This window comes from Kitasatospora sp. NPDC057015 (genome assembly GCF_042673745.1).
Taxonomy (GTDB): Bacteria; Actinomycetota; Actinomycetes; order Streptomycetales; family Streptomycetaceae; genus Kitasatospora.
This window is the reverse complement of sequence record NZ_JBHUSG010000015.1, coordinates 1-57,671: the sequence shown is the minus strand read 5'-3', so window position 1 is coordinate 57,671 and position 57,671 is coordinate 1. Positions and strand designations below refer to the sequence as shown.

Genomic DNA, 57,671 nt, shown 5'->3' with positions numbered 1-57,671 from the left:
CCCCGAGCAGACCGTGGTCTCCGGATCCGTCGAGGCGATCGCCCGCTTCGACGACCAGCTCGCCGACACCGACCTCCTGCACACCGTGCTCGGCACCTCCCTGGCCGCGCACTCCTCGCTGATGGAGCCCATCGTCGAGGAGTTCCGCACGGTCGCGCACTCGGTCGCCTACCGGCCCGCCACCCGGCCACTGGCCTCCACCCTGCTCGGCACCATGGCCGGGCCCGAGACCATGGCCGACCCGGAGTACTGGGTCCGCCACCTGCGCCAGGCCGTCCGCTTCCTGGACGGAGCGCGCGCCGTCCTGGCGCTCGGCCCGGCCCTGATCGTCGAGTCCGGCCCCGGCCGCGCCCTCGGCGGGATGTTCCGCCAGGCCGACACCGCCGCCGAGGTGCCCGCCGTCACCCCCTGGGTACAGAAGGAGCGGGCCGCCGAACCGAAGTCGACCGCCGAACTGGTCGGCGCGATCTGGACCCGTGGCGGCCGGGTCGACTGGGAGCGGCAGCTGATCGGCCGCTCGACCCGCCGGGTCGCCCTGCCGGGCTACCCCTTCGACCGGGCGACGTACTGGACGGAGCTGCCCGCGGGGTCCGGGGCGCCGGTGCTGCCGTCCTCCCCGCTGCCGCTGCGCCGGCGCGGACTGGTCCAGCGCCCGCGCTGGGTCGCCACCCCGCTCGACCCGGGCACCGGCGAGGCCCCCGTGGCGCGCCGGGTGCTGGCCCTGCTGCCCGACGCCGACCACCCGGTGCTCGCCGCGTTGCGGGCCGACGGGCACACCGCCGTCGCACTGGACCCAGCCGCACTGGACCCCGCCGCGCTGCCCCCCGCCGGCCCGGCCGGCGACGGCGACACCGCGGCCCTGCTGGACGCCCTGGAGCGGGAGCACGGCGAGTTCGACACCGTGCTCCAGGTGGCGAAGGACCGCCCGGCCGGCGCGGAGCCCGCCCTGCGGGAGCTGGTCGACGACGCCCTCGCGGAGGGCTTCTGGCCGGTGCTGCGCACCGTCCGCGCGCTGGCGGCGCGCCGCCGCTCCGGCCTCGACGTCCTGATCGCCACCACCGGGGCCCGGCAGCTCACCGCAGAGGAACGGCCGCGGCCCGAACTCGCCCTGCTCGCCGGCCCCGCCAGGGTCCTGCCGCAGGAGTACCCGGGGATCCGGGTCACCGAGGTCGACCTCGACCCGGCCGCGACCCCCGAGAACGCCGCCAGCCTGCTCGCCGCCGAACTGCGGCACCCCGCGACCACCGGCCCGGTGGCCCACCGGGGCACGGAGCGCCGCACCCTGCGCTACGAGCCGGCCGACACCGCCACCCACGGCACGCCCTGGGAGCCCGGCGGGCGCTACCTCGTCACCGGCGGACTCGGCGGCATCGGGCTGGCCCTCGCCGAGGAGGCCGCCCGGCACGCCCCCGGCGTCACCCTCGTCCTCACCCACCGCGCCGAGCTGCCCTCCCCGCAGGAGGCCCGGCTGCTGCTGGCCGACGACGCCACCCCGGCCGCAGTGCGGAGCCGCCTCGAAGGCCTGGCCCGGCTGGAGGCGGCCGGCGCGCGGGTGCACACCGTACGGGCCGACGCCGCCGACCGGGACGCGATGAGCGCGCTGCGCAGCGAGCACGGGCCGTTCACCGGCATCGTCCACGCGGCCGGCGTCGCCGGCGGCCGGCTGATCGACACCGTCGACGCCGAGCACGTGGCGCGGGTCCTCGCCCCCAAGGCCACGGGCACGCTGGTCCTCGACGAGGTGGTGGCCGACGAGCACACCCGCTGGCTGGTGCTCTGCTCCTCGGTCTCCTCGGTGGTGGGCGGCATCGGCCACGTCGACTACTGCAGTGCCAACGCGTTCCTCGACAGCTTCGCCCAGTGGCGCGACGCCTCCGGCCGCCGGACCCTCAGCCTGGGGTACGACGCGTGGACGGACGTCGGCATGGCGGTCGACGAGGCCCGCCGCTCGCTCTCCGAGCGCTCCACCGCCGTCGACCACCCCGTCTTCAGCACGCAGTGGGAGAGCGAGGACGTCGCCGAGTACCGCGGCGAACTGCGCGCCGGGACGGACTGGATGGTCGACGAACACCACGTCGCCGGGCACCCGATGCTGCCAGGCACGGGCATCGTCGAGTTCGTCCGGGCCGCCGCCGAACGCCGGCTGGGCGTCCCCGCGGTCGAGATCCGCGAGCTCGACCTGCTCCGCCCGCTGCCGGTCCCCCCGGGCGGGGTGACCGAGTTCACCGTCCGGCTCGAAGGCCGCCGGGACGAGCTGAAGGCCACCCTGCTCAGCCGGCGCGACGGCTCCGCCTGGCGCGAGCACGCCACCGGCCTGGTGGGCCCGGCCGGCGCACCCGAACCGGCGCCCGCCCCGATCGTGCTGCCCGCCGCCGACACCCCCGACGACATCCCGCCGGGCAACCCGCTGACCTCCTTCGGGCCGCGCTGGGCGAACGTGCGCCGCAGCGTCCGCACCGGCCCGGACGAGCTCGTCCTGGAGGCCGAACTGCCGGCCGCGTACCACGGCGACCTCGGACGCCACGGCGTGCACCCGGCCCTGCTCGACACCGCCGCCGGCAGCCTGCTCGGCCACGTCAGCGACCGCCCGCACCTGCCGATGTCCTACGAGCGGATCACCGTCCACCGCCCGATGCCGGCCCGCATCCGCAGCCACATCGTGCGCCGGTCCACCGGAGCGGACTCCGCGATCCTGTTCGACGTCCGCATCCAGGACGAGCACGGGGACCCGGTCCTGGAACTGGCCGGATACTCGCTGCGCGCCGTCGACCCGGACGAGCTGGCCGGGTCCCTCGCGGCGCCCGGGTCGGCCGCGAACCACAGCCTGGTCTCCACCGACATCGGCGACCTGGAGGCGCTGCGCCTGGTCGAGTCCGAGCGCACCGAACCCGGCCCCGGCGAAGTCCGGGTGGAGGTGCTGGCGACCGGCCTCAACTTCAAGGAGGTGCTGATCGCCACCGGCATGCTCGACCCGGGCAACCCCGACTTCCGCTTCGGCCTGGAGTGCGCCGGCGTCGTCCGGGCGGTCGGAGCGGGCGTCACCGGACTGCGGGTGGGCGACCCCGTGCTGGCCATGGGCTCCGGCTGCTTCTCCGACCAGGTCGTCGTCCGCGCCGCGCTGACGGCGCCGATCCCGGCCGGTCTGACCTACGCCCAGGCCGCGTCCGTCCCGGTCGCGTTCACCACCGCGTACGACTGCCTGCACAACCTCGCCGGTCTCAGGGCCGGCGAGCGGGTGCTCGTCCACGCCGTCACCGGCGGCGTCGGCCTCGCGGCGGTGCAGCTCGCCCGGCACCTGGGCGCCGAGGTGTTCGGCACCGCGGGCAGCCAGGCCAAGCGCGAGTTCGCCCTCGCCCAGGGCGTCGGCACCGTGATGGACTCCCGCTCGCTCGCCTTCGAACGCGAGACGCTGGCCGCGGGAGGCGTCGACGTGGTCCTCAACTCGCTGGCCGGCGACTTCATCCCGGCCGGCCTGCGGACCCTGCGCGAGCGGGGCCGGTTCGTCGAGCTCGGGCGGCGCGACATCGTCGCGGGCAGCCTGCTCGACCTCGGCCTGTTCAGCACCGGCCGCACGTTCAGCGCCTACTACCCCGAGGACGAGACCGCGCTCGACCAGGCGTTCGCCGAGGTGGCCGCCCTGCTGCGCGGCGGCGTCCTCCAGCCGCTGCCGGTCCGGGCCTTCGACCTGGCCGACGTCCGGGAGGCCTTCACCCACATGTCCCGGGCCCAGCACATCGGCAAGGTGGTGGTCTGCCGGCCGGGCGCCCACGACCAGGCCGTACCGGCGGCGGAGAGCGCCGCCGAGGGCATCACCGCCGCCACCGGCACGGCGGCCTTCCACAGCGCCCTCGCCACCGGCGGGGCCCACCTGCTGGCCAGCGCCCGCAGCTTCGCCCCCGACGGCGACGACCTGGTCGTCGCCGGGCACGTCCTGCAGGGCGCCGACTCCTCGACCGCCCACACCCGCCCGGAGCTCGGCTACGACTTCGCGCCCCTGGAGGGCGAGACGGAGCAGCGGCTCGGCCCGATCTGGGCCGGGGTGCTGAGCATCGAGGCGGTCGGTCGGGAGGACCAGTTCCTCGACCTCGGCGGCGACTCGCTGTACGCCACCCAGGTCGTGGCCCGGATCCGCGCCGAGTTCGGCGTGCGCATCGCGCCGGCCAACGTCCTCGGCGACGTGCCGTTGAGGGCACTGGCCCGCCTCATCGACGACGAGCTCGGCCGGGAGGTGTCCGGTGCCTGAACCCGTCGTGGCCCGGGTGTTCTGCCTGCCCTACGCGGGCGGCAGCAGCCTCGCCTACCGCGGCTGGGGCCTCGGACCCGGGGTCGAGCTGGTCGCCGTCGACTACCCCGGGCGCCTGATGCGCCCGGCCGAGCCCGCGCCCGACTCGGTGCCCGAGCTGGTCGCCGCGCTCACCGAGGAGCTGTCGCCGTCCTGGGACCTGCCCTTCGTCCTGTGCGGCACCAGCCTGGGCTCCCTGGTGGCCTTCGAGCTGGCCAGGGCCGCCGAACAGGCCGGCCGGCCCCCCGAGGCCGTCGTGTTGTGCGCCTGCGCGGCGCCCGGGAGGCCGCCGCGCGGCGAACCGGTCACCGACCTGGCGGACACCGCCTTCCTGGAGGCCGTCGCCGAGCGGTACGGCGGCGCCGTCGCGGCCCTGAGCGGCGACCCCGAGGCGCAGGCCGTGGTGCTGCCGATGCTCCGGGCCGACCTGCGGGCGTTCGAGCGGTACGCGGGGTCCGCACCGCCGGCGCCGATCGCCGCCGACATCGTGGCCTTCTCCGGCCGGCAGGACCGCTCCACCGGATTCGGCGAGATCGCGGCCTGGCGCTCCTTCACCACCGGCGACTTCCAGGTCAGCTCCGTCCCCGGCGGCCACTTCTTCGTCGAGCAGCAGCCGCCCGAGGTCATCGGCGAGATCCGCTCCCGCCTGCGCGGGCGCCGCGTGGCAAGGACCTCATGAGCCGCCCACCCAGCCGCGCCGAGCGCGGCGCAGCCAGCAAGGGAGAGCACGTGGAGCTCGGGGAGTGCCCCGTCGTCAGCTATCCGATGCAGCGCCAGGACCCCTTCCACCCCCCGGCCGAGTACGAGGCCCTGCGGGCCCAGGCCCCGGTGGTGCCGGCCCGGCTCTCCTTCGCGGGAGACCGGCCGGCCTGGCTGGTCACCCGGTTCAAGGAGGCCCGCGAGGTCCTCGCCGACACCCGCTTCAGCTCGGACTCCCGGCTGCCCGGGTTCCCCGTCCGGCGGGCCCACAGCACCCTGATCCGGATGGACCCGCCCGAGCACACCCGGTACCGGGAGATGATCAACCACGAGTTCGTCGGCCGGCGGGTGGCCGAACTGCGGCCGGTCATCGAGGAGCTGACCGACCGGCTGCTCGACGCCGTCGCCGCGGGCCCGGCCCGCTCCGACCTGCTGCCGGCCCTGGCGATGCCACTGCCCTCGCTGGTGATCTGCCACCTGCTGGGCGTCTCGTACGCCGACCACGTCTTCCTCCAGGAACGCACCGCCGACGCGCTCCGGGCCACCTCCACCCCCGAGGAGATCGACGAGGCGGTGGCCGACCTCGGCCGGTACATGGACGGCGTCGTCCGGTCGAAGATCGACACCCCCGGCGACGACATCATCAGCCGCCTAGTCACCGACCACGTGCGCACCGGCGCCTGCACCCCCGAGGTCGCCGCCGACCTGGCCCGACTCCTGCTGGTGGCCGGCCACGTGACCACGGTCAACATGATCGGCCTCGGCATCCTCACCCTGCTCCAGCACCCCGACCAGCTCGACGAGCTGCGCCGCAACGAGCGGCTGATCGGCCCCGCCGTCAACGAACTGCTGCGCCACCTCACCATCACACCCTCGCTGGCCCGGGTGGCCACCCAGGACGTGGAGGTCGGCGGCACCCTGATCCGCGCCGGCGAGGGCGTCATGATCCTGCTCTCCTCGGCCAACCGGGACGAGCGCGAGTTCCAGCACCCGGACGCCTTCGACATCCACCGCACGGAACGCGGCAACCTCGCCCTCGGCTGGGGGCCCCACCTCTGCCTGGGCGCCGCCCTGGCCCGACTGGAACTGCAGATCGTCATCACCAGGACCCTGCGCCGGTTCCCCTCCCTGCGGCTCGCCGTCGACCTCGACAGCATCCCCTTCCGGCACAAGGTCAACATCTACGGGGTGCACGAGCTGCCGGTGGTCTGGGATGAGTAGCCCCGCCGCCACCGCCCGCGAGTTCCCGCTCTCCGTCCAGCAGGAGTTCCTCTGGGAGGGCGTGCGCTTCCGCTCCTTCGGCCGGAGCATCGCCTCCCGCGGCAACCCCTCCATCGCGGTGGAACTCGCCGGAACCCTCGACCTCGACCGGTTCCGGCGCGCCCTGGACCGGATGGTCCGCCGGCACGAGTCGCTGCGCACCACGCTGACCGACCTCGGCCCGGCGCCGCTGCAGCGGGTCGCCGCCGACGTCGAACCGCCCTTCGCCTACGTCGACCTGGCCACGACCGTGCCGGACGGCCGGCGGCTCGCCACCGCGGGGGCCCTGGTCGCCGGCGACCAGGGCGGCGAGTTCGACCTGCTCACGGGCCCCCTGTGGAGCTGCCTGGTGGTGCGCGTCACGCCGGAACTGCACGTCCTGTCACTGTCCTTCAGCCACCTGATCATCGACGGCGTCTCCCTGGTCGCCTTCCTGCGCCAACTCGGCCGGCTCTACGAGGGCGAGGACCTGCCCCCGCTGAAACAGCAGTACCGGCACTTCGCCGAGGAGTCGCGCAGGCCCGCCACGGACACCGCCGCCCGCGTCGGCTACTGGCGCGAACGGCTGCTGCCCCGCCCCGGGCGACTGCCCTTCCCGACCGACTACTCGGCCACCCCGCCGTCCCTGATCTCCTTCGAGGAGGAGGCCTTCCGCAGCCCGCTCACCCCCGGGCAGCTCCGCGAGCTCTCCGTCCGCACCGCGGCGACGCCCTTCATGCTCAACCTCGCCGCCTACGCCGCGGTGCTCGCCCGCACCGGGGGAGCGGAGCGGGTGGTGATCGGCTCCAGCGTGGCCCGGCTCGACCTCAAGGCCGACGACGACCAGCTCGGCTACTACCTGGACAACATCTTCGTCCCCGTCCTGGTCCGGCCCAAGGACACCGTCGGCGAACTCGTCCGGCAGGTGCGCGGGGCGGTGCTGGACGCGCAGCGCAACATCCTGCCCTACACCGAGCTCGCCGCCGCCCTGAAGCCCGACTTCGAACAGAGCAGGCCCTGGCCGGGCATCCACCTCTACGACGCCTGGGTACGCGGCCGGGTCTTCGAGGCGGCCACCGACACCGCCGCCGCGGCCTCCTTCGGCGAGACCACCGTGAAGCTCTTCCCCGCCCCCGGCGCCTCCTCGCCCCGGGCCGTGACCGACCCGCGCCACCAGGAGGCCTACTCGCGCTACTACCTGCCGTCGCTCTACCTGAACGACGCCGCGGGCTCCAACGGATACATCGAGTACAACCGCGCCGTGTTCGCCCGCGACACGGTCCGCCGCCTCGCGGCCCACCAACAGGCCTTCGTCAGCCGCCTCGCCGACCCGCAGGCGCGCGTGGACGAGGTGTGGCACGCCGTGAAGAGCCCGACCGAGGGGAAGCAGAGACTGTCATGACCGCCGTCAGCACCGACAGGGTCGTGGCCCGCGCCATGACCCGCTACCTGCCGATGCTCCGCGCCACCGCGGACCTGCTCGGACTGTCGAACACCGGACCGGTCGGCTTCCGCCTCCCGGACGACGACGACCGCCTGGCCCGCTTCCACGAGGCGTCCGACATCGCCCTCCAGCCGGCCGGGAGCTGGCACGGACACCGCATCGCGCTCCTCGACCTGATGCGAAACCCCGGCACCCGCACCACCAAGACCTTCGCCTCCCTGCACATCGTGGCCCGCGCCGTCCAACACATCCGGGACACCGGCGAACCACTGCTGCTCACCACCCCGACCTCCGGCAACAAGGGCACGGCGCTGCGCGACGCGGTGGCCCGGGCCTACCACGCCGGGCTGGCGACCCCCGACGAACTGCGGGTGCTCACCGTCGCCCCCGCCCACTCACGCCCCAAACTGCGGGACAGCCCGCTGTCGGCGGACCCGGCCCTGCGGGAGGCGAACCCGCTGCTCGTCGCCGACGTCAGCCGCCCGGACGACGTCAAGGCGCTCGCCAGGTCGGCCTACGAGCGGCTGCGCCGCGAACCCACCCGGTTCACCCCGTGGTTCACCCTCGACCTGGACAACTACCGGCCCGCCGACACCCTGCGCGCCTACGTGGAGGCCGAACTCGACCCCGTCGGCCCGCACAGCCCTCCCCGGCTGCACGCCCACGCGGTCTCCAGCGCCTACGGCCTGCTCGGCTACCACCTCGGCGTCGGCCTCCTGACGGACGACCGCGGCTGGGGACTGCCCGCCCCGCACCGCCACCCGGGCTTCCTGCTGGTCCAGCAACTGGCCACCCCCGACATGGTGCTGAGCCTGCTCAAGGGCGGCACCGACCGCGACCTGCTGCCCCGCTACCGGCGCCCGGAGCAGTCCGGCCCCTGGCGACAGGACGACGACCCGCACTTCCCCGCCGTCACCGACGCACCGGACGAACGCCTGGACGCCACCTTCTACACCAGCGCCCCGCCCACCTCCGCCCAGATCAACACGCTGATCGCCCGGCACGGCGGCACCGGCCTGGTCGTCTCGCGCCGCGAATGCCTGGACCACTACGAGGACATCGCCGACCTGCTCGCCCCGCTCGGCCACCGACTCCCCGAGAACCCGGCCGACATCCGCGAGTGGTCCCTGGTGAAGGCCGTCACCGGCGCGATGCTGGCGGTCGAGCGGGGCCTGGTCGCCCCCGACACCGATCTCCTGGTGCACGGTTCGGGCTTCTACACCGACGAGAGCCTCCCGCCGCTGCGCGCGGGCACCCAACGGGAGGTCTCCTCCTCGGCCGCGATCGAGGACGCGATGCTGCGAGCCGCCCGGTGACCCCGGCGACGGCCGCGTGGGAGCGCGCCAGATTCGCCTGGGCCGGCAGCGGCAACCGCGTCCTGGCGACGGCCCGCCACCTGTCCGACACCGCCACCGCCGGCCGGGACGGCTGGCAGCTGTTCCAGGCCGGCCCGCTGCGCATCGGCTACGGCGGCTACCGCGCCGGGCAGCGCCACGTCCTGCCCTTCCTGCGGGAACGGGCGCGGGCCGCGGGGCTCGCCACCGGCGGCCTCACGACCGAGCCGGCCGGCCGGTCGCTCCCCGACGCGGACCTGGTCGCGCTCGGCTGCCCGCCCGGCCGGGCCGCCGCACTGCCGTCCGCCGCCGCGATCGTCGCACCGTTCCGGGTCCACCTGGTGCTGCCGCTCGCCGAGGCGGGACGCCCCCGGCCGGTGGTGGTCTCCCGCAAGGAGCGCCAGCGCTTCGCCCGCGAGCGGGTCCGGCGCGGCTGGGAGCTCGAAGTGACCCGCTCCGGCGCCGACCTCGACTACTTCCACCAGCGCATGCACCTGCCGACGATGGCCAGCCGGCACGGCGACGACGCCCGGTCGGTCGGACTCCGGGCCGCCCACGACGCGATCCTGGCCCGCGGGGTGCTCTTCTTCGTGACCGAGAACGGTGAACGCCGGGCCGGGATGCTCTGCCGCCTGGACGGCACCGGCCGCGTCCTGACCCTGCGCCTGGCCGGTGTCCTGGACGGCGCCCCCGAGCACTACCGCTCGGGCATCTTCATGGCGACGTACCTGCTGATCGCACGATGGGCCGCCGACCGGGGCGTCGAGCGGCTGGACCTCTCCGGCACGGAACCCTTCCTCAGCAAGGGGATCCTGCAGTTCAAGCGCAAGCTCCACCCCCGGGTCGAGCTGCCCCCCGACCACTTCGCGCACAAGCGCCTGTGGCTGGGCGTCCGCCGGGACACCCCCGCGGTACGGGACCTGCTCACCGCCAACCCGGTGCTCACCCTGGCGTCGTCCGGCCGCATCGAGGCGGTGTACTTCCACGACGCGCGGCGCGCGCCGCGCACCGACCTGCGCTGGGAGGGCCTCGGCCTCGGCGCCGCCCGGCACGTGGACCTCGACGGGTTCCTGGCCGGCCTGCCGACCGCCGGCGGCCCCCGGTGAGCCTGCGCGTCGGCGTGCTGATCCTGCCCGCCACCCGCTGGCCGGCGGGCGGTGAGGCCTGGCGGCTGGCCGACGAGATGGGCTTCGCGCACGCCTGGACGTACGACCACCTCGCCTGGCGGGACCTCCTCGACCAGCGGTGGTTCGCCGCCGTGCCCACCCTCGCCGCAGCCGCCGTCACCACCCGCCGGATCGGCCTCGGCACCCTGGTCACCTCGCCGAACTTCCGCCACCCGGTGCCGCTGGTGAAGGAGGCCCTGACCCTGAGCGACCTCTCCGGCGGCCGGTTCGTCCTCGGGGTCGGCGCAGGGGCGGGCGGGCCCGACGCCACCGTGCTGGGCCGCCCGGAGCCGGGGCCGGTCGAGCGGGCCGAGCGCTTCGCCGAGTTCACCGCACTCACCGACCGCCTGCTGAGGGAACCCGTCCTGGACCACACCGGCCGCCACTTCCGGGCGAGATCCGCCCGCACCGACCCCGACCAGGGCCCGGGACGTGCGCTGCCGCTCGCCGTGGCGGCCGGCGGCCCCGCCGGGATGCGGATCGCGGTCCGGCACGCCGACATCTGGGTCTCCAACGGCTCCTCGCCCCGCCCCGGCCTGGTCGCCCCGTCGGTCACCCCGGACCTGGCGGCCCGCCAGCTGCGCCGGGTCGAGGAGATCTGCACGGACCTCGGCCGGCCGCCCGCCTCGCTGCGCCGACTCGTCCTCGACAGCAACCGGACCGACCCGCCGCTCGCCTCCGTGGCCGCCTTCGAGGAGGCGGCCGGCCGCTACCTGGAGGCCGGCTTCACCGACCTGGTGGTGCCGTTCCCCCGTACCGAACCGCCCTACGCGGGCGACCTGCGCGTCCTGGAACGCATCGCGTCCGACGTGCTGCCCGGCCTCCAGGGCGAGCGCCCCGAGCGCCCGGCCCCCTCGGCCGGCTGACCCCGCCCGTCCGGGCCGATCCCGCTCGTCCGGGCCCCCTCCCGCACCTCCCGCACCTCCCGCACCTCCCGCCCGTCCCGCCCGTCCCGCCGGGCACCCCCGCCGTCCGTCCCCGCCGTCCGCCCAGAAGGAGAGCACCGTGTCAGGAACGCACCCGTGGTTCGGAGTCGACGGACCACCGGCCGGCCGGGAGTACGGCACGGCGCAGGTCAAGTCGACCCTGCGGCACGAGCTCCGCGACTGCGGCACCCGCCTCGGCTCGGAGGTGCTCGCCCTCCAACCGCTGGTCGCCGCCCGCGCGGCCTACGACGAACTGTTCAGCTCGGCACGCGGCCTGCTGCGCCTGATCGAACGGGCCGTACGGGAGGCCGCACCCGACCGCGCGGGGCGCCTGAAGGCCCTCGGCGCCGACGAGGAGCCGTACCCGTTCTTCGTCTCCGACGAGGACTTCGAGATCCGCTACGCCGCCACGATGGCCCGCCCCGACGTGGTGATCGGCCCCGACGGTCCGAAGTTCCTGGAGTTCAACGTCAGCGGCACCTTCGGCGGCCCCGCCGAGATCCACCTCTTCACCGAGGCCTGGACCCGGATCTACGGCGGCTCCGACGCCGCGCCGTTCCAGGGGTACGAGCCGTTCGCGGCCCGGGCCGCCCTCTACCGCCGGGTGTGCGCGGAACTGAACCTGCCGCCCGCCGTCGCGCTGCTCGGCAGCCGCCTCGACCGGCCCGGGGCGCAGAGCGCGCGCTACTACGAGCTGGAGTCCGCGTACTTCCGCCGGCAGGGCCTCGCCTCCGAGTTCCTGGAGCCGGCCGACCTCACCGGAGGTGACGGGGGCGGCCCCCGGTACGACCTGCTGCACCGCTACTTCGCGGTGGACGACTGGCGGGACCTGGGGATCGACCTGGAGCCCGTGCACCGCGCCGTCGACCGGGGAGCCCTGCTGTTCCCCCCGCAGAGCAGCTACCTCCTCGCGAACAAGAAGACGCTCGCCTGGATCTCCGAGGGGCAGCCCTGGATGACCGAGGAGGACCGCGAACTGGTGGCCCGCTACCTGCCCTGGACACGGCTCGTCCATCCCCGGAAGGTCGTGTGGAACGGTCGGCGCCACGACCTCGCGACCCTGCTGCTCGAACACCGGCGGGACTTCGTGCTGAAGAAGGCGATCGGCATGATGGGCCTCCAGGTCACCCTGGGCCCGCACACCACCGAGCAGGAGTGGGGCGAGGTGGTGGCCGCGGCCCTCGCCGACGGCGAATCCATCGTCCAGGAGTACGTGGAGCCCGGGCGGTACCGGATGCAGATGTCCCGCGAGGCCGGCCCCGAGCCGCAGGAGGTGGACATCGCCCCGGTGCTGAGCCCGGTGCTCTTCGGCGGCGCGGCCGCGGGCTGCTGGGCCCGGTACCACGGCACGGGCAAGGCCGGGATCATCGGCGCCAGCGGCTTCGGGGCGACCGAGAACGTCCTGCTCGCCGCCCGCACCCGGCCGCCCCGCACCGCCGGACAGGGCTGAGGCGGACCCGGGTGGGGGCGGGCCGGCGCCGGCCCGCCCCCACCCGGGAGGGGTCAGACCGCGGCCCCCTCGTGGTCACGGCCCCGTCCGGCGACGGTCAGCGTGCAGCGGCCGTTCTCGCAGCCGCGCTGCAGCCGCCCCCGGGAGACGGTCTGCATCAGGCCGACCGCCCAGCACATCGGGCAGCCGCGCAGGGCGAACAGACCGGCCGGCAGGAGGACCAGAGCGACCGGCCCGACCACCCCGACGAGGACGATCGAGCCGACGATCGAGCCGAAACCCAGCACGCCGCGGCCGATGTGCCCGGCCAGCGTCGCGCTCGCGAAGTCGAACCCGTCAGACCTGCCACCGGACTTCATCCCGCTCGTCCCTCCCTTCGGACACGCGCTCGGGGAGCGGACGCAGGGTCTGCTGCACCGCGGCCCGGGCCCGGTGCAGCCGCGACTTCATCGCGGCCGTGCTGAGACCCAGTGCGTCGGCGACCGTCCGGCCGCTGTGGCCCTGGATGTCCCGCATGATCAGCACGCGGCGCTGATCGGCGGGCAGGGCGGCGATCGCGGCGGCCACCCTGCCCGCTTCCAGACGCTGCAGCACCTCGTCCTCGGCCGAGGCCACGGCGGTCGCGTCCGGCAGCGGCGCCGGCTCGATCCGCAGGCCGATCCGCGCGCGCCGGAGGCACTCGTTGCGGACGATGCGGAACATCCACGACGCCAGCGCGCCACCGGCCCGCAGCATCCCGATCCTCCGGTACAGGATGATCAGGGCCTCCTGGGCCGCGTCCTCCGCGTCCTGCGGTGAGCCGCACAGCGAGTGGGCGAACCGTTGCACGTTCGGGTACGACCCCGAGACCAGGGCGGAGAGCGAGTCGACGTCTCCCCCCTGCGCGGCGAGGATCAGCTGTTCGCCGGGCCAGCTCGCATCAGCCACGCCGGGCGCCCTTGCGCTTGATGACGAGCACGCAGGTGCAGAGCAGCACCAGGGCGACCGCGATACCGATACCGATGAGCACAACTACCTCCAGGTCCCCATGACCGACGTTCGCCGGTACGTCCATAAGAGGCGCGGGCCGGTGGAAAGGATTCTGCTCCCGCCGGAAACCCGCCCGCCCGGCGGTGAGTGGGTGTTTCCAACGGGTTCTATTGGCCCCACCCTTCCGGGTTCCGGTGGCCCCACTACTGCTCTGGTCGGGTGATGGTGCTGAGTGGGCGTGAGAAGTTCCGGGTTCGTGTGGCCCCACCCCTCGATCGGGTGAGGTTTCGCGGCCTGTCCCGCATAGGTGTGGCGGCGCGGAGGAACTCGCGGGAACGACCGGTAGCGTGTGCCGTGCGGAGCCCGCCCGGATGCATCCCCGACAGGATGCGATCGGGCGGGCACCGTTGTTTCCGGGGCCCGCCCGAGGACGGTCAGCAGATCTGTCGGGCTGTCGACCGGCTTGGTGTCCCCATGGAGATCACGCAGCTGACGCGCCCGTGGGTAGCCTGATCGCCTGGTAGGCACGGCAAGCGGTGGGGATCGGGTGGTCACGGTGAAGTGGATCGACGGGACGGACTTCGGCTACTACGTCTTGTGTCCGGAATCCCATGTCGCAGCCTGGGACTGTACTGAGTTCATGGACGCGTTTGAGGACTACGTCGGCTGGGTCGTACTGCCCGAGCACGGCGATGTGCTGGTTCTGGGCGGGGAGGCGCTTCCGGCGACCTACCTCGATCGCCGGATGACCTTCGTCCGCAACTACGCGGCCGATGATGACAGCGGGCTGGAGCAGGCGGTGGAGCAGGCGATGGGCTCGGACGACTGGACGGATGCCTTCGAGGTCTCGCTCGGTGGGAGTTACCGGCTCATGGACTGCATGGCCGCCGGTGATGACGTCGCCGAGAGCGACGCGATCCGGGTGCACATTCCCGAGGGCCGCTATCTTGTCCAGTCGTTGGTCATCGAGGCCTTCCCTGATGACCAGTTCATGCTGGAACGGCTGGTCAGAATCTGAGCGTGGCGGGTCGCACGAACCCCTCCCGAACGGGGCGGCCAAGCGCGTTGAGGACCACGGTCGGTCAGGCAGCGGGCCCGGCCCCGCCGGGAGGCGCTCATGGAGATCGTGACTGTCAGGCGCCGGCGGCTGCCTTGCGCTTGGCGGTGGTGGCGGCCAGCCGGTAGGACTCGGTGCCGGTCTCGATGATGTGGGCCTCGAAGGTGAGCCGGTCCACGATCGCCTGGCAGAGCCGCTTGTCCGTGAAGGTCCGGTCCCACTCGGTGAACGGCCTGTTCGAGGCAATTGCGATCGCGTGCCGCTCCTCGCGCTCGGTGAAGATCTGGAACAGCAGTTCGGCGCCGTGCCGGTCGAGCTTGATGTAGCCCGGTTCATCCAGGCAGAGCAGGGCCACCCGTCCGTACTTCTTGATCGTGCGGCCGAGCTGCTTGTCGTCGGCGGCCTCGGCGAGCTCGTTGACCAGGTTCGCGGCGGTCGTGTAGCGGACCCGCCCGCCGGCCTCTGCGATCGCGGTGCCGATCCCGATCAGCAGGTGCGACTTGCCGGTGCCGGAGTCGCCGATCAGGCAGAGCGGCTGTCCGGACTGGACCCAGCCCGGGGTGGTCAGGGTTCCCACGACCTCCGGTGAGCCGTGGCCTCGGCCGTGCCGGGTCCCGGGGAGTGCCGCGGCGTCACCCGGCCCTGGAGATCCGGTCGAGCAGTTCGGTGAGCAGCGCGCCCTCACCCGCCGTCAGCACGTCGGTCCGGGGCAGGAGGGCTCGCAGGGTGGTCGCGGCCGTCGCGGGATCGGGGGCCGTGGTGACGGGCGCCGTGGCGGTGGGGGCGTCGGTGGTGACTGCGGCGATGACCGCCTCCCGAGCCAGCTGGGACACGGTCAGGTCCCGTTGCTCCGGGGGAGCGGCGATGAGGGCGAGGGTGGTCCCGCCGCCGGTGGCGTGGATCAGCTGGGTGGCACGTGTCACGTCGACGCGTAGGCGGCCGGCCTCGGCGATCCGCCGGACGTAGGCGGTGAGGATGCCCAGTGCGGTGACGGCCGCGGGTGAGGGGTCACCGGGGCGGGGCTCGGCGTACATGAGGGTGTAGAGCGCCGGGTTGGCGAGGCCGAACTCCAGGTTGAGGTTCCAGCCGGTGCGCAGGTCCTCGACCGGATCGTCGGTGGGCGCGAGGGCGGTCTTCTCCCCGAGGTGGCGGGCGAAGCCGTGTGCGGCGACGGCGTCGAGCAGGCCCTGCTTGTCGCCGAAGAGGCGGTAGATCGTCGGCGCCTGGACGCCCGCCGCGGCGCTCACCGCACGGGTCGACACCGCTTCGCGTCCCTGTTCCGCGAGCAGCCGGGTGGCGGCCTCGATGATCCGGTCACGGTTGGTCTCTGCGGCGGCGGAACGATCGGTCTCCATGGTTACCGATGATAACGGCTCGGTGTTAGCAGTTTGCGAGATGATCGTTAACGTGTGACCGTTATCAGTGGAAACGGCGCTGCGGGCGTCAGCACCCAGCGACTGCCGAACCGACATCCCGCCACCGCGGGACCCCTGCGAACCACCTCCCGAGGAGGCCTCCGTGATCGTCATCACCGCTCCCACCGGCCAGATCGGCCACCAGGTCCTGGACACGCTGCTCGACGCCGGACAGCCCGTCCGGGTCATCGCCCGTGACCCCGCCCGGCTCGCCCCGAAGGCGCGCGAGCGCGCCGAGATCGTCCAGGGCTCCCACCGCGATCCCGAGGTTCTCACCGAGGCGTTCGAGGGCGCCGACAGCGTCCTGTGGCTCGTGCCCCCGAACCCGGGCGCCGACGACCTCGACGACCACTACCTCGGCTTCACCCGCCCGGCCTGCGCCGCCGTCGAGGCCCAGGGCGTCAAGCGCGTCGTCGGCGTCACCAGCCTGGGCCGCGGCTACCGCGGGCACGCCGGACAGCTGTCGTCCGCCTTCGCGATGGACGCCGCGATCGAGGGCACCGGGGTCGGCTACCGGGCCCTGGCGATGCCGTACTTCATGGAGAACCTCCTCCACCAGGTCCGGACGATCAGGGGCGAGGGCGTGTTCCTCATGCCGAACACCGCGGACCGGACGCTGGCCGTCGTCGCCACCCGCGACATCGCCGCCGCAGCCGCCCGCCTGCTGGCCGACGGCTCCTGGGACGGGCAGGACACCGTCCCGGTCGTCAGCCCCGACACGCTGTCCCCCCACGGCATGGCACAGGTCATGTCCGAGGTGCTGGAGCGCCCCGTCCGCTACCAGCAGGTCGGCAACGACGCCCACCGGGCGACCATGACGGGGTACGGGATGAGCGACGCCTGGGCACAGGGCCTGGTCGACATGGGCATCGCCCAGAGCAACGGCATCTACGACGTCGAGCAGCAGGCCCTGACCACACCCGCACCCACCACCTTCCGCCAGTGGTGCCAGGAGGTGCTCAGGCCCGCCGTCCTCGGCTGAGCCGTCGCCGCCGCGGGTTCGGCCGCACGATCGACCCGTCGCCCCGGGAGCCGGTCACGGCATCGGGACGGGCACCCGCGTTCGACCGGCGAGCGTCACGGTGACGCCTTCGCCGCCACCGCGGGCGACGTCACGGCGCGGGTGTGCGTCCCGCGTGGGCCGCCCGCCAGGCGGCCATGGACCGGTCCCAGTCCTCGGCGGTGAGAGCGATCAGCGAGGCCGGGAAGAGGCCGTCCTCCTCCTTGGCGATGTGCTGGTGCAGGGCGCCGAGCGCGGCGGCCAGCTCGGTGCGATCGGCACTGCGGGTGAGGTCGACGGCGGCGAGCAGGGCGGCGAGTTCGCGGTGCTCGGCTTCCAACCGGTCGACGTAGTCGGTGAACTCGGGGTTGCCGCGCATCACCGCGAAGAGCCCCGTCTCCTCACCGCGCCAGTGCGATGCGAGCTCGCGGGCGAGGGTGTCCAGCTGACCCCGCACGGTGTGCGCCCGGCCGTGGTCCAGAGCGTGGACGATCCCGCCTGCCAGGTTCGTCACGCTTTCGTGCTCGGCGACGAAGTCCTTGATGAGAGGGATCTCGCGGCATCCGCAGTAGTGGCACACGCCGCCAGTCTGCCCGGGGAGGTGGGCCGGGTGCCCGTCTGCTGCTCCGGATGGCCGTCGGCGGTGAGATGCCGCCGTGGTACGGGGAAGTCGGCGGGTCCACCTGCCGGGCCGCGCGGGCCGGCCCGGGCCGGCCCGGGCCGTCGGAGCGTGCCGGACGAAGGCGGCCGGCCCCCGCGGCCCCGACCGACTGCTGAACCGGGCTGGGAACCGTGCCGGCTCCACGTCGGACGCGGGATTCACGTTCAAGGCCCGGTCCGCCGCCCGGGATCGGCGATCAGGTACCGATCCCGTTGCTGAACAGACCTCCCGGTGGGCCGACGTGTGGCAGAGTGCTGCCCGTGGACGATCAGGAATTGATCAACGTCGGCCGGTCGATCGCTCAGGACCTCGACGGGATACTCGGCGACGGGGCAGCCGAAGTCCGGCCGCGGCTGGTGGAGTTGCTGGATCGCGCCGAGGCCGGGGAGCCCGTCCGCGCCGATCTCGTGGCGTTGCTGGCAGCACACGAGGAGCTGCGCCGGGCGGTGCGCGGCCGCCTCACGGGCGATCAGCAGTACCGCCTGTTCGACGCCCTCCCCGGTGACCCGGAGCCCCAGTTGCCCCCGCGCTACGTCTGCCCGCAGGGCGACCAGGAGTGGTACCGCTTCGACGCCGGCGAGGCCGTACCGCGCTGCTCCCACCACGACGTTCCGTTCGTGCCGTGCTGACCGGCTTCTGGGAGGGGCTGGGCGGCAAGCTGGGGGAGCGGGGCTCCGCCGGTTTCGGCGGCCCGCTCCTGGTGCTGCTCGCCGGATGGTCCGCCTGGACCTATCACCGGCACGGTCTCTCCGGCCTGCAGCCCGACCACTGGCGGGAGCGTTCGGCGGAACTGGGGCGGCTCGAGGCCTCCGAGCAACTCGCGCTCGTGCTGGTCCTGATCGTCCTCGTGTACGCGCTCGGCGTCGTCGGGCGCCAGGTGTCCGTCCCGCTGCTCCGGTTGCTTGAGGGGTACTGGTCCGGATGGGCCGCGAAGCCCCTCGTCCGACGTCGGATCGCGCAGCGGCAGGCCGATCGCGCCGCCGCGACGGATCTGTACAGTGCGCACGCGGTGGCCCCGCTCGACGCAGCCGCGCGGCAGCGGCTGGCGCGCCTGGAAAGGCGCATCTCCGCGGTGCCGCCCGACCACGACTCGGTCATGCCGACGCGGCTGGGCAACCTGCTGCGCGCCGCCGAGGACCGGCCCCGGCACCGGTACGGGATCGATCCCGTCGTCTGCTGGCCGCACCTGTGGCTGCTGCTGGACGACGGCGAGCGAGCCGAACTCACCGGCGCCCGCGCCGCTCTGCAGACCGCCACCGGCTCGTTCCTCTGGGGGCTCGTGCTGCTCCTCTACGCGCCCCTGGCCTGGTGGATGCTCCTGCTGTCGCCGATCGTGTGCGCGGTCTCGTACTACGGCGCCGCGCTCGCGGCCGCCCGCACCTACGGGGACCTCGTGGTGGCGGCCACCGATCTGCACCGGTTCGACCTCTACGCCGCCGTGCACTGGCCGCCGCCCGCGGACCCGTCACAGGACGTCGCGTCCGGCCACGCCCTGACGGTGTTCCTGCGCCGCGGCGTCACGCCGACCGGCCTCGGCTACGCCGACGGAAGTCCTGCGCGCGTCGCCCAAAGGTGAGCGGAGGCCGTCCGGTCGGGCGGAACTGCGGTATCCGGCGGCCGTGCACGGCATAGTGGTTCGAGTGGGCGATGGGGAGTCGGTTCGCGCCGGGCGGGGGATCGCGGGGAGGCTCGGGCGCCTGCTGAGGCGGCGCACGAAGAAGGGGCGCCCGCGACCGGGGGCCGTGGTCGCGATGCCGGCGGCCTCGAACGAGCACGGGGCCGAGCTGCACGCGTTCGTCCACGGCCTCTACGAGGCCACCAGCTGGGTCGAGACGCGGCGGCTGATCCTCGACCACCCGCACCTGGTCGACGCCGAGGCGATCGAACTGTTCGAGCGGTACGAGGGCATCGCCGCCGCGCGGGGCGACGAGGACTCGCGGGCCCGGTTCGTCGACCACCGGCGGCTGCTGCAGGGCACGATCGACGCGGACGTGGACATCGCGCTCGGCGACGCCACGCCCGTCAAGGACGAGGCCGGGTTCGACGCCGACACCGACTGGTACCGCGACCTCCTGAACGAGATGCTCGCGCTGCCCCGGTGGATCGAGCGACGCTGGATGATGGAGGCGCGGCCGTACCTGCTGCACGGCGTGGTCGCCGGGATCGCCGAGGTGCTGATCGAGGGCGAGTCCGATCCGGCGGCCGTCCACCGGCTGCGCGTCGTCGCGCGGTTGCTGCGGCGGGCCGAGGAGACCGACCCCGCCCGCGCCGTGCTGGAGCAGGTGGCCCGCGACCTCTTCTCCCACGGTCCCGCGCACGACGACGCGACGATCGCGTCGGCCGTCGCCGGCTACATCCCGCTGGTCGAGGAGGGCGCCGACGCGGTGCTCGCCGAACTGGTCGACGAGATCGTGGACGTCGACGAGCGGCGCCGGGCCGAGGGCTGGCTGCAGGCCCTGCGCAGGTTCCGCGCCGAGGGGAACCAGGTGCTCGGGCGCGACCAGGTGCTCGCGCTGCAGGCGGTCGACCTGCTCGACGAACTGCAGGACATGTCGGCGGTCGACGACATCGTCGCGCTGATCACCGAGCACCCGGTCCTGCTGGAGAAGGCGGTGCGCGAGCACGTGCACACGTCCCTGCGGGGGGAGACGCCCGACGCCCGGCTCCGCTGGCAGTTCGTCGGGCGGCTGCTCGACCGGGCCGCGGAGATCGGCCCGGTACGGGCCCTGCAGGAGATCGCCGCCCGCGACCGGTACGAGGCGATGACGGCACTGGACGCGTTCGTGCACGCGCGGTCGGAGGCGGAGGAGGAGGTGCTGTTCGTCGGCTTCCCCGGCCTGCGCTCCGACGTCGTCCACACGGCGCTGGCGGAGATGCTGGACGACGACCCCAACGGGCAGAAGCGGTGGCGGGCGGAACGGCTCGACGCCTTCCGGGCGGGCCATCGAATGGCGGACTACCGGATGTGGGAGGGCAGTTCGCTCAGCGACCGCGCATTCCAGCACCTGGTCCGGCACCTTCAGGCGGAGGTGGAGCAGAGGTCGCCGGACGACGGCATGCGCCTGGTCGGCCTCCTGGAAGTCATCGTGCGACTCGCCCCGGCCGGGGCCCCGCCCCGGGCGCTCGAAGCGATGCGGGCCCTGCTGATCTCCGGCTACATGCACGCGTTCGACTCGCCCTACCGGGAGTTCGCGCTGGACCGGGCCGTGGAACTGCACCGGACCGTGGTCGACGGCAGCCCGGACACGGATCTCGCGATGGTGCACCGCAGCCTCGCGACAGTCCTCGACCGGCGGGCCGCCCACCGGGAGGGGGACGGCCGCGACCGGGCGGAGGCGGTGGCGGCCATGCGCCGGGCGATCGAGCTGACCTCCGATCCCGACCGGCGCGGCCACTGGCTGCTCGACCTGGTCGACATCGCCACCTCCGGCCAGGCGGCCGGCTACCGTCCCGCGGCGGTGCGCGAGGCACACGCGGCGCTGGACGAGGTCTCGGCCGTCGACCCGGACGCGTACGTCCTCTTCACCTGGCGCCTCCTGGTGTACTCCGTACGGTTCGGCGATCCCGCCGAGGTGGCGGACGCGGTGGCGAGGGCCGAGGCGATGCCCGGTCGGAGCGGCGACCGGCTGTCGCTGTTCCACGCCGTCGTCGACGCGTACCAGCGGCACCCGACCGAGGACCTCTGGCTGCTGGTGGAGCGGGTGGCCGCCTCGGCCGAGGCCATCGCCGAACAGGCCGACGACCAGGACGCGCGGCACCTGCGGTCGGCCCGGGTGCGGATGCTGCTGAGCCGGGCCGCGAGGGTGCCGGACCGGGCGGCGGTCGACCGGGCGCTCGCCCTGACGGCGCACGTCGAGGCCGATGCGCAGCACGACCTCCTGGCCGACCGGGCGCACGCCCTCATGTTCCACGTGAGCAGCGGCGACGGCACCGCGGCCGACCTCGACGAGGCGGTCGGCCTGCTGCGCGCCGCCCACCGGACCGAACCCGGGCACGGCAGCCTGCTGGCCGAGGCGCTCATGATGCAGCACGAGCTGACCGGAGAGCTGGAGCTGCTCGACGAGGCGATCCGGGTCACCGACCGGTCCTCCACGCGGGCGGGCCGGCCGCTGGTGACCCGCAACAGCCTCGCCGTCCTCTACCGCCGGCGGTTCCACCACACCGGCCAGCTCGCCGACCTGGAGAGCGCGATCGCTCTCCTGGAGGAGGTGATCGGCTCGGAGGAGGGAAGCCACGCGCACACCCAGGCGGTCGGCACACTGGGGACCGTCCATCAGGACCGCTTCGACACCACCGGTGACCCCGCCGACCTGGACACCGCGATCCGGCTCCTCCGCACCGGCCGTCAGCAGGCCCTGGCGGGGGCGAGCACGCTGCCGAGCCTCCTCACCAACCTGGGCACGGCCCTGGCCACCCGCGCCATCGACCGCGACCACGGCGACGAGGACCTCCCGGAGGCCCTGGAGGCGGCCGGACTCGCGGTCGCGCTCACCCCCGCGGGGTCGTCACGACTGGCGCGCCGGCTGGTGAACCTGGCGAACGTGGAGCAGGCGGTGGCGGCGCACCGCCGCGACGCCGGGTACGCGCGGTCCGCGGGTGCCCATGTCCGCCGCGCCCTCGACCTGATCGGCCCGGACTCGCCGTTCCGGCTCCGCTACCAGGCCGACCTGGCCCGGAACCTCCTCCTGCTGTCCGATCTCACCGGTGACGAGGCGGCCGGTGAGGCGGCGCTCGCCCAGGCACGGCAGGCCCTCCGGTACGGGCCCGGGTGGTCACCCCAGATCGTCGTCCGGCTCGCCGGGACGGTCGGCCGGCAACTGGCCGCCCGCTCGCGCTGGGCGGAGGCGGCGGAGGCCTTCGCTCTCGGGGCCACCGCGCGCCGACTCCTCGTGCAGGGACAGCCGCTGCGGCGGCAACGGGAGGCGTGGCTGCGGAGGGACGGCGATCTGCCCCTGCTCGCCGCGTACGCGACCGCCCGCGCCGGCGACCCGGCACGGGCGGTGGAACTGGTGGAGAGCGCCCGCGCCACGGAGCTGACCAGGGTGCTCGACCTGCGGCCCCGGCAACTGGCACTGGCCGAGAGCCGCGGTCACGACGAGTTGGTCAGACGCTGGAACCGGCTGACGCTGAGGCTGAACCGGCTGGGTACCGAGCGGTCCGGCACCCCGGGGGCGGTGCTCAGCTCCGACGGCTGGCAGGTGCCGGCCCTGGTACGCGAACTGGAGGAGGTGGGCGCCGAGCTCGAACGTGCCGGCGCCGCCCGATCGGTGGAACGCGACCTCGCCGGAGGCTTCGTCCAGGTGCATCTGCTCGTCACCGAGTGGAGCGGTCTCGCCCTGGTCGTCCGCGGCGCCGGCGACGTGACGGACGTCGACGCGGTGCCGTTGCCGGACCTGACCGAGGCCTGGGTCGCGGGCGCCGCCACGGCCCTGAGCCGAGCTCCCGCGACGAGGGTCGGCGACCTGCTGCCCTCGCTCCTCGCCGAGTTGGGTCGCCGCGTCACGGGTCCGGTGACGGACGCGGTGGCCGGTGACGGCCGGCCGGTGGTGTTCCTGGCCGGCGGGCGGCTGGGACTGCTGCCGCTGCACGCGGCAGGTCTGCCCGGCCGGCCCGGGGTGGCCGGGCTCGACGTCGCCGACATCCGCTACGCGCCCAACGCGCGGGTGCTGGCGGCGGCCGCCACCGCGGCCCACGGGCGGACCGACGACGAAGCACTGGCGGTCGGCGGCCAGGGCGGCGCGCCGCGACTGCGGCACGCGGCCGTCGAGGCGCGACTCGCGTCCGCCGCGCTCGGCCGCGGCCGGGTGCTGGACGGCGCCGACGCCCGCACCGGAGGGGCGCGCGATGCGCTGCTCGCCGCACTCGGCCGCGGGGCGATCGTCCACTTCGCCGGCCACGCCCGGGCGGTTCCGGAGGATCCCCTCGCCGGCTCCCTGATCCTGGCCGCCGGCGATTCCCTCACCATGGCAGAGCTTCTGGGACGGCACCTGCGGGCCCGCCTCGTCGTCATGTCCGCCTGCCGGACGGGTGTCGTGGGGAGGGACATGCCGGACGAGGTCGTCGGCTTCCCGGCCGCACTGCTCCAGGCGGGGGTGGCCGGGGTGATCGCCACGTTGTGGCCGGTGCCCGACGACGCCTGCCTGATCCTGATGCTCAGGTTCTACGAAGGGCTGCGCTCCGGCATCGCTCCGCCCGAGGCGTTGAGGGGCGCCCAACGGTGGTTGCGCGACGTCACGGCGGCACGGATCCGGGCCCACATCGCCGGGGCGCGTCAGGCGGGGGCCGCGTGGCCTCCGGCGGACGTGCTGGACGGATGCTTCGAGGTCGTCGCCTTCCACGAGCCCGACGAACGTCCGTTCGGCGCGCCGGAGCATTGGGCCGGCTTCGTGTACATCGGAGTCTGAGCCCGGTGCCGGACAGGTCTGCAGGCAGCCGCCCCCGGCCACCGGTACCCGCGCGACGGAGGCGGGACGGTGTCAACCGCGCAGGTGGGCGAGCAGGGTGTCGCTCGCGGGATAGGGGCGCTCCGCGGGGAGGAGCTGCTGTGCTGCGTCCAGAGCCCCGTCCCTGACGTGGGCGTGGACCTCGTGCGCGAGCGTGGTGACGTCGCTGATCGAGACGACCCACTCATCCGCGTAGCGCTCGGCGGCCTCGCCGGCGAGGCCCAGCTGCAGGGAGCGGTGGGCCAGCGGCCGCAGGTGCACATCGCGTTCGGGGTCCCACTGCACCCGGGCCGGAGCTCGCTTCAGTCGGCGCTTCCAGGCGGCGCGGTCGGGGTACAGCCCGTGTGCGTAGTGCGCCGGGCAGGCGTTTTCCAGGGCCCACTCGAAGCCCTCGCGGGTGATCTCGATCGCGAGGACGGTCTCCTGCCCTTCCTTGGTCGCCCATCCGCAGCGATACATCATCCAGAGGAAGGACGGCTTGATCCACGTCATTCGGTCCCGCTTCCAGGCCGCGGGAAAGCGGCCGTCGAGTGCTGCGGGCCGGCCGATCTCCGGCGAGTACGCCTGGTAGACCGTCACTGTGGCGTCCGTATGGAGGGCGCGGATCTGATGCTTGGCTTCTGACACGGTGACCAGGGTCGACGCCGGGCGCGCTCCGCGCCATCGAATTACCGGAAGGGCGGCAGCCCGGACGAGGTCGTGGCGGGCTCTCCCGCCCGCCGTGGCCGGCCCGGCTCGTTCGGTCGGTGCTACGGGAGGGCGGGAGGAGGTGTCGCCCGTGCGGCGGGCACCAGGCGGTCGAACCTGTCGATCATCGTCTGGGCGTCGTCGGAGCTGCTCCAGAACGGGCGGCCGGCGACCTCGGAGAGGGCGCGGCCCAGCGCCGGGCTGTAGACACCGCGGATCCGGAGGTTCTCCAGTCGGTCCGTGCGCATCACCACCGCTATCCAGCGGTTGAAGCGGCCGCGGTGACGCCCCACCACGTACAGCCGTTCACTCCAGTCCCAGTGCTGGGGCACCACCCAGACCTTGGCGCCCGGGGAGAAGTGCTTCGTCCCGCGTCGCACTTCCAGTCCGCCGTGGCCCTGAACGGTGTGCTGGACGATGTTGGCGGCGATGCCGACGCCCAGCAACGCGGGGTCGGGTTCTCCTGCTTGTTCCTCCGTCATCCCGACATCATGGACCGCCTGTCCCAGCGGGGCATCCGAGTTCTGCGGCCCGCCCGCCCTGCCCGGCCCGCCCGCCCTGACCGGCCCGCTCTCCCCGTCCGGGCCGGCCGGCGTTCGGTTGGTGGCGCCACCTCGCTCGGGCCGTCAACTCCTGCCGACGGTCACCGCCGACCGTCCCTTCAGCCGGTCGCCAGGTCGAGGCCGATGCGGTCGAGCAGGCCGAGGAGGGCGGCGCGTTCGTCCTCGGTGAGCGGGGCGAAGGAGGTGTCCAGGACCTCGGCGGCCACGACCTGCCCGGCGGCGAGGACGCGCTCGCCGGCGGGGGTGAGGTGGTGCTCGATCCGCCGGCCGTGACCCGGGAGCCGTTCGATCAGGTGCTGGGCGGCGAGTCGGTTGGCGAGGGTGCCGAAGGCCTGGTCGCCCTGGAAGGTCGCCACGGCGAGTTCGTGCCCGGAGGCGCCGGGCGCGCGGGCGATCGCCCGCAGGGCGTCCCACTGGGCCAGTGTGGTGCCGACGCCGGCCAGCCGGGTGTCCAGGGCGCGGTGGTGGCGGTACTGCGCCTGCTTGACGGCGCGGCCCAGGGTTTCGAGGTCTACAGCCATGGGCCGATCCTAACCCATGTATCTATGGTTGCGTATATACGTATATGTAGTTACCGTGGGAAGGGAAGCCCGGCGCACCGGCCGAGCCCTCCCGACCGAAAGCGGCCACCCCATGACCCCGACCACCCCCACGCCGACCACCCCGGCCCCGGCAGCCCCGGCCCGCCGGCCGGGCCCCGGCCTCGACGCCGAGCCCGCCGGGGCCGGCACCGGGCGGACGGCGCTCGTCCTGCACGGAGGCGGCGGCCCCCGGACGGTCGACGGGCTCGCCCGCCACCTCGCGGGCACGATGCGCGCCCTCACCCCGACCCACCCCGGCTGGGACGGCACCGCCCGCTCCGCCGCCGTCCGCACCGTCGCGGATCTCGCCGACGCCTACCTCGGCCTCCTCGCCGACGACGACGTGCACGGGGCCGTCGTCGTCGGATCGTCCATCGGCGGCTGGATCGCCCTGGAAGCGGCCCTGCGGGATGCCGACGGGCGGATCGGTGCCCTGGTGCTCGTCAACTCGGTCGGTGTCCTGGTCGAGGGCGAGCCGATCCGTGACGTCTCCGCCCTCGACCCGCGCGGCATCGCCGAACACGCCTTCCACGACCCCGGCCGCTTCGCCGTCGACCCGGCGAGCCTGACCCGCGCCCAGGTCGCCGTCCAGCAGGCGAACGCCGCCACGCTTCGCGACCTCGCCGGCGACCCGTACATGCACGACCCCGGCCTGCTGGCCAGGCTCGGCGCGCTCCGCGTTCCGACCCTCGTCCTGTGGGGAGCCGCCGACCGCATCGTCACGCCCCACTACGGGCGGCGGCTCGCCGCGGCGATCCCGGACGCCCGGTTCGTGCTGCTGGCGGAGGCCGGCCACCTGCCACAGATCGAGCGGCCCGACGCCACCTTCGACGCGATCGACGCCTTCCTCCGGACGGCCGGGCGCAGCTGACCACCGAGGGTCCCCTCCCGCGGCGGTGCACGGGGAGGCACCGTGTTCCGCCCGCCAGGTCCGGTGCCCGGCGCGCCGCTCGGAACCCCGGTCGTCGTCGGGCAGCCGCCGCTCTCCTGCTGCGACCGGGCCCAGGCGCACGGGATACCACCGAACGGGGCAGTCTCCCGTGTGTCGGCGGCGCTGCCTGCGCCATCGGCATCAGGGTGGAAAACCCGTGCCCCAGGTGCCCAGGTGCGAGGCGGCAGGACCGGCTGCCACCGGAGGGACCGCGGCGAGTGAGGAGGTCACCCGAGTGACCCAGGTCCCGCTGTTGTCCCTGCGCGGGATCACCAAGCGCTACGGCACCGTCCAGGCCCTCGAATCGGTCGACCTCCAGGTGGACGGCGGCGAGGTGCTCGGCCTGGTCGGCGACAGCGGGGCCGGCAAGAGCACGTTGATCAAGGTCGTCTCCGGCGTCGGCCCGCCGGATGCGGGCACCATCGAGTGGCAGGGCCGCCCGATCGAGCTGCGCCGACCCGTCGACGCCCAACGGCTCGGCATCGCCGCCGTCTACCAGGACCTGCCGCTCGTCGACCGGCTGGACGTGGTCGCCAACCTCTACCTCGGTCGCGAGCTGCGCCGGTTCGGGGTGCTGCGGGAGGTCGAGATGGAGCAGCGGTCCATCGCGCTGCTCGAACGGCTCTCCGTCCGCCTGCCGAGCGTCCGGGTCCCCGTGACGTCGCTCTCCGCCGAGCACCGCCATTCCGTCGCCTTCGCCCGGGCCCTGATCGGCCGGCCCCACCTGGTGGTCCTCGACGAACCGACGGCCGCCCTCCCCCTGGAGCAGACCTCCCTCGTACTCGACCTGATCCGCCGGCTGCGGGACCAGGGCCACGCCGTGATCATGATCAGCCACAACCTGGACGACATCCAGGCCGTCGCCGACCGCATCGCGGTGCTCCGGCTGGGCCGGAACAACGGCGTGTTCGAAACCAGGTACACCAGCCAGGAGCAGCTCACGGCCGCCATCAGCGGCGGCCACCGGCTCGCGGTGACCCTCCAGCAGAGCCTGCTGCCGCACGGCCTTCCGCCCCAGGACGCCGTCGAGGCCGCCCACCGCTACCTCCCCGCGCACGCCGGGGTGGGCGGCGACTGGTTCGACGTGATCCCGCTGTCCGGCGCCCGGGTGGCGCTGGTGGTCGGCGACGTGGTCGGCCACGGCCTGCACGCCGCCGCCACCATGGGCCGGCTGCGCACCGCCGTGCACAACCTCGCCATGCTCGACCTGCCGCCCGACGAACTCCTCACCCACCTCGACGAGGTCGTCAGCAGGATCGACGAGGAGGAGACGGCCGGCGGCCGCGAGGGAGCCGTCATCGGCGCCACCTGCCTGTACGCGATCTACGACCCGGTCTCGTGCCGCTGCCAACTCGCCCGCGCCGGGCACCTGCCGGCCGTCCTGGTCCACCCCGACGGCACGGTCGACATCCCCGACACCCCCGCCGGCCCGCCGCTGGGCCTGCGCGGACTGCCGTTCACCACCATCGAGCTGGACATCCCCGAGGGCAGCCAACTGGTCTTCTACACCGACGGGCTGGTGGAGTCACGGACCCACGACATCGACGTCGGCCTCGACCGGCTGCGCGCCGTCCTCGCCCACCCCTCGCGCACCCCGGAGCAGACCTGCCAGGCCGTGCTGGACGCGATGCTCCCGGCCGACGCGGCCGACGACATCGCCCTGCTGGTCGCGCGCACCCTGGCACTGCCCGCCGACCGGATCGCCGAGTGGAACGTCCCGCCCGAGCCCGCGGCGGTCGCCGCCAGCCGGGCCGCCGCCACCGCCCAGCTGCGCCGCTGGGGCCTGGAGGACCTGGTGCTCGGCACCGAACTGATCCTCAGCGAGCTGATCACCAACGCGATCCGGTACGGCGCCGCCCCGATCAGCGTGCACCTGCTGTACGGACGCGTGCTGATCTGCCAGGTCGCCGACGCCAGCGGCACCTCACCGCGGGTGCGGCTGGCCGCTGCCACCGACGAGGGCGGGCGCGGGCTCTTCATGGTCGGGCAGATCGCCCAGCGCTGGGGGACGCGGTACACCGAGACCGGAAAGATCATCTGGGCCGAGCAGAAGCTGCCCTGACCACCGCACCCGCCACCTCGCGAGCCCGCGACGGGCCTCGTGGGGGTGGCGGATCCGGACGACCGCCGGTGCTGCCGGCCGGGCCGGTGGCCGACGGCGGGGTGGGTCAGCGCGCGCCCAGGGCGCGCAGGGCGGTGCGTTGGGTGAAGGCGAGCAGCGCGACGGTGAGGGCGGCCATGGCCAGGCCGAGGAGCACATGGCCGAGCGTGGAGGTGACCGCGAGGCCGACCGCCTCCAGGACGAAGTGGCTCGCGACCCGCAGCGCGACCAGGGCGACGGCCACCTTGCGGGTGCCCTTGCCGCGCCAGAGCGCCTTGGCGAGCCGCAGGCGCCTGCGCATCAGGGTCAGCGAGACGGTGATGTTGACCGCGGCGAGCACCACCAGGGCCGGCCACGCCTGCGGGAAGGCCTTGATGATGTCGAAGGCGGCGGCCAGCACGCCCTCGAAGCCGAAGAACCACACCGGCAGGGACATCTCGGCGGCGGACAGCGGAGCCTTCGCACCGCCGGCACCGCCGGTGCCGTCCCCGCTGGTCACAGTGGTGTCGGTGTCGGTGTCGACGGCTGTGGCTGTGGCGACTGCGTTGCTCATGACGGTGGGTCCCCCGCGGACGGTCGGTGTCGGGCCGGACGCTGGTCGGCCGGCCCGCCGGACACGATTCTGTCGCCCGTACGAGCGCCCCCACCATGAAGCACCGTCACGACTACGGGATGACAGGTGTCACACGGACACCCCGCCGAGCCGCACGACCCGCTGACGGCGCTCGCCACGGGCTCAGAGCCAGCCGTCGAGCCACAACCGGGCGCGCCAGTCGGCGTACGGGATGGACTGCCCCGTGTAGAGCGGGAGGAAGTGGACGAAGTTCCAGCCGATGAGCAGGACGAGCAGCCCCGCCAGCACCGCCCCCCGGACCCGGCGCCGGTCGCTCGCCCCCGGCGGCCCCGGCAGGGCTCCCAGCATCATCGTCACGGCGAGACTCAGGTACGGCACGAAGGCGACGGCGTAGAAGGAGAAGATCGTACGGTCCTGGTACAGGAACCAGGGCAGGTAGCCGGCCCCCACCCCGCACAGGACGGCGCCGGAGCGCCAGTCGCGTCGAAGCGCCCACCGGTAGAGCAGGTACACCAGCGCGCAGCAGGCCGACCACCACAGGAGCGGTGTTCCCAGGGCGAGGATCGTCTGCGAGCACGCGGTCGCCGCGCGGCAGCCGGCCGTGCCGGGCTCCGCCTGGGCGTAGTGGAACAGCACGGGACGGCCGAGGACCAGCCAGCTCCAGGGGTTCGACTCGTACGGGTGCGGCGTCTGCAGCCCCACGTTGAACCGGTACACCTCGGACTCGTAGTGCCACAGGCTGCGGAGCGCGGCGGGGACCCACGACCAGGTGCCGCCGCGGCCGTCCGCCCAGTGCCGCCCGTAGCCGTGGTCGGACCGGAACCAGCCGGTCCAGGTCGCCAGGTACGTCAGGGCGGCGACCACGGCGAGGGACAGCGCCGACCAGCAGTCCCTGCGCAGCACCGCGCGGTAGGGGTGGCGGGCCCCCGCGGTGCGGCGGGCGCCCGCGTCCCACAGCAGGGTGAGGAGGAGGAAGCCGGCGAGGAAGTACAGACCGTTCCACTTGACCGAGGCCGACAGCCCGAGGAACACGCCGGCCGCGATCCGCCAGGGCCGCGGGCCCGTCCCGGCGCGGTCGCCGGTGCGGCCGTCCGGGCGTGCCGGGCCGTCCCCGTCGACCGGCAGGGCGGCCGCGAGCCGGGCCCGGGTGCGGTCCCGGTCGACGAGCAGGGCCCCGAACGCCGCCAGGGCGAAGACCATGACGACGAGGTCGAGCAGCGCGGTGCGGCTCATCACGAAGTGCAGGCCGTCCACCGCCATCAGTGCCCCGGCGAGGCAGCCCAGCAGGGTCGATCGGAACAGTCGGCGCCCGATGCGGCACAGCATCAGGACCGACAGCGTGCCCAGGGCCGCCGTCATGAAGCGCCAGCCGAAGGGGCCGAGGCCGAACATCCACTCGCCGAGGGCGATCACCCACTTGCCGGCCGGCGGGTGCGCGACGAAGGCCCCCGGGTCGGACAGCGGAACCACCTGGGGGCTGCCCAGGATCTGCGGATCGGCGACCAGGCGGTCCGGCCAACCGCCCTCGTAGCCGAGCCGCAGCAGGGACCAGGCGTCCTTGGCGTAGTACGTCTCGTCGAACACGACCGCCCGCGGACTGCCGAGCCGCCGGAAGCGCGGCAGCCCGGCGAGGAGCGTCACCAGCAGCGGCCAGCCCCAGGGCGACCAGCGTGCCGGCCGCCGCGCCGTCGCCGGGGACAGGCCGAGGGTGTGCCGCAACCGCGACCCGGGGTCGGGAAACGGCGCCGTCAGCCGGTCGTGCACGGAGAGGTGCGGGTGCGCGACGTACCCGACGCGGCGCAGCTGCCGTTCCCAGGGGCCCGGCGGGGGATCGAGCACCTGTCGCGGTGGGGCGGCGGAGGCGGTCGCGTTCTCGGGGATCACGTGGTGGGCCTTGTCCGGGTGGAGGGCGGGACGAGCGTGGGCCGGGTGCCCGGCGGCCGGCGGGGCGCCCCGCCGGCGGGCGATCTCACCCGACCGGACCGCCCGCACCCGGCCGCGGCGCCGGCCGGGTGACCGAGACCCGGCCCGGCCCCGTGACCGGCCCGGGCGTCGACCGGCGGTACGGCGCCGGCGCGCCTTCGGCGGGGGAGGCCGCACGGCCCGGCGAGGTCATGGTCACCGACTCGGCGGAGACGAGGGGACGCGGCCGGGGGCCGGCCGGCTCGCCCCGGGAGAGGGCACTCGGCAGGAGCAGCAGCGCGACGCCGAGGCCGGCGACGGTCAGCACCGACCCGGCGGCCGTCCATGCCGTCCGGGCCCGCTCCCGCGCACGTACGCCGGCGCGCAGGCGGTGCCGGTGGCGGTCCTCATACACCGCGTCCTCCTGCCCCTCGCGCATCATCCGCACCAGCTCCTGCTCGAAGCGATCCATGGTTCCCCTCCTCACTCGACCGGGCTGACCGTCTCGGCCAGCAGCTGCCGCAACCGTGCGACGCCACGGGAGGTGAGCGACCGGGCGGTACCCAGCGGGCACCCCAGCACCTCCGCGACCTGCCCCTCGGGCAGGTCCTGGTAGTAGCGCAGCACCACCGCGGCCCGCTGCCGCGCCGGCAGCAACGCCAGCACGGCCTCCAACCTGGTCCGTTCGTCCGCGTCCGCGGCCTCGTCCGCCCCACCGGGCGGGTCCGGCAGCCGGTCGGCGGGCTGCTCGCCCCACCAGCGGCGCCGTGCCGAGCGGGCCGCGGCGCGGGCCAGGATCGTGCGCACGTACGCCTCCGGTGCCTGCTCGGCCACCTTCGGCCAGGCGAGCCACAGCTTGACGAGCGCCTCCTGGAGCAGGTCCTCGGCCCGGTGCCGGTCCCCGCCGGTGAGCAGCCGCGCCAGGTGGAGCAGCACCGGCCAGCGGGCCGCCACGAAGCGGTCGAACTCGTCGGCCCGCGCCTGCCCCGTCACCCTTGACCCCTTGCCTCCCCGCCGAGCACGCCGGCCCCGGCCGCGGTCCCGCGGCGCCGGGGGCGGCGCGTGCGGTCGACCACGCGCGCCGCACGATCGCGGACGCGTCCCTGTACCCCTGATAAAGACGCTGGACCCCGCCCCGCTATGCACCCCGACCGTGTGTCCTGGGTCACACCGGGCCCGCCGGGGCCGTCCGGGATCACCCTTCTCGTGGCCGGCCGGGCCGCGAGCGTCGCAGTCAACGCCTCCGCGGCCCGGGCGACCGCGGCCGGGAGCGGAAACAGGACCGCCGGGGTCGGCTACGGCGTCACCACGGCGCCGCCGAAGGTCACGACGAGGTGGCCGTCCGAGGCGAACGACCACTTCAGGGCGCCGGTGTACGCGGAGCACCGGGATCCGTTCGTACCGGCCCAGAACTGGTTCGAGCTGTCGGCGTCACCGACGGTCTTGTCGTTCGACCCGCTGCCGCTGCGGCACGACGTGTTGTTCCGGTAGACCGAAGTGCCCTTGTCGAACGAGAAGTTGCGCTCGGCGTTGTCGACGCCGACGTTGTTCGACACCGCGATCGTGCCGGGGTTGCTGTTGTAGGTGAATCCGTGATGGCCGTTGTTGTAGGCGATGCTGCGCCGGACGACGTGGTTGACCGGGATGTCGTCGCCGCCGAGCTTGTAGCCGTTGCGGTCGCCGTTGGCGTTCACGGTGCCGTTGCTGAGGGTGCCGTTGCCGTAGGAGAGCGAGTCCTCGATGGTGACCGGGCCGATGGGACCGGTGTCGGTCTTGGTGTAGAGGTCCCAGCCGTCGTCGATGTTGTTGTGGGAGACGGTGTAGCGGAAGACGTTCCCCGTCCCGACGGTGAGCTTGGCGGCGAAGCCGTCCGCGTCCTCGCCGTCGGCGTCGGCGTTGTCGTGCGACTCCGAGCTCAGGACGAGGTTGTCGGACGGCCACTGGCCCTGGGGGGTGGTGGAGGAGATCCGCGAGATCTGCAGTCCCGAGTCGCGGTTGAAGCGCGTCACCGTGCGCTCGATGACGTTGTTGCTGCCGCCGACGAAGATCCCGTTGTCGCCGGCGCGTTCGACGACGATGCCGTTGATGCGCCAGTACGACGCGTTGAGGGCGAGGCCGCGGTTCGCCGGGTCCTCGGTCTGTGCCGCGAAGTTGAGCACCGGGGTCTCGCCGGGGTAGGCCGACAGCGTGGTGCGGGCACTGGACGTGCCGTTCCTGCCCTCGGGGATGGTGACGGTCTGTGCGTAGGAGTACGTCCCGCCGCGCAGGTAGATCGTCCCACCGGGGGTGACGCGGCTGATCGCCGAGGTGAGCGTGGTCGGGGCGGACTGCGTCCCGGCCGCGCCGTCGCTGCCGCCCGGCGCGACGTAGAGCGCGCTGCCCGACGGCGGCGGCGTGGTGGTGTCCGCCACCTCGACGTCGAGGTAGTCGATGTTCGGCAGGCCGGCGGCGGTGGTCGGGGTGAAGCGGATGGTGTTGCTGCCCGCGGTCACCGCAACGGTGAGCGTCTTCGTCACCCACGTGCCCCAGGTGCCGGTGCTCTCGAACGAGACCGTCGAGGCCGCCGATCCGTTCACGGTGAGGCCTGCGGGCCGGGCGGTGGTCGTCCCGTTGCCGAAGCGGACCTTCAGCGTGGCGGTGCCTGCGGCGGGGGCGTTCACGGTGAACTGGACGACGCCGCTGACGGCGTTGGTGCCGTTGCAGAACCCGCTGCCGGAGTAGCCGGCCCAGTCGGAGTCGACGGTCCCGGCGCAGGTGGCGGGGGAGCTCTCGGCCTCGTAGCGGGTGGTGGACGCGGCCTGCGCCGTGCCGGACAGCGTGACGAGGGCGCCGGCCAGGAGGCTTGCGGACGCGATCAATGCCCTGAGTTGCATCTGTCGTCTCCAGATGGGTCGGTTCGTCCGGCCGGGGTGGTCGGCGGGACGAGCGGTGGGGGAGCTGCGCGGTGGGGGCGGTCCGATCCGATCCCGCGCTCGGCACGGCCGTGCCGTACGGGGTGGGCGGGGAGCGGCGCGTGGGGTCGGTGCCGCTGTCGCGGTTCGAGGTGGGGAACGCGACGTGTTCGGATATGTGAACAGTGCGTGCGACCCGAATGTCACATCCGGGTGGGAAAGGTGCCCTCTCGGACCTTAGGGGGGCTACCGTGCACGCGTCAATAGACGTGTATCTGATTGTTGTTCATGTCCGTGAACACTTTGATTCGAGCCGCGGGCACCCCGACGCCCCTGCCCGAGCGCTCCGCGGCCGGACACGGACAAGCCCCGGCCGGATCACCGGCCGGGGCTTCCTCTCCCGGGACTTCGCACGCATGACGGCCGTACAGCCTGCACGACCGCACGACCGCACGACCGGGCGGCCCGACAGCCGGGCAGGCGCCCGCCCGAGGGGTGCGCCTCCCCACCGCCCGCAGGGCTCAGGCGGGCGGCTGGACGGTGGTGAAGAACCCGCCGAGCAGCCGGGCGTCGGCGCTGTCGGGGTCGAGTTCGCCGTGCTCGGCCGTCACCTCCGCCGCGTACGCCTCGGCGTCGTCCTGGGGCTCGTAGCCGAGCGCGCGGGCGGAGGTGAGGCTCCACCAGGCGCGGGTGTTGGCGCTGATGCCGTTGACGACGGTGTGGCCGACCTCCGGTGCGCTGAGGGCGGCGTGCACCAGCCGGGCGCAGTCGGCCGGGCTGAGCCAGGTGGACAGCATCCGGGGCGAGCGCGGCCGGGGGAAGCAGGAGCCGATCCGGATCGACACCGTCTCCACACCGTACTTGTCGGCGTAGAGCGAGGCCAGGCCCTCGCCGAAGACCTTGGAGAGCCCGTAGAAGGTGTCCGGCCGGGGGGTGACGTCGGTGCCGATCAGGCCCTCGCCGGTCAGCGGGGTGAAGCCGACGGCGTGGTTGCTGCTGGCGAAGACGACCCGCTTCACGCCCTCCAGCCGCACGGCCTCGTACAGGTGGTGCAGGCCCTCGATGTTGCTGCCGAGGACGGCGGCGAAGGTGTCCTCCAGCGAGATGCCGCCGAGGTGGACCACGGCGTCGACCCCGCGGACGGCCGCACGGACGGCGCCCGCGTCCCGCAGGTCGAAGACGAGCGCGTCCGCGGCGCCCTCGACCGGTCGCAGGTCGGCGAGCCGCAGCCGGTAGCCGTACGGGGGGAGCAGGTCGCGCAGCAGGGTGCCGACGCCGCCGGCCGCGCCGGTGAGCAGGATGGTCCGGGTCATCACAGTGTCCTGACGGTGTGGGACTTGATGTGGTCGAGGTCGAGATCGTCGCCCAGGCCCGGGCGGAGCGGGAACCGCACCACACCGTCGGCGTCGATCGCGTCGATCACGGAGTTCAGGTGCGGCGGCACCTCGTCGAAGTCGAACTGCGGGTGCAGCAGCCCGCGTTCGTACCAGCGGCCGTTGGTGCCGGCGCCGAGCAGGGCGAGGTTGCCGGAGCCGTTGCCGTGCACCTCGCAGTCCATGTTGAAGGCTTCGGCGAGGTGCAGGGTGCGGACGGCGGGGGTGATGCCGCCGACGTCGGTGGTGCCGGTGCGCAGGATGTCGCAGGCTCCGGAGGTGACCCACTCGGCGCGGGTGAAGTTCTTGCCCCATGCCGTCTCGGGGCCAATCACCGGGATGTCGAGCTGGTCGGCGAGCCAGCGGTAGGAGGAGATCGATGCCTCCTCCATCGGCTCCTCGTACCAGTAGTAGTCCAACTCCTGCAGCGCGCGGCCGAGTCGCAGCGCCTCGGTGCGGGAGTACCAGTGGTTGGCGTCCAGCATCAGGTCGATGTCCGGGCCGACCGCCTCGCGGACGGCGGTGCAGGCGGCGATGTCCAGGGCCACCGACGGCGCTCCCGGCACCGGCGGCATCCAGGTGTGCAACTTGATGGCCCGGTAGCCCTGTTCGACGAGCTGGACGGCGAAGGCGGCGAAGTCCGCGGGGGTGGCGAGGCCACCCGCAGTGGTGTCGCCGCACATGGTGGAGGCGTAGGCGGGGGCGCTGCTGCGAGCGCCGCCGAGCAGCTTCCAGACGGGCAGGCCGGTGCGGTGGCCCGCCAGGTCCCACAGCGCGAGGTCGACGAAGCCGAGCGCGCGGTCGGTGAGGCCGCCGTGGGCGCCGCGCTGGCGGCGGGCCAGCGACGTCCAGAGCCGTTCGCGCTCCAGCGGGTCCCGGCCGATCAGCGCCGGGCGGATGTGCTTGTCGAGCACGGCGGTGCGCAGGTGGTCGGGCTGGACGAGGACGCGGCCGGCGGCGCCGTCGGTGTCGGTGACGGTGAGGAGCGCCTCCTGCACCTCGTGCGCGGGGGAGGGGTGGCGGTGTCCGTGCGGGTCGACGGCCGTCCGGGCGACGGTCGTGAACAGCGACACCTCGATGCGTTCGATCGTCGGGGTCATCCGGCTCACCCGTTCTTGGACTTGTAGTCGGCCTGGGCCTTGCTGAGGGCGTCCGCCACGCTCTTGGCGAAGTCGGCGGCGGACATCTTGCCGAGCAGGACCTTCTGGAAGGCGGGCTCGGCGTCCGTCTTGGTGATCTTCGAGTACTGCGGGAGGTAGACCGGCGGCTGGACGAGCTTGGTGCCGGACGCGTTGAGGAGGTCGCCGGCCTCCTTGGTGATGCCCGACTTGGCGTACCACTCGTCGGCGTACGCCTCGGTGTTGGCGGGGATCTGGCCGACGTTCTCGTTCCAGTAGCTGTTGGAGGCGTGCGAGTCGAGGAACTCGATGAACTTCCAGGCCTCCGCCTGGTGCTTGGAGTTCTTGAACAGGCCGAAGCCGTCGACGGGGTTGGCCAGCACGCTGGTGCCGTCAGGGCCGGCCGGCAGCAGGAATCCCGCGACCTTGTCGCCCAGTGCGGTCTTGACGTCCTTGGTGGAGCCCAGGTTGTGGTGCACCATCATCACCTGGTTGGCCTGGAACTGGGCGAGCATCTGCGGGTAGGCGTTGGAGACGTCGGCCTCGGGTGTGGTGGTCTTGTACTGCGCGGCGATCTTCTCGATCAGCGCGACGTTCTTCGGGTCGTCGACCGTGGACTTCCCGCTCGCGTCGAACATCTCGGCCACCCCGGAGTAGGCGTAGGCCTCCGAGAGCACCTGGAAGCCGGCGCCGGAGCCGCCGCGGATGGTGAAGCCGTACTGGTTCGCACCCTTGTCGGTCAACTTGGCGGCGTCGGCGAACAGTTCGTCCCAGGTCTTCGGTGCCGCGAGCCCGGCCGCCTTGAACTTGTCGGCGCGGTACCAGATGACGTCCTGGTTGCCGGAGGACGGCAGCTGGAACAGGCCCTTGCCGCCGCTCGCGGCCTTCGAGGTGGCGAGGAAGTTGGCGGCGAGCTTGCCGTTCAACGAGCTCTTGGCGTACAGGTCGTCGAGCGGGGCGAGCGCCTTCTGCGCGGTGAGCGAGGCGAGCAGCGCGGTGGTGACGCCACCGACGTCCGGGGTGCTGCTGGAGGCGATCGCGGTGTTGTACTTCTCGGCGACCTCGGAGCTGGTGACGCCGACGTACTTGACGGTGATGTTCGGGTTGGCCTTCTCGAACTCGTCGATCAGGTGCTGGAACAGCGGCGTTCTGGCCGGGCCGGCGTTGTTGTCCCAGTAGGTGATGGTGACCTTCGCGCCGCCGCCCGAGTCGGCTGACGATCCGGTGGAGCTGCAGGCGGTCAGCAGCCCGAGGGCGGCGAGGGCGGCGGCGGTGGTGCGCAGGATGCTGGACATGAGGGGGTCCTGACGTGTGGGTGACGGGTGGGGTGCTCGGTCGGCGCGTCGGGTCGGCGCGTTGGGTCGGCGCGTTGGGTCGACGTGCTCGGTCGACGTGCTCGGTCGGCGTGCTCGACCGGGGGTGAGCCGGGTGGTGCTCAGCCCTTGACGGCGCCGGCGCTCATGCCCTGGACGAGGTACTTCTGGACGACCGCGAAGACCAGGACGACGGGGACGGCGGCCACCACCCCGCCGGCGGCCAGAGCCCCGAAGTCGACGGTGTTCTCGCCGATCGTGGTCTGCAGTCCGACCGGGACGGTCTGCAGCTCCGGGTCGTTGAGGAACATCAGGGCGAAGAGGAAGTTGTTCCAGCTGCCGATGAACGCGAAGGAGCCGACGGCGACGATCCCCGGGCGCAGCAGCGGCAGTACGACGGCGAGGAAGGCGCGGATCCGGCCGCAGCCGTCCACCATCGCGGACTCCTCCAGCTCGACCGGGACGTTCCGGACGAAGCCGCTCATCAGGATCATCGCCAGCGGCAGTTGGAAGGTGCTCTCGGCGATGATCAGGCTCCATCGGGAGTTGATCAGGTCGAGGGTCTGGAAGATGTTGAAGAGCGGGATCAGCATCATCGCGCCCGGCACGAACTGCGTGCAGAGCAGCGCGAGCATGAACAGCCGCCGGCCGCGGAACTCGAACCTGGCGAGGGCGTAGCCGCCCATCAGGGCGAAGAAGGTGACGAACAGCAGCGTCAACAGGGCGATCCACACGCTGTTCTGGAAGTAGACCCGGAAGCCCATGTCGTTCCAGACCGTGCCGAAGTGCTCCAGCGTGAGCGGCCAGGGCAGCAGCGAGGTGGAGCCGGCCGGCCGCAGGGCGAACAGCAGCATCCAGTAGAAGGGGACGACGGTGAAGACCAGGTAGAGGCCGAGCGGGAGGAACAGCCGCAGGAACCTGCTGCCCCGCTCGCCCCGGCGGGCGGCGGCCGGTGGGAGGACGGCGGTGGCGGTGGTCACGGCGGGGCTCTCCACGGGTGCGGTCCGGTCAAGGGGGGCGTGCTGCAGGCCGGTCACCGCTGCCGTCCGAACTTGCTCAGCCGCAGGTAGAGCACCGAGCAGAACAGCAGGATCACGAACGCCGCCGTGGTGAGCGCCGAGCCGTACCCGAAGTCGTAGGACTTGCGGGCGAGTTGCGCGACGTACAGCGGGAGGCTGGTGGTCGCGCCGGCCGGGCCGCCGTTGGTCAGGGTGTACAGCAGGTCGACGTTGTTGAACTCCCAGACCGAGCGCAGCAGCGTGGCCAGCACGATCGCGTCGCGCAGGTGCGGGAGCGTGACGTGCAGGAAGCTGCGCACCCGGCCGGCGCCGTCGATCGAGGCCGCCTCGTACAGCTCCTTGGGCACGGACTGCAGGTCGGCGAGGATGAGGATGGCGAAGAACGGTACGCCGCGCCAGAGTTCGGCGACGACGGCGGCGCCGAACACGGTGTCGGGGTTGCCGAGGACGGAGGTGCCGGCGTTGCCGACGCCGATCTCGGAGAGGTAGTGGAAGACGCCGGTGGCGGGGTTGTAGAGCAGCATCCAGATGCTGGTGGTCAGCACGCCCGAGACGGCCCAGGGTGAGAAGACCAGCGCGCGGGCCATCGCCCTGCCGACGAAGGTCTCGTTGACGATCAGTGCCAGGGCGAGACCGAGCAGCAGTTGCAGCAGGACTTCGGCGAAGACCCACTTGGCGGAGAACGCCAGGCTGCTCCAGAAGCGTTCGTCGCCGAACATCGTCCTGAAGTTGCCGAGGCCGACGAAGGCGTCGTCGTACGGTTCGTTGACCACGTGGTGCTGCAGTGCGTAGTAGACGACGCTGCCCACGGGGACGAGCAGGAAGACCGCGAGCAGCAGCACGGTCGGGGCGATGAGTGCGTACGGGGCGAGGGCCCTGCGCAGGCGGGGCCCTCGTTGCCCGGTGGGTGGTGGCCCGACGGCGGGCGGCCTGACGGTGGTCCTGTCGGCGAGAGCCACGGTGAGCTCGCCTCCTCTCGGGCCGGTTCCACGGGTGCCGGGGCCCCGACGGCGGGGGTCCCGGCAGCGGGAGTCGGCAGCTCGGCACGGCGAAGTGCGGTGGGGGCAGGGGGTGTGACGGTGTCTCGGGGAGGCCGCTGCCATGAAGGCGACACGAAGGCGACACGCTCATGGACAGAGTTCACATGCTTGGACACCCTAGGTTTGCGCTGTCCCGCCGTCAACCCCCTGATACAGCCCGGGAAATCCGCGGAATCGAGGGCGCTTTGGCCAGTTCGGCGTTCACGGATGTGTCCAGCGGTCAGAATGATGTATAACGCTGAGACCCCCAGAAACCCCTCCACCCTCCACCGAGTCCCGGAGAGCACCCGCCATGCCAGAAATCGTCCCGCCCCTCGTCGACCGCCTCGACGGCCTCCTCTTCTTCCCCGTCACCGCCTTCGGGCCCGACGGCGGCATCGACGTCCCCACCTTCCGGGCCCATGTCAGGTCCCGCATCGACCACGGCGCGGTCGCCGTCTTCGCCGCCTGCGGCACCGGCGAGTACCACGCGCTGGGCCTCGACGAGTACGAGAGCGTCGTCGCCGCCGCCGTCGAGGAGGCGGCCGGCGCCGTCCCCGTGGTGGCCGGCGTCGGCCACGGCACCGCCCTCGCCCTGGAGTTCCTCGCCCGCGCGGAGCGCGCCGGCGCCGACGGCGTGCTGGCCATGCCGCCCTACCTGGTCACCCCCTCGCAGGAGGGCCTGCTGCGGCACTACACCGCGCTCGCCGAGGCCACCGAGCTGGAGATCATCGTCTACGCGCGCGACAACGCCGTGTTCGACCCGGACACCGTCGTCCGGCTCGCCGAGGTCGACAACATCGTCGGATTCAAGGACGGCATCGGCGACCTCGACCGGATGCAGCGGATCGTCAGCGCCGTCCGCACCGCCCGTCCCGGCCTGCCGTTCCGCTACTTCAACGGCCTGCCGACCGCCGAACTCACCGGCCTCGCCTACCGGGGCATCGGCATCACCCTCTACTCCTCGGCGGTCTTCTGCTTCGCCCCCGACCTCGCCCTGGCCTTCCACAAGGCGCTCGGCAGCGGCGACGACGACACCGTGAACCGCCTGCTGGACGGCTTCTACCGGCCGCTGGTCGAACTGCGCAACCAGGGGCGCGGCTACGCCGTCTCGCTGGTCAAGGCCGGTGTGCGGATGGACGGCCTCGACGTCGGCGGCGTCCGCTCCCCGCTCACCGAGGCCGCGCCCGAGCACATCGCGCAGCTCGCCGCACTCCTGGAGCGGGCCCGCACCCTGATCTGACCAGGACCGCCCGTGGGCGCCGGGCCCCGGCGCCCACGTTCCCTCCGATCCAGTCCAGGAGAACCGGCCGTGCGCAGCTCCGCCTTCCTCTACCCCTGGGACGTCGTGGGCGACCCCGGCGCCCCGCGGCGGCTCGCCGCGCTCGGCGTCCGGCAGGCCACCCTCGCCGCCGCCTACCACTCCACCCGGGCGCTCACCCCGCGCCACCCGGACACCCGGATCGTCACCGCCCGGCACTCCGCCGTCTACTACCGGCCCGAGCCGGCCCGCTGGCGCGGGCGGGCACTGCGCCCGTACGAGCAGGGCTGGGTGCCGGGCGCAGATCCGTTCGAGGCCGCCCGGTCGGCCCTGGCGGAGGCCGGGATCGATGTCCACTCCTGGGTGGTGCTCGCCCACAACTCGCGTCTCGGCGACGAGAATCCGCGCATCGCGGTGCGCAACGCCTACGGCGAGCGCTACCCCTGGGCGCTCTGCGTCGCACAGCCGGAGGTGGTCGAGTACGCCGCGCTGCTGGCGGCCGAGGCCGCCGTGCGGCCGGGGGCGGGCGGCGTGGAGCTGGAGTCCTGCGGCTGGTACGGACTCGCGCACCTGCACGCCCACGACAAGATCGCCGGTGTGCCGCTCGGCCCGGTCGGGCAGTACCTGATGTCGCTGTGCTTCTGCCCGGCGTGCGAGCGCGGCTACGCCGCGGCCGGCGCCGACCCCGCCGCGCTGCGGGTCGCCGTCCGGGCGGTGTTGGAGCCGCTCTGGCGCGGGGGCGCGGAGCCGTCCGGCGGCAGCGAGCAGGAACGGATCGCGGCGCTGCTGGGCGACGACCTGGCCGCCGCGGCGCTCGCCCACCGCACGGCGGCGGCGTACGCGTTCCAGCGGACGGCGGTCGAGGCCGTCCGGGCCGTCGCCGGGCCCGGGTTCCGGATCCTGCTGCACGCCGATCCGCAGGCGCACCACAGCGGTCCCAACTGCGGCGTGGAGGTGCCCCGGGTCATGGAGTTCGCGGACGGCCTGGTCGTCCCGGCGCCCCTGGCCTCCGGTGCGGCGGCGCTGATGCCGGCCCGGTCCGTGCTGGCGGCGAACCTCGGCATCATCGCGGGCGCCGGCGGCGACCCGGCGGGCCTCCACGTCCCCGAGGGAGCCACCGAACTCCGCCTCTACCACGCCGGGTTGGCCTCCGACGAGGACCTGCGGAAGGCGGCCGCCGCGCTCCGCGCCCTCGGCTGACGGGCGCCCCGCCGCCCGCCGGCCGGGAGCGGCGGGGCGCCCGTCAGGCCGCCGGCGGCCAGTGCAGCTCGGCGTCCGCGATGTGCCGGTCGCCGAGGCGGCGCAGGCTGCCGGGCGGCAGCAGGTGCCGGTGCTGCAGCTCACGGGCGATCAGACGGGCGACCTCGATCGCACCGTGGGCCTGGAAGTGCGTGTTGTCCGCCACGCCGTCCGGGTAGGTGGGGAGTTCGCCGGCGGCGGACCAGAGGAAGTACTCCTTGCTCGCCTCCGCCCCCAGCGCCTCCCAGCGGGCCAGGCTCAGCGCCTGGAGGTCGATCAACGGCACCCGCTCCCGGCTCGCCAGGTCCCGCATGGCCTGCGGGTAGCGGCCGTGCGAGGCGTACGCGTGCCCGGCGGCGTCGAAACGGCGGCGTTCGACCGGGGTGACGAGTACGGGCAGGGCGCCGCGGCGGCGGGCGCCCTCGACGTAGCGGCCCAGGTACTCCTGGTAGGTGGTGTACGGATCGGTGCCCCGGGCCGGGTCACCGGTCTTCTCGTCGTTGTGCCCGAAGGAGACCAGCAGGCGGTCGCCCGGGCCGACGTCCTCCAGCAGCGCGTCCAGCAGCCCCAGGTCCGCGAAGCTCTTGGAGCTCGCTCCCGAGAGGGCGCGGTCGTCGACGGTGAGCCGGGAGGCGGTGAACACCGGCAGGGCCTGGCCCCAGCCCGCTCTGGGCGCGAGGTCGGCGGCGTAGACGGAGGCGGTGGAGTCGCCGGCCACGAAGACCGTGGTGCGGCGCGGCGCCGCCTCGGCCCGGGTGCCGGGGAGTGCGGCGAGCAGCGGCAGGGCGGCGGCCGCGGCGGCGAACCGGCGGCGGCTGTGACTGGTCATGGATCGGTCTCCGATTCGCTGGGGTCGGTCAGGCCCACGGCGTCCAGCCGTCGGTGCCGGTCAGGTAGCTCTCGCGGGTGTGCAACGCCGCCTGTTCCCTGCTGAGTTGGGGTCGCTCGGCCGGTACGGTGATCGCCGCGCCAGGGCCCTCGTTGGCGTACTCGGCGAACCGCTGCTGCTGCCAGGGGTAGGCGGCGGACATGTCGGTGTAGGGCGCCGGCGCATGGATGCCCGCGCCGATCCTGCTCCGGCGGACCGTCAGCATCGGATGGGCGGTGGGGTCACTGCTCGGCACCCACGGGCGGGCGAGCCGGAAGGCGCCCGGGGCCGCCGTACTGGTGAAGGCGCAGTGCTGTGCCAGGAACCCGCGCGGGTTGGCACGGGCCGTGCTGGGTGCGAACACGAAGCCCTGCGGGGTGAAGGTCACGTCCCGTTCCAGGGTGCGCAGTTCGCAGTGGTCCAGGACGGCGGTGGCGCGGCCGAAGACGAAGTCGACGTCCCCCTCGACGTAGCAGTGGTCGAAGTACTGCCGGGCGAAGGCGGACAGGTTGGCCGAGTCCGCGTAGAGGGTGTCCTGGTGGCCGAGGAAGCGGCAGTGGTGGAAGGCGCAGCGGTCGCCCGTGACCTTGACGGCGACGGCCTGGGTGGCGGTGACGGTGGGATTCGCGGCGCGCAGCCAGTCGTTGGCGAAGGTGAGGTGGCGGGCGGTGAGGCCGTCGGCCTGGAGTGTGACGGTCGCGCTGCCCGTGGTGCCGTAGGTGCCGCCGCCCGGCTTCGGGGTGCCGGCCGCGGTGTCCAGCACGATCACGGTGTCGGCGGCCCGGCCGGTCGCGCCGAGCAGGGTCAGGGACGGGCGCGACGGCGGGACGAGGACCCGCTCGCGGTACGTTCCGGCGGCGAGCACGATCACGCCGCCGCCCGCCGGGCTGCTCGCGTCGACGGCGGCCTGGAGGGTGCGGTGGTCGCCCCGGCCGCCCGGGTCGACGTACAGGGTCAGGGAGTTGAGGCGGGCGGCCGGTGTGCCGTACGGGCCGAAGAGCCGTCTGGTGGCGGCTCCGGCGGGGGTGGCCAGAGCGGTGGTGAGCGCGGCGGTGGTGCCGAGCAGGAGGGTGCGGCGGGGTAGGGGCACGGCGGTTCTCCCTGGTGGTGGCGGGGCTCCCGGGCGGCGGTCGGGCGCGGGGTGCCGGTCGGGGCCGGGCGGGGAGGAGCGGGCCCCGGCGCGGGGGGGGGCGCGCCGGGGCCCGCGGAACGGAGGCAGGGGAGCGGTGGAGGTGGAGCGGATCAGATGCGGCCGGCGCCGGCCCTGGCGGTGACCAGCCCGGGGACGGCGCAGGCGGGCGACACCTGGGCGCGCAGGGTGGGCGTCCACCCCGCGCCGGCGGCGAGCGGCTTGGTCGGATTGGCGGTGTTGAACGCGCCGATCAGGTCGGTGACCCTGCCGTTGACGAGGTTGCCGGAGTCGGTCAGCGCGGTACCGCCCCAGTTGTAGATCAGCTTGGCGGCGGCGATGTCGGCGGGCAGCTTGAAGTAGTTGGCCTCGGCGACGATCTGCGAGGACTTGCCGACGCCGAAGGCGTACTCGAAGTCCCCGGACTTGGGCGTGTAGTAGTTGTTGTAGACGTCGACCTGGCCGAAGCGCACCCGGGGCGAGCGCTGGACGGTGTTCTGCCAGAAGTTGTGGTGGAAGGTGACCCGCAGGTGGCCCGCGTCGACGGTCGAACTGTCGCTGCTGCCGACCAGGTTGGTCTTGTCGTGGTCCTTGAAGACGTTCCAGGACGCGGTGACCAGGTCGGCGCCCTTGGTGATGTCCAGCTGGCCGTCGTGGACCTGGTACGGCCGGTCGAAGTAGAGCGGCTGGGCGGCGTCCTGGTTGGCGCCGTCGGTGAAGGTGTTGTGGTCCACCCAGACGTGGGTGGCGTTGTAGAGCGCGACGGCGTCGTACAGCGAGTTCCAGTTGCCGGTGGCGCCGTCGGTCGGGTCCCACTGCGGGAAGCAGTCGGCGGCGTCCTCGACGGTGAGGTTGCGGATGATGACGTTGTCGACGTTCTTCACCACCAGGCCGCCGCCGAGCAGCCGGCCGCCGTGCACGCCGACGATCGTGGTGTTGGAGCCCACGTTGATCTGGACCTTCTCGCCCTGGAGCTTCGCCGAGGCCGCGCGGGCGTCCTCCTGGGCACCGGACGGCTCCGTCGCGGTGCCCCAGACCGCGGGGTCGTACGCGGCGAGGTAGGCCGCCAGCGAGTACCCGTCGGTGCTGTAGTCCTGGCAGCTCAGGTGCCCGGCGGAGTCGTCGGAGTTGAGGTCGATGGTGCCCGAGATGTAGATGATCTTCGGGATGGCGTTGGAGCCGTTCGTGGCGTTGCCGCCGCCGAGTGCGGCGACCAGCTGGGCCCGGGTCCGGACCGTCACGGTGTGCGCGGCGTCGGCCTGGGAGCCGCCGGTGGTGCCGGTGGTGGCCGAGGCCCAGCCGTCGTTGGGGGCGAGCACGGCGCGGCCGGGGCCGGAGCCGGTTGCAGCGGCGCCGGGGGCGGAGACGACGGCGAGGCCGAGGCACAGGACGGTCGCGGTGAGCAGGGTGCCGGCCGGCCGGATCGATCGGGAGACGCGCATGGGTGGGCTCCTCGTCCTGGGAGTGCGGCGCTTGGCGCAGGGCGCGCGCTGGTGGGGGAGCGGCGCGCGGGCGGGCGCACCGGGAGGGGATGCGCGGCGAGGCGCCGCCGTCAGGTTCACAAGTATGAATCCTGATCGCATCCATGGCCGGACACTAGAGAGCGGGGCGCGGCCTTGTCAATAAGTCCGGCGGGCATGCAAACGGCGGCGCCCCGCACGCGGAGTGCGGGGCGCCGCCGGAGGGTGACGGTTCGTCAGAGGTGTCGGGTGGCCAGGGTGAGCCGGTCGCGGGCGTCCAGCAGCGCGTCCCGGATCATCTGCTCGCGGCCGGGCGTCAACCGGGCGATCGGCACCGACACGCTCACCGCGTCCCGCGCCGGGCTGCGGTACGGGATCGCGGTGCCGAAGCAGCGCAGGCCGAGCGTGTTCTCCTCGCGGTCGACCGCGTAGCCGCGCTCGCGGATCCCGTGCAGCTCCTCGATCAGCTTCTCGCGGTCCGTGTGGGTGTGCTCGGTCAGCGGCTCCAGCTCGGCCGGCAGCAGCCGGCGGACCTGCTCGTCGGTGTGGGTGGCCAGCAGCGCCTTGCCGTGCGAGGTGGAGTGGGCCGGCAGCCGCCGTCCGATCCGGGTGAACGGGCGCAGGCTGTGCTGGGACTGGCGGGTCGCCAGGTAGACCACGTTGGTGCCGTCCAGGCGGGCCAGGTGGATGGTCTCCGAGGTGTCGTCGGCCAGTCGGTCGAGCGTCGGCCTGGCCGCCGCCACCACCTCGTCGCCGTCGATGTACGAGGTGCCGACGAGCAGCGCCCGCACCCCGATGCCGTACCGGGTGCCGGTCGCGTCCGTCTCCACCCAGCCGAGTTCGACCAGGGTGCGCAGCAGCATGTAGAGGCTGCTCTTCGGGTATCCGGTCTGCTCCTGCACCTCGGTGAGGCTGTGCATGCCGGTGTGCCCGGCGAAGTACTCCAGGAGCTCGACGGTGCGCACGGCGGACTTCACCTGCGCACCGGTGCCGGCGCCCGGGCTGGTCGGTGTGGTCATGCCCTTGACCCCCTTTGTCGCGCGGCGTATCGTCCCGCGAGTTCAACGAGTTGTATGGCGTTCAGCATACTGAACAAATGCATGGTGTGTGGACACTGTGGCACAGACCACTCGCAGGGCCCTCCCCGGGCCCCGGAGCGGACGCTACCGGACCGCCACCCCGATGAGGAGGCCTGCGCCGTGACCACCGAAACCGCCTCGACCACCCGGCCGGCGACAACCGAGCCCGCGCCCGTGTGGAGCACCGACCCGCGCACGGGCGAGCACCGCGCGCAGGTGGCCGTCGAGGCCGGCTCGTCCGACGTGGACCGCGCCGTACGGGCCGCCGCCGGCGCCGCCCACGCACTGGCCGACCGGCCGCTGCGCGCCGCCCTGCTACGAGCCGCCGCCGACCACCTGGAGCGCGCCGCCGACGAGGTGATCGCCGTCGCCGACGCGGAGAGCGCCCTCGGAGCGCCCCGGCTCGCCGGGGAACTGGCCCGCACCACCTACCAGTTGCGCGAATTCGCCGGGATCGTCGAGGAGGGCGCCTACCTCGACGTGGTGATCGACCACGCCGACCCCGCGCTCGGCCGCCCCGATCTGCGCCGGATCCGCACCGGGCTCGGTGTCGTCGCCGTGTTCGCCGCGAGCAACTTCCCGCTCGCCTTCAGCGTGCCCGGCGGCGACACCGCCAGCGCCCTCGCGGCCGGCTGCCCCGTCGTCGTCAAGGCCCACCCCGACCACCCCGCCACCGGCGAACTCTGCGCCCGACTGCTGCGCACCGCGGCCGCCTCCGTCGGCCTGCCCGAGGACGTGGTCTCCCTGCTGCACGGGTTCGACGCCGGGCTCGCGCTCGTCCGCCACCCGCTCACCGCCGCCGTCGGCTTCACCGGCTCCGTCCGCGGCGGGCGCGCCCTGCACGACATCGCGGCGGCCAGGCCCCGACCGATCCCGTTCCACGGTGAACTCGGCAGCCTCAACCCGGTGGTGGTCACCCCGGCCGCCGCAGCCGGCCGAGCCGCCGAGATCGGCGCCGGCCTCGCCGCCTCCTTCACCCTGGGCAACGGCCAGTTCTGCGTGAAGCCGGGCCTGGTGCTCATCCCCGCGGGCGAGGCCGACGGCAGTGTGCTGGAGAAGGCCGTGGTCGAGGCCGCCGGCCGGGCCCCGGCCGCCCCGCTGCTCGACGGCCGGATGCGTACGGCGTTCCTGGCCGGCGTCCGCGAACGGGCCGCACTGCCCGACGTCGAGGAACTGCTCGCCGCGGTCGAGGCGCCGACCACGGACACGCCGCTCGCCGTCCGCCCCGGCGTGCTGGCGGTGCCCGCCCAGCTGCTCGCCGCCGACGGCCCGCACGCGCTGCTGCTGGAGGAGTGCTTCGGCCCGGTCACCGTACTGGCCCGCTACCGCGACCCGGCCGAGCTGGCGGTCGTGCTCGCCCGGTTGGACGGAAACCTCACCGCCACCGTCCAGTTCGCGGCCGACGAGCGCGGTGAGGACGCCGCCGCACTGCTGCGCAGCCTCGTCCCGCTGGCCGGCCGGATCGTGGCCGACGGCTGGCCGACCGGTGTCGCCGTCGCCCCCGCCATGCACCACGGCGGGCCCTACCCCGCCTCCACCTCGACGTCGACCTCGGTCGGCGCGGGCGCGATCGGACGCTGGCTGCGGCCGGTCAGCTACCAGACCGTCCCGCAGGAACTCCTGCCGGCCGAGCTGCACGACGGCAACCCGCTGGGCGTACCGCGGCGGGTGGACGGCCGCCTGGAGCACGGCCGGTCGGCGCGGTGATCCCGATCACGGACCCTGCGGGGGCAGAGGAGGGATCCGGGTAGAGGGGGAAGGGGGTGTGGTCGGCCGGTCCCGCCGCTCGGCTGAGGGATCCGACGCGTCGTTCCCCCGGTTCGTTCCGGGCGCCGCCGCGTCGTCCTCGCCGAAGGCGGGGTCCGCCCGTCGGCCGGGAGGGTCGGACGTGCTAGAAATCCCTGGTGGACGTTCCCCCCGAGCCTTCGACCCTGCGCGTCTTCGTGGCGCTGGCACCGCCCGACGACGCCAAGGACGAGCTGGCCCGGGCCCTGCAGCCCGTCTACGCCGGGTACCCGCAGCTGCGGTGGAACCGGATCGAGGACTGGCACATCACCCTGGCCTTCCTCGGCGAACTGCCCTCCACGGCGGTGCCCCTGCTGCGATCGGTGCTGGCCGGCCGGGCCGCGTCGCACCCGGCCCTGCAGCTGGGCCTGCGCGGGGGCGGCCACTTCGACGAGCGACTGCTGTGGAGCGGGATCGACGGGGACCTGGAGGGACTGCACCTGCTCGCCGCCGACGTCCGCGACCAGGTCAGGTCCTGCGGGATCGAGTTCCGCGACCGCCCGCTGCGCCCCCATCTGACCCTGGCACGCTCCCGTCGCGACGATCCCACCAGCGTGCCGCAGGCCGCGGCCGCCCTCACCGGGTTCGTCGGCCGCCCGTGGCGCACCGAGCGTCTCCACCTGGTCGGCAGCAACTTCGGCCGCGGCCCCGGGCCGATCCACTACCGCGACATCGAGGCGTGGCCGTTGGGCACGGCGGTCCGGGGCGAGGGCACTCCCGCCGAGTCGTAGCCCACCGTGGGCACCCCGCTCGCCGCTGGCTGTGCCCGCCGCTCGGTGGGGCGCGGCGGGCCGGGAGCGTCGCCGGCGCCCTGAACTGGGTGCCGCGGAACCCGCCTTCGATGAGGGCTGCTCGTGGATCACTTCCAGGTGATGCCCTCGTCGAGGGTGTAGGGGTCGTCCCAGTATGTGACGGCCGCGACCCTGGAGCTCGTGGGGGACATCACCGGTATGCAGAATTCGGCGGACTTGCCGTTGGTGAACTCGCTGGGCAGCGAGCCGTCGGAGCACTTGGCGAAGGTCCCGAAGACCATCAGGGCCGGTGCCTTGGTGCCGTTCGCGAGCAGGCCGCTGATGTGGCTGAGGTTGGAGAACGAGAGGTCGGCGTCGCTGATGTTGGTGACCTTGTAATGGATGTAGTACGGCACCAGGCCCTTGGTGTTGTCGTCGAGCCTCAGCGAGGCGAGGTCGGTCGGGTCGGCCTTCTCTATCGAGGTGACCGTGAGCGCGATGGCGCCCTCGGAGCCTGCGAACGAGAACGGCAGCCGGACGGCGTCGCCGATCTTGACGGTGGTGCCCGGGGCCGGGCCGGAGACGGCCGGTGCCGGGGCGGCCGAGGGACTCGTCGGTGCGGCCGCCGTGATCGAAGGGGCCGTGGTGACCGAGGGGGCCGTGGTGACGGGCGCGCTGCTCGCAGTGGCGGTCGGGGTGGCCGCCGGAGTGGTGGAGGGCGCGGAGGTTGCGGTCTCCACCGCGGACCCGCCGCCGCTGCAGGCGGCCAGGGTGAGTGTGCCGACCGCGGTCAGGCAGGCCAGGACCGTCGTGCGGCGACTTCTCTCGATGGGCTTCACGTGACATCCCCCGTTCGCGCGGGCCACGCGATCGTGACCCTCCTGAGGGATCTTCATAGCGTAGCCAGTGAGGCGGGCGCCACCTCGATGTCGGCCCAATTCCCGGATGGTGAGGGACAGTCATTTCCAGCCTTCCAGCCTTCCAGCCTTCCAGCCTTCCGGCGGAGGTGTCCTGTTCCAGCTTCTGGGCCGTCCGGCCGGCACCTCGCCGGGGGGATGATGCTCTTTTGGATGTCGAGCAGCGGTGGTGAGCCGCTCAGCGGTGATGCTTGGGGTGCGGGGTGCGGGGTGCGGGGTGCGGGGTGCGGGGTGCGGGGTGCGGTCAGGACCTGGTAGACCTCTCGGGCGATGAACCGCTTGAGGCAGCGGATGATCTCCTTCTTCGAGAGGCCTTCGGTCGCGCTACGGACCGCCCCCCAGCACTCTCGAACTGCGACTCCTCGAAGCTGACCCAGTACTCCAGCTCAGAGCCACACTGGTCGAAGGGCAAGTCTTCGACGTGCCCCTCTGGTGTGCTGCGCAGTCGATCGGATCGGGTCGTCCGGTTGGCGATCAGTGACGCGATGCGGGACCGGCTGGAGCCGTTGATGCCGATGGGCGGCTACGGCGAGATCCTCTGCCCGGCCGCTCGGGACACCACCAGGCCTGGCATTCGAGGCGGCCGATGGATCGAACGAGACATGGTGCGCCGCCCGGCAAAGGGCTACGAGTGGGCCACGACCTCGCCGGCTGTGATCTGGGGAGGGGTGGGGAGCAGGTCAGCGAGGTGCTCCCGTACGAAGCCGGCCGCGCTGTCGGTCGACTCCTCGGCGCCGGCGCGGTCCTGGAAAACACTCGTCGACACCATCACCGAGTTCCCGGCGTCGACCCAGTAGTAGGCCACGAAGCCTCGGACCTGGCGCAGGAGCGGTACGAACCCCTCGTGTACCCGGCGTCCCGCCTCGGCCGGATCGATGACCCCTTCGTACCGCCGAACCACTGCGTACATTGCTGCTCTCCTCACTGGGGTGCTGCGTCGTCGTCTGTGTAGGCGGTCTACCCGTCGTGGGACGTGCGGGGGCACGCGACGCGCGTGGAAGTCACCGGATGGGGACCGCCCGGGGATCCGAACGGCGGTCTCCTACGACGAGGAGGCCGGGCGACGGGGAGAGCGTGACGCGTCCTGGCCGCCGCCGCGCTGTCAGCGGCCGGCCAGGTGGTGGGAGGTGCGCTCGACCTCTCTCAGCTGGATGGTGGTCAGGCCGCGGGCCTCCCAGATGACCGCGGCCACGTCGGTGGCGCGTGGGTGGAGCGGCGTGAGGTCGTCCGGCAGGTGCACGCTGCCGAGCGCGGCGAGGTCCGGGGCGGGAATGCCGAGCACGCCTGCGAAGCCGGCCACCAGTTCGGGGGTCGCTTCGACGGTGCCGCGGCCCACCCCGCCGATCGTGGACGCCGCCCGGTAGATCCGACCGTCGGTGACCGCGTGGAGGGCCTTGGCCGTGCAGCTCCAGTTGAGGTTGCGACTGTGCGTGAGTTTCAGGAGCACCGCGCCGAAGCCCGGCTCGTACCGGTGGTGCGGCCGGTCGGGCCCGCCTCGCTCCTCCCTTTGCACCGGGGGCTGCGCCCGGATCGCCTCCAGCAGCCGGTGCCGGTTCTCGGCGGGCATGGCCGTCATGTTGTAGACGACGTGGCTGACCGACCAGTGCGGATTGCGGGTGACCGGCTTCAGGTCGTCTGGTACCGGCTGCCCGGCCAGGACGAACAGGTCCGCGATGTGCAGGCCGAGGACGGGCTCGAGGTCCCCGAGCAGCCGTCCGCCCGGCGGCCGCCCGTCGAGCACGGCCTGCAGCTCCTTCCTGTCGGTGCCGGATGCCGCCGAGAGCGCGGCGGTGTCGAGCGTCCGGTGCTCCATCAGACGCGCGAGCAGTGCGCCGAACTCCAGAACGTCTGTCATCCCGTCAGCCTATCGACCGGAGGGGAGGTCAACTGGCGCCCGGCAGCAGCGGGCCAAGACGACCTGTGAGGGACATGGGCGCGCCAACCCGACTGCGAGGCCCGTCGTTTCGTTCCGTCGCGCATCTCGGCCGCCGTGCTCGTCTCGGCTGCCGGCCGGTCAGGGCTGCCCGGCCCCAGGAACCCCCGAGCGACCCCACGCCCACAACGCCCACACGGTCCGCAAACCGATCCCGCGAACCCGCAAACCACGAGAACAGCCCAGGTCGGCAACCCAGAACCACGCCGAAACAAGCTAAAGATCAAGTTCGGCCTGTTCCCTACCGATACGGGAACCCAAACGCCCCCTGCCGGAGCGGCGCGACGGAGACAACCCAGCAACTGCCCTCGTCCGATTCCTCGATCGTGAAGCTTCCCTCAAAGGCATCGACCAACCTGTCGAGGATGGCGCGCAGCCTTCGGATTGCCTCGGTTTCGGAGAGAACACTGCTTGCCATGGCAGGACGCTAGTTCATCCGAGCGACGGCCGTGACGGTTCTTCCCACGGGCGCCGCTCGTGAGGCCAGGAGATGCCCACCTCGCGCGATCGGCTACGAGCGTCGCCAGCGGGCCCGTATCCGACGCCACCAACCACCTGCCCGGCCCGCCTCCGCCAGTGCATCGGCCAGATGCCACTGCGCATGGTCCCCGCGGTGGCGGTCGCCGAGGTCGGTGAAGATGGCCGCCGCCCGGGTGTGGGCGTCGATGGCGTCCTCGAACCTGCCCGCGTCCTGGAGGGTGAGACCGAGGTTGGTCCGTGCTACGCCTTCGCGGTGCCGGTCGCCGAGGTCGGTGAAGATGGTCGCGGCCTGCCCGAGTGCGTCGACGGCGTCCTCGAACCTGCCCACGTCCTGCAGGGCGTTGCCGAGGTTGTTGAGCGCCTGACCTTCGCCATGGCGGTCGCCGAGGTCGGCCAGGGTGGCCGCGGCCCGGGTGTGTGCGTCGATGGCGTCTTCGAACCTGCCCACGTCCTGGAGGGCGTTGCCGAGGTTGTTCAGCACGGTGCCCTCGCGGTGGCGGTCGCCGAGGTCACGGCAGATGGTGAGGGCCCTGGTGTGGGCGTCGACGGCGCTCTCGAACCTGCCGACTTCCGGCAGGGCGTTGCCGAGGTTGGTCAGTGCTGTGCCTTCGGCGTGGCGGTTTCCGAGGTCACGGCAGATGGTGAGGGCCCGGGTGTGGGCGTCGACGGCCTCCTGGAACCTGCGCACTGCCTGCAGGGCGAGGCCGAGGTTGTTCAGTGCCTGGCCTTCGGCGTGGCGGTCGCCGAGGTCACGGCAGATGGCGAGGGCCCCGGTGTGGGCGTCGACGGCGTCCTCGAAACTCCCCACGTCCTGCAGAACGGTGCCGAGGTTGTTCAACACCTGCCCTTCGCCATGGCGGTCGCCGAGCTCGCGGCAGATGGTGGCGGCACGTGTGTGGGCGTCGATCGCCTCCCGGAACCTGCGTACCTCCCGCAGGGCGAGGCCGAGGTTGTTCAGTGCCTGGCCTTCGCGGTGGCGGTCGCCGAGGTCACGGCAGATGGCCGCTGCTCGGGTGTGGGCGTCGATGGCGTCCTGGAACCTGCGTACCTCCCGCAGGGCGGCGCCGAGGTTGTTCAACGCCACGCCTTCGCGCTGGCGGTCGCCGAGGTCGGCGAAGACGGCCACGGCCCGGGTGTGTGCGTGGATGGCCTCCCGGAAACTGCGCACCTCCCGCAGGGCGTTGCCGAGATTGCCCAGTGCCTGGCCTTCGCGGTGGCGGTCGCCGAGGGCGGTGAAGATCGCCGCTGCCCGGGTGTGGGCGTCGATGGCGTCCTGGAACCTGCGTACCTCCCGCAGGGCGGCGCCGAGGTTGTTCAACGCCACGCCTTCGCGCCGGCGGTCGCCGAGGTCGGCGAAGATCGCTACGGCGCGGGTGTGGCTGTCGATGGCGTCCGGGTACCTGCGCACCTCCCGCATGGCGTTGCCGAGATTGCTCAGCGCCCGGCCTTCGCGGTGGCGGTCGCCGAGGTCGGTGAAGATGGCCGCTGCTCGGGTGTGGCTGTCGATGGCGTCCTGGAACCTGCGTACCTCGCGGAGTGCGAGGCCGAGGTTGTTCAGTGCCCGGCCTTCGTGGTGGCGGTCGCCCTGGTCGCGAGTGGTGGTGACGGAGTGTTCTGCGATGGTGATCGCGTCGTCGAAGTGCCGGCGCACCAGCAGGAAGCCGTGGAGGTGGAAGGCCAGGGCGAGGGCGGCGGGCAGGTGCCGGGTGGTGGTGGCGACGAGGATGGGGTGTTCGGCGTCCAGCCAGGCGAGTGCCTGGTGACGGTCGTCGAAGTGGGCCGGGGGTGGGTCGCCCGGCAATGCCTTGAGGTGGTCGGCGGCGGCGGCCGTCAGGTCGGTGTAGCGCCGTAGCAGCCGGTCCAGGGCTGCCCGGCTCTCTTCGGTGCGGGGATCGGCGAGTTCGGCGGTGTAGAGACGGATGAGGTCGTGCATGCGCCAGCGTCCGGAGCCGACGGGGTGTTCGGTGAGGAGGCCGGCGGCGGCGACGGCGGCCAGGGTGCGGCGGGTTTCACGTACGGGCCGGTCGGTCAGGGCGGCGGCGCTCTCGGTGGACAGGTCGGGGCCGACGCACAGTCCCAGGAGACCGAACACCCGGGCGGGTTCGGGGGCTAGGCGCTGGTGGGAGAGGTCGAAGGCGGCACGCACCGCCAGCAACTGCCCGCTGGTGTCGTGGAACTGGAGCGAGTCCAGGGTGCCGGCCAGGTCGCCGGCGAGGGTGGCGACGGACAGACCCGGATCCGAGATCAGCAGTGCGGCGGCGATCTGCAGGGCGAGTGGGAGGCGTCCGCAGTGCGCCACCACCTCGGCCAGCGCCTCGGGTTCGGCCGTGCAGCGCCGGTCTCCGGGCAGTACCAGGGCCACGGCTTCGCGGATGAGTTCGGCGGCGGCGGTGGCGTCCAACTCCTCCAGGCGTACGAGCCTGGCCCGGAGGGTGGGGGAGGTGAGGGTGTTGCGGGAGGTGACGAGCAGGCGGTGCGCGCGGTGGGCGGGGATGAGGGCGGTGAGTTGGGCGGTACTGGAGGCGTCGTCGGCGACGATCATGACGGCTCCGGCCTCGTGCGCGCGTCCGGTGAGTTCGGACTGGTAGAGGGCCGCGAGTTCCTCCAGCTCGCCGGGAAGGTCGTCGCCCGATGTCCCGAGCTGACGCAGCAGGGCTCCGAGGGCGCGTTCCGTGCTGACGGGGCCGGCGGGGTCGTAGCCGCGCAGGGTCACGAACAGCACCCCGCCCGGGAACATGCCCCGCGCCACCGCTTCGTGGGCGGTGTGCAGGGCGAGGGCGGTCTTGCCGATCCCGGCCAGACCCGCCACCGCGGACACCACCACGGTCGCCGATCCGCCCGGGACCTCACCCGTCGACTCGGGCGTCCTTCCCCATCTGGCCGCGCGCACATGGTCCGGGGCGAGCGCGGCGAGCAGTTCGTCGACCTCGGCCTGTCGGCCGACGAGGTGTTCGGGGCCGGCGGGCAGGGCGGCCGGGGCCGGCGGCCGCTGCGAGCGCATCCTGGTGATCTTCATGATGTGCAGGTCGCGGCCGGCTTGGTACACATGGCCTTGGTCGGAGGCGGAGGCGTCCTGCCGGATGCCGGTCGGCTGCGTCTCGTCCGCGGTCATGGGTTGGGCTGGTTCGTGCGGTGGTCGCCGGTGGCCCGGTGGACGTGACTGTTTCGCGCCGCGGTGGCCTCCTGGCGGACCGTCAACGGTGAACCAGGGGCGGCCACGACTCCTGCCCCGAGGGTGGCGAAGGTCGCCAGCACCCACCGGTCGACCTCTGCCCCGGGTATCCAGTCGAACGATGCCGACCCGGCCGGCCAGCGGCACGGTACGAACATGACGACCGCCGCCAGGACGGTCACCGCCCACCGAACAGGACGAGACATCCCGGCCCCTTCCGCACCGCCGCTCCAGACCCCCCGAAGCGGCAGCGCGCACCCTACTCCTGGGTCACGCACAGTGTCCAAAGTGACACGCCGCGAGCCATCCGTGAACGGGGCGAGCCGTCCGGTAGGCGGCGGCCGACACCCCTGGCCGAGGGCGGCGCCCTCTGGAGGGTGAGGCGACGCCATGACCGCGGGAGCCGGGTCGTCCGGGCGCCCAGGGCAGGTCGTCGCAGGCGGGGCCGCCGCGCCGCGCTCCGGGCGCACGGTCGACCGCCCCGTCCAACGTCCGCCATTGCGAGAGGTATTGACGTCAGATCAGGGCACCCGTAGGTTTCGCATCGCCTTGCTGAAACTTTCAGCAAGATTCTGCAGAGATGTGGTGCGCGGCGTACTTCCGAGGGGCTTGATCGCCGCAACACCAGCTCCTCCGACCTGTCGAGCGCCGCAGCCGTCCCGCCGAGGCGAGCCGGTCGCGGCCCCCACCGCCCAGCAGCAGCCCTCCACCCAAGGGAGTCCGTCGGTGTCCTATCTGATCCGCCAGCCGAGACCTGTCCCCAGCTCGCGTCCCCCGTCCGGCTCCGCTTTCGCAGCCCGTTTCCGGCGTGGGCCGGTGGGTCTGCTCGCCGCCGGTGCGTTGCTGGTCGGGGCCGTGCTACCGGTCGCGTTCCAGGCCAGTGCGCAGGCTGCCGCCGTCCCGAACGGCGGTGATGTGATCGCGAACCTCTTCGAATGGAACTGGAACTCCGTCGCGAACGAGTGCACGACAGTGCTCGGGCCCAAGGGCTACGGCGCCGTCCAGGTCGCACCGCCGCAGGACTCGATCAAGCTGAACGGCGCGCACCCGTGGTGGGAGGTCTACCAGCCGGTCTCGTACGCGCTGAACAGCCGGATGGGCACCGAGGCGCAGTTCAAGGCGATGGTGACGGCCTGTCACAACGCCGGTGTGAAGGTGTACGCGGATGCGGTGATCAACCACACGGCGGGTGTGAACCAGAGCAGCACCAGCTCCTACGGCGGTGCGAGTTTCAACCCGGCCGGCTACACGTACGGCAACATCCCGTACAGCAGTGCCGACTTCCACGGCTCGCCGCCCTGCCCCAACGCCAACCTGGGCATCAACGACTGGAACAACGTCACCCAGGTCCAGGAGTGCCAGCTCGTCTCGCTGTCCGACCTGAACACCGAGTCGGACTACGTCCGCGGGAAGATCTCCGGTTACCTGAACAGCATGGTCGACGCCGGCGTGGACGGCTT

The 57,671-nt window shown here is 73.2% G+C and carries 45 protein-coding genes and 4 pseudogenes (1 of these 49 running past the window's edge); 21 read left to right on the top strand and 28 right to left on the bottom strand.

The genetic code is table 11. The features are described from left to right. From ACFTWP_RS17045 to ACFTWP_RS17010, 8 genes are all read left to right on the top strand, one after another. Window positions 1–4,243, top strand: partial view of a beta-ketoacyl synthase N-terminal-like domain-containing protein gene (locus ACFTWP_RS17045; RefSeq protein ID WP_380265344.1) — the 3' portion only. It extends 2,075 nt beyond the left edge of the window; the window shows 4,243 of its 6,318 coding nt (coding positions 2,076–6,318); its start codon lies off the left edge, out of view; it ends in the stop codon at window positions 4,241–4,243. Beyond that, on the top strand, window positions 4,236–4,961 hold the full coding sequence (locus tag ACFTWP_RS17040) for a thioesterase II family protein (RefSeq protein ID WP_380265343.1): 726 nt from the start codon (window positions 4,236–4,238) through the stop codon (window positions 4,959–4,961). Before ACFTWP_RS17045 ends, ACFTWP_RS17040 begins: the two co-directional genes overlap by 8 nt. Further along, window positions 4,958–6,202, top strand: coding sequence for a cytochrome P450 (locus ACFTWP_RS17035; RefSeq protein ID WP_380265342.1), 1,245 nt, complete (start codon window positions 4,958–4,960; stop codon window positions 6,200–6,202). The genes ACFTWP_RS17040 and ACFTWP_RS17035 overlap by 4 nt, the downstream gene beginning before the upstream one ends. Then, on the top strand, window positions 6,195–7,622 hold the full coding sequence (locus ACFTWP_RS17030) for a condensation domain-containing protein (protein WP_380265341.1): 1,428 nt from the start codon (window positions 6,195–6,197) through the stop codon (window positions 7,620–7,622). The genes ACFTWP_RS17035 and ACFTWP_RS17030 overlap by 8 nt, the downstream gene beginning before the upstream one ends. Beyond that, window positions 7,619–8,980 carry a DUF6002 family protein gene (locus ACFTWP_RS17025; protein WP_380265340.1) on the top strand — a complete coding sequence of 454 codons (1,362 nt, stop codon included), beginning with the start codon at window positions 7,619–7,621 and terminating at the stop codon, window positions 8,978–8,980. Before ACFTWP_RS17030 ends, ACFTWP_RS17025 begins: the two co-directional genes overlap by 4 nt. Then, window positions 8,977–10,104, top strand: coding sequence for a hypothetical protein (locus ACFTWP_RS17020; RefSeq protein WP_380265339.1), 1,128 nt, complete (start codon window positions 8,977–8,979; stop codon window positions 10,102–10,104). Before ACFTWP_RS17025 ends, ACFTWP_RS17020 begins: the two co-directional genes overlap by 4 nt. Next, on the top strand, window positions 10,101–11,030 hold the full coding sequence (locus tag ACFTWP_RS17015; protein WP_380265338.1) for an LLM class flavin-dependent oxidoreductase: 930 nt from the start codon (window positions 10,101–10,103) through the stop codon (window positions 11,028–11,030). Before ACFTWP_RS17020 ends, ACFTWP_RS17015 begins: the two co-directional genes overlap by 4 nt. Window positions 11,031–11,169: 139 nt before the next feature. Beyond that, window positions 11,170–12,540 carry a hypothetical protein gene (locus tag ACFTWP_RS17010; RefSeq protein ID WP_380265337.1) on the top strand — a complete coding sequence of 457 codons (1,371 nt, stop codon included), beginning with the start codon at window positions 11,170–11,172 and terminating at the stop codon, window positions 12,538–12,540. Window positions 12,541–12,593: 53 nt separating this feature from the next. On the opposite strand, the gene ACFTWP_RS17005 is transcribed toward ACFTWP_RS17010, so the two are convergent. Together ACFTWP_RS17005 and ACFTWP_RS17000 are read right to left on the bottom strand one after the other, a co-directional pair. Next, entirely contained in the window at window positions 12,594–12,899 is a 306-nt protein-coding gene (locus ACFTWP_RS17005; protein ID WP_380265336.1) for a hypothetical protein, read from the bottom strand. Next, complete coding sequence (locus ACFTWP_RS17000) at window positions 12,877–13,467, bottom strand: RNA polymerase sigma factor (RefSeq protein WP_380265335.1); 591 nt, start codon at window positions 13,465–13,467, stop codon at window positions 12,877–12,879. The genes ACFTWP_RS17005 and ACFTWP_RS17000 overlap by 23 nt, the downstream gene beginning before the upstream one ends. Before the next feature lie 598 nt (window positions 13,468–14,065). On the opposite strand from ACFTWP_RS17000, the gene ACFTWP_RS16995 reads away from it, so the two are divergent. Then, the gene (locus ACFTWP_RS16995; protein WP_380265334.1) at window positions 14,066–14,527 is read left to right on the top strand and encodes an Imm21 family immunity protein; all 462 of its coding nucleotides are present in this window, start codon (window positions 14,066–14,068) and stop codon (window positions 14,525–14,527) included. A gap of 115 nt (window positions 14,528–14,642) precedes the next feature. Here the strand turns inward: ACFTWP_RS16995 and ACFTWP_RS16990 are convergent. Together ACFTWP_RS16990 and ACFTWP_RS16985 are read right to left on the bottom strand one after the other, a co-directional pair. After that, window positions 14,643–15,152, bottom strand: a pseudogene (locus ACFTWP_RS16990) (ATP-binding protein); the annotation flags it as partial. Window positions 15,153–15,198: 46 nt separating this feature from the next. After that, window positions 15,199–15,921 carry a TetR/AcrR family transcriptional regulator gene (locus ACFTWP_RS16985; protein ID WP_380265333.1) on the bottom strand — a complete coding sequence of 241 codons (723 nt, stop codon included), beginning with the start codon at window positions 15,919–15,921 and terminating at the stop codon, window positions 15,199–15,201. A 163-nt stretch (window positions 15,922–16,084) separates the two neighbouring features. Here ACFTWP_RS16985 and ACFTWP_RS16980 point away from each other — a divergent pair, with 163 nt between their 5' ends. Next, a complete protein-coding gene (locus tag ACFTWP_RS16980) occupies window positions 16,085–16,963 on the top strand; it encodes an NAD(P)H-binding protein (RefSeq protein WP_380265332.1) in 879 nt (292 codons plus the stop codon). A 130-nt stretch (window positions 16,964–17,093) separates the two neighbouring features. Here the strand turns inward: ACFTWP_RS16980 and ACFTWP_RS16975 are convergent, their stop codons facing one another. After that, a complete protein-coding gene (locus ACFTWP_RS16975) occupies window positions 17,094–17,561 on the bottom strand; it encodes a hemerythrin domain-containing protein (protein WP_380265331.1) in 468 nt (155 codons plus the stop codon). A 341-nt stretch (window positions 17,562–17,902) separates the two neighbouring features. On the opposite strand from ACFTWP_RS16975, the gene ACFTWP_RS16970 reads away from it, so the two are divergent. The 3 genes from ACFTWP_RS16970 to ACFTWP_RS16960 all read left to right on the top strand — a co-directional run bounded on the left by ACFTWP_RS16970 (window position 17,903) and on the right by ACFTWP_RS16960 (window position 24,046). Continuing rightward, window positions 17,903–18,271: a hypothetical protein gene (locus tag ACFTWP_RS16970; RefSeq protein ID WP_380265330.1), complete on the top strand. Its 369-nt coding sequence runs from the start codon at window positions 17,903–17,905 to the stop codon at window positions 18,269–18,271. Continuing rightward, window positions 18,265–19,218, top strand: coding sequence for a hypothetical protein (locus ACFTWP_RS16965; protein ID WP_380265329.1), 954 nt, complete (start codon window positions 18,265–18,267; stop codon window positions 19,216–19,218). Before ACFTWP_RS16970 ends, ACFTWP_RS16965 begins: the two co-directional genes overlap by 7 nt. Before the next feature lie 175 nt (window positions 19,219–19,393). Continuing rightward, on the top strand, window positions 19,394–24,046 hold the full coding sequence (locus tag ACFTWP_RS16960; protein WP_380265328.1) for a CHAT domain-containing protein: 4,653 nt from the start codon (window positions 19,394–19,396) through the stop codon (window positions 24,044–24,046). A gap of 72 nt (window positions 24,047–24,118) precedes the next feature. Here the strand turns inward: ACFTWP_RS16960 and ACFTWP_RS16955 are convergent, their stop codons facing one another. The 3 genes from ACFTWP_RS16955 to ACFTWP_RS16945 all read right to left on the bottom strand — a co-directional run bounded on the left by ACFTWP_RS16955 (window position 24,119) and on the right by ACFTWP_RS16945 (window position 25,856). Further along, complete coding sequence (locus ACFTWP_RS16955) at window positions 24,119–24,712, bottom strand: DUF4291 domain-containing protein (RefSeq protein ID WP_380265327.1); 594 nt, start codon at window positions 24,710–24,712, stop codon at window positions 24,119–24,121. Window positions 24,713–24,834: 122 nt separating this feature from the next. Further along, a complete protein-coding gene (locus ACFTWP_RS16950) occupies window positions 24,835–25,254 on the bottom strand; it encodes a hypothetical protein (protein ID WP_380265326.1) in 420 nt (139 codons plus the stop codon). Window positions 25,255–25,433: 179 nt separating this feature from the next. After that, complete coding sequence (locus tag ACFTWP_RS16945) at window positions 25,434–25,856, bottom strand: MarR family winged helix-turn-helix transcriptional regulator (protein WP_380265325.1); 423 nt, start codon at window positions 25,854–25,856, stop codon at window positions 25,434–25,436. 112 nt (window positions 25,857–25,968) lie between these two features. Here ACFTWP_RS16945 and ACFTWP_RS16940 point away from each other — a divergent pair, with 112 nt between their 5' ends. The 3 genes and pseudogenes from ACFTWP_RS16940 to ACFTWP_RS16930 all read left to right on the top strand — a co-directional run. After that, complete coding sequence (locus ACFTWP_RS16940) at window positions 25,969–26,787, top strand: alpha/beta fold hydrolase (RefSeq protein ID WP_380265324.1); 819 nt, start codon at window positions 25,969–25,971, stop codon at window positions 26,785–26,787. Between the two features lie 25 nt (window positions 26,788–26,812). Beyond that, window positions 26,813–27,586: pseudogene (locus ACFTWP_RS16935) on the top strand (ATP-binding cassette domain-containing protein); the annotation flags it as partial. Between the two features lie 222 nt (window positions 27,587–27,808). Next, a pseudogene (locus tag ACFTWP_RS16930) lies at window positions 27,809–28,909 on the top strand (SpoIIE family protein phosphatase); the annotation flags it as partial. 106 nt (window positions 28,910–29,015) lie between these two features. Here ACFTWP_RS16930 and ACFTWP_RS16925 read toward each other — a convergent pair. From ACFTWP_RS16925 to ACFTWP_RS16880, 10 genes are all read right to left on the bottom strand, one after another. Beyond that, the gene (locus ACFTWP_RS16925) at window positions 29,016–29,501 is read right to left on the bottom strand and encodes a hypothetical protein (RefSeq protein WP_380265323.1); all 486 of its coding nucleotides are present in this window, start codon (window positions 29,499–29,501) and stop codon (window positions 29,016–29,018) included. Between the two features lie 183 nt (window positions 29,502–29,684). Continuing rightward, on the bottom strand, window positions 29,685–31,406 hold the full coding sequence (locus tag ACFTWP_RS16920; RefSeq protein WP_380265322.1) for a dolichyl-phosphate-mannose--protein mannosyltransferase: 1,722 nt from the start codon (window positions 31,404–31,406) through the stop codon (window positions 29,685–29,687). 85 nt (window positions 31,407–31,491) lie between these two features. Beyond that, a complete protein-coding gene (locus ACFTWP_RS16915) occupies window positions 31,492–31,896 on the bottom strand; it encodes a hypothetical protein (protein ID WP_380265321.1) in 405 nt (134 codons plus the stop codon). A gap of 11 nt (window positions 31,897–31,907) precedes the next feature. Continuing rightward, complete coding sequence (locus ACFTWP_RS16910; RefSeq protein WP_380265319.1) at window positions 31,908–32,417, bottom strand: SigE family RNA polymerase sigma factor; 510 nt, start codon at window positions 32,415–32,417, stop codon at window positions 31,908–31,910. A gap of 302 nt (window positions 32,418–32,719) precedes the next feature. Then, window positions 32,720–34,297, bottom strand: coding sequence for a CBM35 domain-containing protein (locus ACFTWP_RS16905; RefSeq protein WP_380265318.1), 1,578 nt, complete (start codon window positions 34,295–34,297; stop codon window positions 32,720–32,722). A gap of 539 nt (window positions 34,298–34,836) precedes the next feature. Then, window positions 34,837–35,628 carry an NAD-dependent epimerase/dehydratase family protein gene (locus ACFTWP_RS16900; RefSeq protein WP_380265317.1) on the bottom strand — a complete coding sequence of 264 codons (792 nt, stop codon included), beginning with the start codon at window positions 35,626–35,628 and terminating at the stop codon, window positions 34,837–34,839. Beyond that, a complete protein-coding gene (locus ACFTWP_RS16895; RefSeq protein ID WP_380265316.1) occupies window positions 35,628–36,788 on the bottom strand; it encodes an enolase C-terminal domain-like protein in 1,161 nt (386 codons plus the stop codon). The genes ACFTWP_RS16900 and ACFTWP_RS16895 overlap by 1 nt, the downstream gene beginning before the upstream one ends. A 5-nt stretch (window positions 36,789–36,793) precedes the next feature. Further along, window positions 36,794–38,101, bottom strand: coding sequence for an ABC transporter substrate-binding protein (locus tag ACFTWP_RS16890; RefSeq protein ID WP_380265315.1), 1,308 nt, complete (start codon window positions 38,099–38,101; stop codon window positions 36,794–36,796). A gap of 140 nt (window positions 38,102–38,241) precedes the next feature. Continuing rightward, a complete protein-coding gene (locus ACFTWP_RS16885) occupies window positions 38,242–39,147 on the bottom strand; it encodes a carbohydrate ABC transporter permease (protein WP_380265415.1) in 906 nt (301 codons plus the stop codon). Between the two features lie 5 nt (window positions 39,148–39,152). Continuing rightward, on the bottom strand, window positions 39,153–40,097 hold the full coding sequence (locus ACFTWP_RS16880) for a carbohydrate ABC transporter permease (RefSeq protein WP_380265314.1): 945 nt from the start codon (window positions 40,095–40,097) through the stop codon (window positions 39,153–39,155). Window positions 40,098–40,470: 373 nt separating this feature from the next. Between ACFTWP_RS16880 and ACFTWP_RS16875 the strand changes: the two genes are divergently transcribed. Together ACFTWP_RS16875 and ACFTWP_RS16870 are read left to right on the top strand one after the other, a co-directional pair. Further along, window positions 40,471–41,400, top strand: a complete 930-nt coding sequence (locus tag ACFTWP_RS16875; protein WP_380265313.1) for a 5-dehydro-4-deoxyglucarate dehydratase — start codon at window positions 40,471–40,473, stop codon at window positions 41,398–41,400. Between the two features lie 69 nt (window positions 41,401–41,469). Next, a complete protein-coding gene (locus tag ACFTWP_RS16870) occupies window positions 41,470–42,618 on the top strand; it encodes a hypothetical protein (RefSeq protein WP_380265312.1) in 1,149 nt (382 codons plus the stop codon). Window positions 42,619–42,661: 43 nt separating this feature from the next. Here the strand turns inward: ACFTWP_RS16870 and ACFTWP_RS16865 are convergent, their stop codons facing one another. The 4 genes from ACFTWP_RS16865 to ACFTWP_RS16850 all read right to left on the bottom strand — a co-directional run bounded on the left by ACFTWP_RS16865 (window position 42,662) and on the right by ACFTWP_RS16850 (window position 47,133). Then, window positions 42,662–43,486 (bottom strand): rhamnogalacturonan acetylesterase, encoded by an 825-nt coding sequence (locus tag ACFTWP_RS16865; protein WP_380265311.1) that lies wholly within the window; start codon window positions 43,484–43,486, stop codon window positions 42,662–42,664. Window positions 43,487–43,514: 28 nt separating this feature from the next. Continuing rightward, window positions 43,515–44,615 (bottom strand): pectinesterase family protein, encoded by a 1,101-nt coding sequence (locus tag ACFTWP_RS16860; protein ID WP_380265310.1) that lies wholly within the window; start codon window positions 44,613–44,615, stop codon window positions 43,515–43,517. 152 nt (window positions 44,616–44,767) lie between these two features. Continuing rightward, window positions 44,768–46,096, bottom strand: a complete 1,329-nt coding sequence (locus ACFTWP_RS16855) for a polysaccharide lyase family 1 protein (RefSeq protein ID WP_380265309.1) — start codon at window positions 46,094–46,096, stop codon at window positions 44,768–44,770. Between the two features lie 254 nt (window positions 46,097–46,350). Further along, the gene (locus tag ACFTWP_RS16850) at window positions 46,351–47,133 is read right to left on the bottom strand and encodes an IclR family transcriptional regulator (RefSeq protein ID WP_380265308.1); all 783 of its coding nucleotides are present in this window, start codon (window positions 47,131–47,133) and stop codon (window positions 46,351–46,353) included. A 234-nt stretch (window positions 47,134–47,367) separates the two neighbouring features. On the opposite strand from ACFTWP_RS16850, the gene ACFTWP_RS16845 reads away from it, so the two are divergent. Both ACFTWP_RS16845 and thpR read left to right on the top strand, forming a co-directional pair. Continuing rightward, complete coding sequence (locus ACFTWP_RS16845) at window positions 47,368–48,900, top strand: aldehyde dehydrogenase (NADP(+)) (protein WP_380265414.1); 1,533 nt, start codon at window positions 47,368–47,370, stop codon at window positions 48,898–48,900. 197 nt (window positions 48,901–49,097) lie between these two features. Further along, entirely contained in the window at window positions 49,098–49,709 is a 612-nt protein-coding gene (thpR, locus tag ACFTWP_RS16840) for an RNA 2',3'-cyclic phosphodiesterase (RefSeq protein WP_380265307.1), read from the top strand. A 128-nt stretch (window positions 49,710–49,837) separates the two neighbouring features. Here thpR and ACFTWP_RS16835 read toward each other — a convergent pair whose 3' ends face one another. The 6 genes and pseudogenes from ACFTWP_RS16835 to ACFTWP_RS16810 all read right to left on the bottom strand — a co-directional run bounded on the left by ACFTWP_RS16835 (window position 49,838) and on the right by ACFTWP_RS16810 (window position 56,151). Beyond that, the gene (locus tag ACFTWP_RS16835) at window positions 49,838–50,548 is read right to left on the bottom strand and encodes a hypothetical protein (protein WP_380265306.1); all 711 of its coding nucleotides are present in this window, start codon (window positions 50,546–50,548) and stop codon (window positions 49,838–49,840) included. 287 nt (window positions 50,549–50,835) lie between these two features. Then, window positions 50,836–50,943: pseudogene (locus ACFTWP_RS16830) on the bottom strand (IS110 family transposase); the annotation flags it as partial. A gap of 308 nt (window positions 50,944–51,251) precedes the next feature. Then, entirely contained in the window at window positions 51,252–51,536 is a 285-nt protein-coding gene (locus ACFTWP_RS16825; protein WP_380265305.1) for a hypothetical protein, read from the bottom strand. Between the two features lie 192 nt (window positions 51,537–51,728). After that, window positions 51,729–52,481: a hypothetical protein gene (locus ACFTWP_RS16820; protein ID WP_380265304.1), complete on the bottom strand. Its 753-nt coding sequence runs from the start codon at window positions 52,479–52,481 to the stop codon at window positions 51,729–51,731. 319 nt (window positions 52,482–52,800) lie between these two features. Then, window positions 52,801–52,977, bottom strand: coding sequence for a hypothetical protein (locus ACFTWP_RS16815; RefSeq protein ID WP_380265303.1), 177 nt, complete (start codon window positions 52,975–52,977; stop codon window positions 52,801–52,803). Between the two features lie 93 nt (window positions 52,978–53,070). Next, the gene (locus ACFTWP_RS16810) at window positions 53,071–56,151 is read right to left on the bottom strand and encodes a tetratricopeptide repeat protein (RefSeq protein WP_380265302.1); all 3,081 of its coding nucleotides are present in this window, start codon (window positions 56,149–56,151) and stop codon (window positions 53,071–53,073) included. 876 nt (window positions 56,152–57,027) lie between these two features. Between ACFTWP_RS16810 and ACFTWP_RS16805 the strand changes: the two genes are divergently transcribed. Beyond that, window positions 57,028–57,671 (top strand): alpha-amylase family glycosyl hydrolase (locus tag ACFTWP_RS16805; RefSeq protein ID WP_380265300.1); only part of this gene is annotated, 644 nt, incomplete at its 3' end.

Coding starts and splice junctions, on each gene's coding strand:
- ACFTWP_RS16850 (WP_380265308.1), bottom strand. CDS start 47,133: ATGACCACACCGACCAGCCCGGGCGCCGGCACCGGTGCGCAGGTGAAG.
- ACFTWP_RS16855 (WP_380265309.1), bottom strand. CDS start 46,096: ATGCGCGTCTCCCGATCGATCCGGCCGGCCGGCACCCTGCTCACCGCG.
- ACFTWP_RS16905 (WP_380265318.1), bottom strand. CDS start 34,297: ATGCAACTCAGGGCATTGATCGCGTCCGCAAGCCTCCTGGCCGGCGCC.
- ACFTWP_RS16960 (WP_380265328.1), top strand. CDS start 19,394: ATGCCGGCGGCCTCGAACGAGCACGGGGCCGAGCTGCACGCGTTCGTC.
- ACFTWP_RS16915 (WP_380265321.1), bottom strand. CDS start 31,896: ATGGATCGCTTCGAGCAGGAGCTGGTGCGGATGATGCGCGAGGGGCAG.
- ACFTWP_RS17030 (WP_380265341.1), top strand. CDS start 6,195: ATGAGTAGCCCCGCCGCCACCGCCCGCGAGTTCCCGCTCTCCGTCCAG.
- ACFTWP_RS16820 (WP_380265304.1), bottom strand. CDS start 52,481: ATGACAGACGTTCTGGAGTTCGGCGCACTGCTCGCGCGTCTGATGGAG.
- ACFTWP_RS17005 (WP_380265336.1), bottom strand. CDS start 12,899: ATGAAGTCCGGTGGCAGGTCTGACGGGTTCGACTTCGCGAGCGCGACG.
- ACFTWP_RS16895 (WP_380265316.1), bottom strand. CDS start 36,788: ATGACCCCGACGATCGAACGCATCGAGGTGTCGCTGTTCACGACCGTC.
- ACFTWP_RS16900 (WP_380265317.1), bottom strand. CDS start 35,628: ATGACCCGGACCATCCTGCTCACCGGCGCGGCCGGCGGCGTCGGCACC.
- ACFTWP_RS16985 (WP_380265333.1), bottom strand. CDS start 15,921: ATGGAGACCGATCGTTCCGCCGCCGCAGAGACCAACCGTGACCGGATC.
- ACFTWP_RS16925 (WP_380265323.1), bottom strand. CDS start 29,501: ATGAGCAACGCAGTCGCCACAGCCACAGCCGTCGACACCGACACCGAC.
- ACFTWP_RS17035 (WP_380265342.1), top strand. CDS start 4,958: ATGAGCCGCCCACCCAGCCGCGCCGAGCGCGGCGCAGCCAGCAAGGGA.
- ACFTWP_RS16825 (WP_380265305.1), bottom strand. CDS start 51,536: ATGTACGCAGTGGTTCGGCGGTACGAAGGGGTCATCGATCCGGCCGAG.
- ACFTWP_RS16875 (WP_380265313.1), top strand. CDS start 40,471: ATGCCAGAAATCGTCCCGCCCCTCGTCGACCGCCTCGACGGCCTCCTC.
- ACFTWP_RS16950 (WP_380265326.1), bottom strand. CDS start 25,254: ATGACGGAGGAACAAGCAGGAGAACCCGACCCCGCGTTGCTGGGCGTC.
- ACFTWP_RS16810 (WP_380265302.1), bottom strand. CDS start 56,151: ATGACCGCGGACGAGACGCAGCCGACCGGCATCCGGCAGGACGCCTCC.
- ACFTWP_RS16865 (WP_380265311.1), bottom strand. CDS start 43,486: ATGACCAGTCACAGCCGCCGCCGGTTCGCCGCCGCGGCCGCCGCCCTG.
- ACFTWP_RS16940 (WP_380265324.1), top strand. CDS start 25,969: ATGACCCCGACCACCCCCACGCCGACCACCCCGGCCCCGGCAGCCCCG.
- ACFTWP_RS16945 (WP_380265325.1), bottom strand. CDS start 25,856: ATGGCTGTAGACCTCGAAACCCTGGGCCGCGCCGTCAAGCAGGCGCAG.
- ACFTWP_RS17025 (WP_380265340.1), top strand. CDS start 7,619: ATGACCGCCGTCAGCACCGACAGGGTCGTGGCCCGCGCCATGACCCGC.
- ACFTWP_RS16890 (WP_380265315.1), bottom strand. CDS start 38,101: ATGTCCAGCATCCTGCGCACCACCGCCGCCGCCCTCGCCGCCCTCGGG.
- ACFTWP_RS16815 (WP_380265303.1), bottom strand. CDS start 52,977: ATGGCAAGCAGTGTTCTCTCCGAAACCGAGGCAATCCGAAGGCTGCGC.